The sequence below is a fragment of the Paenibacillus sabinae T27 genome (assembly GCF_000612505.1).
GTDB lineage: Bacteria > Bacillota > Bacilli > Paenibacillales > Paenibacillaceae > Paenibacillus_AQ > Paenibacillus_AQ sabinae.
The window spans coordinates 3623487-3680877 of the sequence record NZ_CP004078.1 but is presented as its reverse complement, the minus strand read 5'-3'; the positions used below and the strand labels follow the sequence as shown (position 1 = coordinate 3680877).

General features: G+C 51.0%; 57 protein-coding genes and 1 riboswitch (1 of these 58 running past the window's edge). Of the genes, 40 read left to right on the top strand and 17 right to left on the bottom strand.

All coding sequences use genetic code 11. The features are described from left to right. The 4 genes from PSAB_RS26490 to PSAB_RS16990 all read left to right on the top strand — a co-directional run. Window positions 1–180: the 3' end of a GNAT family N-acetyltransferase gene (locus PSAB_RS26490; RefSeq protein WP_084266552.1), read on the top strand. Its footprint begins 963 nt before the window's first position; the window shows 180 of its 1143 coding nt (coding positions 964–1143); its start codon lies beyond the left edge, outside the window; it ends in the stop codon at window positions 178–180. A gap of 27 nt (window positions 181–207) precedes the next feature. Next, window positions 208–984, top strand: coding sequence for a class I SAM-dependent methyltransferase (locus tag PSAB_RS17005; RefSeq protein WP_025335793.1), 777 nt, complete (start codon window positions 208–210; stop codon window positions 982–984). Between the two features lie 30 nt (window positions 985–1014). After that, window positions 1015–1878, top strand: a complete 864-nt coding sequence (locus PSAB_RS24650; protein WP_226991831.1) for a GNAT family N-acetyltransferase — start codon at window positions 1015–1017, stop codon at window positions 1876–1878. Window positions 1879–2022: 144 nt separating this feature from the next. Next, window positions 2023–2832, top strand: a complete 810-nt coding sequence (locus PSAB_RS16990) for a Cof-type HAD-IIB family hydrolase (protein ID WP_025335792.1) — start codon at window positions 2023–2025, stop codon at window positions 2830–2832. A 54-nt stretch (window positions 2833–2886) separates the two neighbouring features. Here PSAB_RS16990 and PSAB_RS16985 read toward each other — a convergent pair whose 3' ends face one another. The 4 genes from PSAB_RS16985 to PSAB_RS16970 all read right to left on the bottom strand — a co-directional run bounded on the left by PSAB_RS16985 (window position 2887) and on the right by PSAB_RS16970 (window position 5234). After that, window positions 2887–3096 (bottom strand): hypothetical protein, encoded by a 210-nt coding sequence (locus PSAB_RS16985; protein WP_038596000.1) that lies wholly within the window; start codon window positions 3094–3096, stop codon window positions 2887–2889. Window positions 3097–3286: 190 nt separating this feature from the next. After that, window positions 3287–3481 carry a hypothetical protein gene (locus PSAB_RS16980; RefSeq protein ID WP_025335790.1) on the bottom strand — a complete coding sequence of 65 codons (195 nt, stop codon included), beginning with the start codon at window positions 3479–3481 and terminating at the stop codon, window positions 3287–3289. A gap of 344 nt (window positions 3482–3825) precedes the next feature. Beyond that, window positions 3826–4761: an aldo/keto reductase gene (locus PSAB_RS16975; protein WP_025335789.1), complete on the bottom strand. Its 936-nt coding sequence runs from the start codon at window positions 4759–4761 to the stop codon at window positions 3826–3828. A gap of 185 nt (window positions 4762–4946) precedes the next feature. After that, window positions 4947–5234 carry a hypothetical protein gene (locus PSAB_RS16970; RefSeq protein ID WP_025335788.1) on the bottom strand — a complete coding sequence of 96 codons (288 nt, stop codon included), beginning with the start codon at window positions 5232–5234 and terminating at the stop codon, window positions 4947–4949. A gap of 449 nt (window positions 5235–5683) precedes the next feature. On the opposite strand from PSAB_RS16970, the gene rnhA reads away from it, so the two are divergent. From rnhA to PSAB_RS16955, 3 genes are all read left to right on the top strand, one after another. Then, window positions 5684–6352, top strand: coding sequence for a ribonuclease H (gene rnhA, locus PSAB_RS16965; protein ID WP_025335787.1), 669 nt, complete (start codon window positions 5684–5686; stop codon window positions 6350–6352). A 157-nt stretch (window positions 6353–6509) separates the two neighbouring features. Beyond that, complete coding sequence (locus PSAB_RS16960) at window positions 6510–7178, top strand: uracil-DNA glycosylase (protein WP_025335786.1); 669 nt, start codon at window positions 6510–6512, stop codon at window positions 7176–7178. Window positions 7179–7207: 29 nt separating this feature from the next. Further along, window positions 7208–7612: a hypothetical protein gene (locus PSAB_RS16955; RefSeq protein WP_025335785.1), complete on the top strand. Its 405-nt coding sequence runs from the start codon at window positions 7208–7210 to the stop codon at window positions 7610–7612. A gap of 98 nt (window positions 7613–7710) precedes the next feature. Here the strand turns inward: PSAB_RS16955 and PSAB_RS16950 are convergent, their stop codons facing one another. Then, window positions 7711–8790, bottom strand: a complete 1080-nt coding sequence (locus tag PSAB_RS16950; RefSeq protein ID WP_025335784.1) for an AI-2E family transporter — start codon at window positions 8788–8790, stop codon at window positions 7711–7713. Between the two features lie 206 nt (window positions 8791–8996). Here PSAB_RS16950 and PSAB_RS16945 point away from each other — a divergent pair, with 206 nt between their 5' ends. Further along, entirely contained in the window at window positions 8997–9488 is a 492-nt protein-coding gene (locus PSAB_RS16945) for a general stress protein (RefSeq protein WP_025335783.1), read from the top strand. Window positions 9489–9568: 80 nt separating this feature from the next. Here PSAB_RS16945 and PSAB_RS25985 read toward each other — a convergent pair whose 3' ends face one another. Continuing rightward, a complete protein-coding gene (locus tag PSAB_RS25985; RefSeq protein WP_193373901.1) occupies window positions 9569–9736 on the bottom strand; it encodes a hypothetical protein in 168 nt (55 codons plus the stop codon). Window positions 9737–9898: 162 nt separating this feature from the next. Between PSAB_RS25985 and PSAB_RS16940 the strand changes: the two genes are divergently transcribed. The 3 genes from PSAB_RS16940 to PSAB_RS16930 all read left to right on the top strand — a co-directional run bounded on the left by PSAB_RS16940 (window position 9899) and on the right by PSAB_RS16930 (window position 11688). Then, window positions 9899–10393 (top strand): Crp/Fnr family transcriptional regulator, encoded by a 495-nt coding sequence (locus tag PSAB_RS16940; RefSeq protein WP_025335782.1) that lies wholly within the window; start codon window positions 9899–9901, stop codon window positions 10391–10393. A 319-nt stretch (window positions 10394–10712) separates the two neighbouring features. Further along, a complete protein-coding gene (locus PSAB_RS16935) occupies window positions 10713–11399 on the top strand; it encodes a YitT family protein (RefSeq protein WP_025335781.1) in 687 nt (228 codons plus the stop codon). A gap of 103 nt (window positions 11400–11502) precedes the next feature. Continuing rightward, window positions 11503–11688: a hypothetical protein gene (locus tag PSAB_RS16930; RefSeq protein WP_025335780.1), complete on the top strand. Its 186-nt coding sequence runs from the start codon at window positions 11503–11505 to the stop codon at window positions 11686–11688. Between the two features lie 98 nt (window positions 11689–11786). Here the strand turns inward: PSAB_RS16930 and PSAB_RS16925 are convergent, their stop codons facing one another. Beyond that, window positions 11787–12617, bottom strand: coding sequence for a serine/threonine protein kinase (locus PSAB_RS16925; protein WP_025335779.1), 831 nt, complete (start codon window positions 12615–12617; stop codon window positions 11787–11789). 213 nt (window positions 12618–12830) lie between these two features. Between PSAB_RS16925 and PSAB_RS16920 the strand changes: the two genes are divergently transcribed. Both PSAB_RS16920 and metE read left to right on the top strand, forming a co-directional pair. Beyond that, on the top strand, window positions 12831–13694 hold the full coding sequence (locus PSAB_RS16920) for an undecaprenyl-diphosphate phosphatase (RefSeq protein ID WP_025335778.1): 864 nt from the start codon (window positions 12831–12833) through the stop codon (window positions 13692–13694). A gap of 104 nt (window positions 13695–13798) precedes the next feature. Then, window positions 13799–14002, top strand: a riboswitch (cobalamin riboswitch). A gap of 140 nt (window positions 14003–14142) precedes the next feature. Continuing rightward, window positions 14143–16443, top strand: coding sequence for a 5-methyltetrahydropteroyltriglutamate--homocysteine S-methyltransferase (metE, locus tag PSAB_RS16915; RefSeq protein ID WP_025335777.1), 2301 nt, complete (start codon window positions 14143–14145; stop codon window positions 16441–16443). A gap of 109 nt (window positions 16444–16552) precedes the next feature. On the opposite strand, the gene PSAB_RS25155 is transcribed toward metE, so the two are convergent. Next, window positions 16553–16711 carry a DUF1540 domain-containing protein gene (locus PSAB_RS25155; RefSeq protein WP_084266549.1) on the bottom strand — a complete coding sequence of 53 codons (159 nt, stop codon included), beginning with the start codon at window positions 16709–16711 and terminating at the stop codon, window positions 16553–16555. 195 nt (window positions 16712–16906) lie between these two features. Between PSAB_RS25155 and PSAB_RS16910 the strand changes: the two genes are divergently transcribed. Then, window positions 16907–18052, top strand: coding sequence for a DUF4349 domain-containing protein (locus PSAB_RS16910; RefSeq protein WP_025335776.1), 1146 nt, complete (start codon window positions 16907–16909; stop codon window positions 18050–18052). A gap of 52 nt (window positions 18053–18104) precedes the next feature. On the opposite strand, the gene msrA is transcribed toward PSAB_RS16910, so the two are convergent. Together msrA and PSAB_RS16900 are read right to left on the bottom strand one after the other, a co-directional pair. After that, on the bottom strand, window positions 18105–19085 hold the full coding sequence (msrA, locus tag PSAB_RS16905; protein ID WP_144240530.1) for a peptide-methionine (S)-S-oxide reductase MsrA: 981 nt from the start codon (window positions 19083–19085) through the stop codon (window positions 18105–18107). Window positions 19086–19196: 111 nt separating this feature from the next. Next, on the bottom strand, window positions 19197–19826 hold the full coding sequence (locus tag PSAB_RS16900; protein ID WP_025335774.1) for a TVP38/TMEM64 family protein: 630 nt from the start codon (window positions 19824–19826) through the stop codon (window positions 19197–19199). A 144-nt stretch (window positions 19827–19970) separates the two neighbouring features. On the opposite strand from PSAB_RS16900, the gene PSAB_RS16895 reads away from it, so the two are divergent. From PSAB_RS16895 to PSAB_RS16885, 3 genes are all read left to right on the top strand, one after another. Further along, entirely contained in the window at window positions 19971–20915 is a 945-nt protein-coding gene (locus tag PSAB_RS16895; RefSeq protein ID WP_025335773.1) for a Gfo/Idh/MocA family protein, read from the top strand. A 19-nt stretch (window positions 20916–20934) separates the two neighbouring features. Further along, on the top strand, window positions 20935–21249 hold the full coding sequence (locus PSAB_RS16890; protein ID WP_025335772.1) for a hypothetical protein: 315 nt from the start codon (window positions 20935–20937) through the stop codon (window positions 21247–21249). A gap of 95 nt (window positions 21250–21344) precedes the next feature. Further along, a complete protein-coding gene (locus PSAB_RS16885; RefSeq protein ID WP_025335771.1) occupies window positions 21345–21662 on the top strand; it encodes a winged helix-turn-helix transcriptional regulator in 318 nt (105 codons plus the stop codon). Between the two features lie 82 nt (window positions 21663–21744). On the opposite strand, the gene PSAB_RS16880 is transcribed toward PSAB_RS16885, so the two are convergent. Both PSAB_RS16880 and PSAB_RS16875 read right to left on the bottom strand, forming a co-directional pair. Then, window positions 21745–22959, bottom strand: a complete 1215-nt coding sequence (locus PSAB_RS16880) for a macrolide family glycosyltransferase (RefSeq protein ID WP_025335770.1) — start codon at window positions 22957–22959, stop codon at window positions 21745–21747. Between the two features lie 4 nt (window positions 22960–22963). Continuing rightward, on the bottom strand, window positions 22964–24175 hold the full coding sequence (locus PSAB_RS16875; RefSeq protein ID WP_025335769.1) for a macrolide family glycosyltransferase: 1212 nt from the start codon (window positions 24173–24175) through the stop codon (window positions 22964–22966). A 124-nt stretch (window positions 24176–24299) separates the two neighbouring features. On the opposite strand from PSAB_RS16875, the gene PSAB_RS16870 reads away from it, so the two are divergent. From PSAB_RS16870 to PSAB_RS16845, 6 genes are all read left to right on the top strand, one after another. Then, complete coding sequence (locus PSAB_RS16870) at window positions 24300–24893, top strand: TetR/AcrR family transcriptional regulator (RefSeq protein ID WP_025335768.1); 594 nt, start codon at window positions 24300–24302, stop codon at window positions 24891–24893. Window positions 24894–25144: 251 nt separating this feature from the next. After that, the gene (locus tag PSAB_RS16865; protein WP_025335767.1) at window positions 25145–25870 is read left to right on the top strand and encodes a hypothetical protein; all 726 of its coding nucleotides are present in this window, start codon (window positions 25145–25147) and stop codon (window positions 25868–25870) included. 109 nt (window positions 25871–25979) lie between these two features. Beyond that, the gene (gene ric / locus PSAB_RS16860; protein ID WP_025335766.1) at window positions 25980–26687 is read left to right on the top strand and encodes an iron-sulfur cluster repair di-iron protein; all 708 of its coding nucleotides are present in this window, start codon (window positions 25980–25982) and stop codon (window positions 26685–26687) included. 220 nt (window positions 26688–26907) lie between these two features. Next, window positions 26908–29337, top strand: coding sequence for a nitrite reductase large subunit NirB (gene nirB / locus PSAB_RS16855; RefSeq protein WP_025335765.1), 2430 nt, complete (start codon window positions 26908–26910; stop codon window positions 29335–29337). Window positions 29338–29365: 28 nt separating this feature from the next. Beyond that, entirely contained in the window at window positions 29366–29686 is a 321-nt protein-coding gene (nirD, locus tag PSAB_RS16850) for a nitrite reductase small subunit NirD (protein ID WP_025335764.1), read from the top strand. Window positions 29687–29720: 34 nt separating this feature from the next. Continuing rightward, the gene (locus PSAB_RS16845; protein WP_025335763.1) at window positions 29721–30512 is read left to right on the top strand and encodes a formate/nitrite transporter family protein; all 792 of its coding nucleotides are present in this window, start codon (window positions 29721–29723) and stop codon (window positions 30510–30512) included. A gap of 239 nt (window positions 30513–30751) precedes the next feature. Here PSAB_RS16845 and PSAB_RS16840 read toward each other — a convergent pair whose 3' ends face one another. Continuing rightward, window positions 30752–31468 carry a Crp/Fnr family transcriptional regulator gene (locus tag PSAB_RS16840; RefSeq protein ID WP_025335762.1) on the bottom strand — a complete coding sequence of 239 codons (717 nt, stop codon included), beginning with the start codon at window positions 31466–31468 and terminating at the stop codon, window positions 30752–30754. 928 nt (window positions 31469–32396) lie between these two features. Between PSAB_RS16840 and adhE the strand changes: the two genes are divergently transcribed. From adhE to pflA, 3 genes are all read left to right on the top strand, one after another. Next, on the top strand, window positions 32397–35018 hold the full coding sequence (gene adhE / locus PSAB_RS16830; RefSeq protein WP_025335760.1) for a bifunctional acetaldehyde-CoA/alcohol dehydrogenase: 2622 nt from the start codon (window positions 32397–32399) through the stop codon (window positions 35016–35018). Between the two features lie 292 nt (window positions 35019–35310). Next, entirely contained in the window at window positions 35311–37572 is a 2262-nt protein-coding gene (pflB, locus tag PSAB_RS16825; RefSeq protein WP_025335759.1) for a formate C-acetyltransferase, read from the top strand. Window positions 37573–37723: 151 nt separating this feature from the next. Then, on the top strand, window positions 37724–38461 hold the full coding sequence (gene pflA / locus PSAB_RS16820) for a pyruvate formate-lyase-activating protein (RefSeq protein WP_025335758.1): 738 nt from the start codon (window positions 37724–37726) through the stop codon (window positions 38459–38461). 170 nt (window positions 38462–38631) lie between these two features. On the opposite strand, the gene tlp is transcribed toward pflA, so the two are convergent. Further along, window positions 38632–38862 (bottom strand): small acid-soluble spore protein Tlp, encoded by a 231-nt coding sequence (gene tlp, locus PSAB_RS16815; RefSeq protein ID WP_025335757.1) that lies wholly within the window; start codon window positions 38860–38862, stop codon window positions 38632–38634. 304 nt (window positions 38863–39166) lie between these two features. On the opposite strand from tlp, the gene PSAB_RS16810 reads away from it, so the two are divergent. The 8 genes from PSAB_RS16810 (at window position 39167) to PSAB_RS16775 (ending at window position 48665) form a co-directional block, all read left to right on the top strand. Continuing rightward, window positions 39167–41392, top strand: a complete 2226-nt coding sequence (locus PSAB_RS16810; RefSeq protein ID WP_025335756.1) for a copper amine oxidase N-terminal domain-containing protein — start codon at window positions 39167–39169, stop codon at window positions 41390–41392. A gap of 189 nt (window positions 41393–41581) precedes the next feature. Then, window positions 41582–42037, top strand: coding sequence for a Fur family transcriptional regulator (locus tag PSAB_RS16805; protein ID WP_025335755.1), 456 nt, complete (start codon window positions 41582–41584; stop codon window positions 42035–42037). 2 nt (window positions 42038–42039) lie between these two features. Then, on the top strand, window positions 42040–42303 hold the full coding sequence (yidD, locus tag PSAB_RS16800; RefSeq protein WP_025335754.1) for a membrane protein insertion efficiency factor YidD: 264 nt from the start codon (window positions 42040–42042) through the stop codon (window positions 42301–42303). Window positions 42304–42758: 455 nt separating this feature from the next. Beyond that, window positions 42759–44789 (top strand): methionine--tRNA ligase, encoded by a 2031-nt coding sequence (gene metG, locus PSAB_RS16795; RefSeq protein ID WP_025335753.1) that lies wholly within the window; start codon window positions 42759–42761, stop codon window positions 44787–44789. Between the two features lie 211 nt (window positions 44790–45000). Continuing rightward, a complete protein-coding gene (locus PSAB_RS16790; RefSeq protein ID WP_025335752.1) occupies window positions 45001–45963 on the top strand; it encodes a metal ABC transporter substrate-binding protein in 963 nt (320 codons plus the stop codon). Window positions 45964–45995: 32 nt separating this feature from the next. Then, window positions 45996–46745, top strand: coding sequence for a metal ABC transporter ATP-binding protein (locus PSAB_RS16785; protein ID WP_025335751.1), 750 nt, complete (start codon window positions 45996–45998; stop codon window positions 46743–46745). 318 nt (window positions 46746–47063) lie between these two features. After that, window positions 47064–47867 (top strand): metal ABC transporter permease, encoded by an 804-nt coding sequence (locus PSAB_RS16780; RefSeq protein WP_025335750.1) that lies wholly within the window; start codon window positions 47064–47066, stop codon window positions 47865–47867. Window positions 47868–47951: 84 nt separating this feature from the next. Then, window positions 47952–48665, top strand: coding sequence for a cytochrome c biogenesis CcdA family protein (locus PSAB_RS16775; protein ID WP_025335749.1), 714 nt, complete (start codon window positions 47952–47954; stop codon window positions 48663–48665). Window positions 48666–48683: 18 nt separating this feature from the next. Here the strand turns inward: PSAB_RS16775 and splB are convergent, their stop codons facing one another. Continuing rightward, entirely contained in the window at window positions 48684–49754 is a 1071-nt protein-coding gene (splB, locus tag PSAB_RS16770; RefSeq protein WP_025335748.1) for a spore photoproduct lyase, read from the bottom strand. A gap of 203 nt (window positions 49755–49957) precedes the next feature. Between splB and mntR the strand changes: the two genes are divergently transcribed. The 3 genes from mntR to PSAB_RS16755 all read left to right on the top strand — a co-directional run bounded on the left by mntR (window position 49958) and on the right by PSAB_RS16755 (window position 53283). Beyond that, window positions 49958–50383: a transcriptional regulator MntR gene (gene mntR, locus PSAB_RS16765; RefSeq protein WP_025335747.1), complete on the top strand. Its 426-nt coding sequence runs from the start codon at window positions 49958–49960 to the stop codon at window positions 50381–50383. A gap of 191 nt (window positions 50384–50574) precedes the next feature. Next, window positions 50575–52233: a family 10 glycosylhydrolase gene (locus PSAB_RS16760; RefSeq protein ID WP_025335746.1), complete on the top strand. Its 1659-nt coding sequence runs from the start codon at window positions 50575–50577 to the stop codon at window positions 52231–52233. A 75-nt stretch (window positions 52234–52308) separates the two neighbouring features. Beyond that, window positions 52309–53283 (top strand): patatin-like phospholipase family protein, encoded by a 975-nt coding sequence (locus tag PSAB_RS16755; protein WP_025335745.1) that lies wholly within the window; start codon window positions 52309–52311, stop codon window positions 53281–53283. Window positions 53284–53323: 40 nt separating this feature from the next. Here PSAB_RS16755 and PSAB_RS16750 read toward each other — a convergent pair whose 3' ends face one another. Further along, window positions 53324–53665 carry a hypothetical protein gene (locus PSAB_RS16750; protein ID WP_025335744.1) on the bottom strand — a complete coding sequence of 114 codons (342 nt, stop codon included), beginning with the start codon at window positions 53663–53665 and terminating at the stop codon, window positions 53324–53326. Between the two features lie 7 nt (window positions 53666–53672). Then, entirely contained in the window at window positions 53673–54608 is a 936-nt protein-coding gene (locus PSAB_RS16745) for a DUF1385 domain-containing protein (RefSeq protein ID WP_144240618.1), read from the bottom strand. A gap of 226 nt (window positions 54609–54834) precedes the next feature. On the opposite strand from PSAB_RS16745, the gene PSAB_RS16740 reads away from it, so the two are divergent. The 3 genes from PSAB_RS16740 (at window position 54835) to efp (ending at window position 57176) form a co-directional block, all read left to right on the top strand. Beyond that, window positions 54835–55326, top strand: coding sequence for a YqhR family membrane protein (locus PSAB_RS16740; protein WP_025335742.1), 492 nt, complete (start codon window positions 54835–54837; stop codon window positions 55324–55326). A gap of 125 nt (window positions 55327–55451) precedes the next feature. Then, window positions 55452–56525 (top strand): M24 family metallopeptidase, encoded by a 1074-nt coding sequence (locus PSAB_RS16735; RefSeq protein WP_025335741.1) that lies wholly within the window; start codon window positions 55452–55454, stop codon window positions 56523–56525. A gap of 93 nt (window positions 56526–56618) precedes the next feature. Next, window positions 56619–57176 carry an elongation factor P gene (gene efp / locus PSAB_RS16730; RefSeq protein WP_025335740.1) on the top strand — a complete coding sequence of 186 codons (558 nt, stop codon included), beginning with the start codon at window positions 56619–56621 and terminating at the stop codon, window positions 57174–57176. Window positions 57177–57391: the final 215 nt, after the last annotated feature.

Sequence of the window (57391 nt, the reverse complement as noted above, 5' to 3'; positions counted from 1 at the left end):
CGTTTCAGAAGACAGGGGATTGGCAGAAGACTGATGCTGGAAATCGAGCAGACGGCGCGGTCCAGAGACTGCTCGTATATCATTTTCGTATCGGGCGGGCAGCGGAAAGAAGCGCATAAGCTCTATGAGCATCTGGGCTATAAGGAAGAGAGTGTGGAGGGGTTTCGGAAGCATTTGTAAAAAGATTGCGGAAAGGCGGCAATAAGGATGCCTATCGACTTTCACGATCAGAAAAATCAATCGACCTATGCCTCCAGAGAGGCGTCAGCTAAATGGATTCAGACGATAGCGAAGCATGTCCGGCTTCAAGGGAAACGGGTGCTGGATCTTGGCTGCGGCGGCGGGATTTACACGAAGGAACTGGCGCAATCCGGGGCTGTGTATGTGACAGGGATGGATTTTTCTGCGGAAATGCTGGACGGAGCGGCGGAAAATTGCAGAGATATTCCAAATATCGCCTTTGCTCAAGGGAGCGCGCTTGATACGGGTCTCAAAGATGGACAGTACGATATGTTGCTGGAACGGGCATTAATTCATCATATTAAGGACTTGGCCGCTTGCTTTCGAGAAGCACATAGAGTGTTAAAGGCAGGCGGGACATTCATTATCCAGGACCGGACGCCGGAAGATTGTTCACTTGCGGGAAGTCCAAGCCATATCCGCGGGTATTTTTTTGAGAAATATCCAAAACTGCTTGAGCACGAGATTCAGAGACGTCACTATAGTCATGATGTAATCGACGCTTTGCGGCAGAACGGGTTCCGCCTGATCACTGAGCTCTCTTTCTGGGAAACCAGAAGAAGCTATGAGGATTTCGGACAGTTGAGGCAGGATTTGCTGGGCCGGACGGGAAGATCTCTGCTATTTGAACTAACCGATGACGAGCTTTCGGAGCTGGTGGATTTTATCGGACAGAAGCTGACTGGCGCCCGCCCCATCCATGAGCAGGATCGCTGGTCCATTTGGATCGCGGTTAAAGAATAACAGTTGCCGGAGGTGCAAACAGTGAGCGCTATGGCCATACGGGATTTCCGTCCGCAAGACAGTGAGGAGGTGTCGGCCCTCATCAGGGAGAATCTGCTCAAGGTGAACAGCCGCGATTATCCCGAACAGGTCATTCAAAGAATGGCCGGTCTCTTCATGCCGGAGTACATCATGCAAATATCATTAGCCAGAACCATGATCGTTGCCGTGGAAGGCGAGAAGGTTATTGGCACCGCAAGTCTGGATGGAGATACACTGTACACCGTTTTTGTGAATATGAATTATCATGGCGGGGGAGTGGGGCGTTCCCTAATTCAATACTTGGAACAGGCGGCTTGGAATAGCGGCGTCCATGTTCTTCAAGTTCCCAGCAGTCTGACGGCTGAGCATTTTTACGGAAAAATGGGGTACCGTCGCGTTCGGATGATCGAATCGGAAGAGTTCGGTACGGATATTATCATGTCCAAGGACTTGCAGCCTTTCACATATCGCGAGCACACACCGGCAGGGGACGAATTTATCCAATTAGTGGAAAGCGCGGGCTGGCAGGGAATAACGGATAAGGGAAACGAACGGCTTGAAGCGGCTCTCCGCCAGAGTTGGTTCGTTGTTTCGGCTTTTAAGGGAAATCGGTTGGTTGGAATGGGCCGCGTAATCTCGGATGGGGTTGTTCACGCTTTGATCTGCGATCTGATCATTGTGCCAGATGAACAGGGCAGGGGGATCGGCAGCGGTATTCTTAAAAGATTGCTGAAGAAGTGCAAAGAGCAGGAGATTCCGATGGTTCAATTGTTTGCGGCGGCTCATAAGGCGGATTTTTACAAAAAGTTCGGGTTTGAGGAGCGGCCCGAGGCGGCGCCGGGGATGAGATGGGTCAATAGAGACTGTGTTTAACGTTTGAGAAGTAGTAAGTAGGGTTTAAGTAAAAATATCTCGGATGAACTGTATGCCAATGCTGGAATATGATCAATATCTGAGAGTCAAAGCGGCTCGGAATTTTCTGTTAATGCCCTCGGCAACAGAGCCCAGGAGGCGGAAATGAACATTGACGCAATCGTACTTGATCTTGATGGAACCCTGTTAAATTCGGAGAAGAAGGTTTCGGACAGAAATCTGAAAGCCATCCTTGCCTGCCATCACAGGGGAATGCAAATTATTTTTGCAACAGCACGGCCGCCGAGAACGGTCAAACGGATGCTACCCAATAATCTCTATGATATAGGTTCCTTTGTCTTTTACAACGGTGCTATGGTGAGCTGCGTACAATCGAATGTTAACGCCCATTATTCAATCCCCTCTTCATTATCGAGAGAGCTGTTAGATATTTGCGCGGATTGCCATCCAGGTATTGTTATTGGGATGGAAGTTCAGGATGAATGGTTTAGTCTGCGTGAAGTGGATGATTCCGTAATTAAAAATGTCCGGGGAATGCCTGTTCTGAAGACGATGGAAGAATTACGCCAATATGACGCAACCAAGATTCTCATCAGCGGTCTTCCGGATTACAAGTTTCTGCTCGAGAGATTCGGTTCAGCCCTGAATATGATTGTCACCGATAATGGTACACTGCTGCAGATCATGTCTAAGGAAGCTTCAAAGGAGCAAGCCGTTCGATTCTTATGTGAAAAATTTGGAATTTCTCTGGAAAAGGTTATAGCCTTTGGAGATGATTATAATGATGTCGGCCTATCTGAAATTAGCGGATATTCTGTTGCTATGGGTAATGCAGTTGCCCCTCTCAAAGCCATGGCGCAAGAGGTTACTGCAAGTAACGATGAGGATGGCGTAGCGTTGGTGCTCGAAAAATACCTTTTGACCACAATAGTGAATGACGGGGAGTTTATTTAGAAGGCGGTAGTTCGCTCTTTTCCATACTAGGTACTTCAATGCGAATTGAAGTACCTAGTGCTGAAACTTGGTGTCCGATCTGGAGTATAGGACAACCGACCCGTCAAAATTTTTAAGACGGACATACTCATCGGAGAACATTTGGACAAGACCGGCGCCTACGCGGGAATACATGCCGTCCGGACCGATCTTCAGAGCAAATACATACTTCTGCGAAAGTGCCGCGGTGAAAAATTCGGCGTTTTTCATAATGGTGTAAGGCATGATTTTCCCTCCTATTATTTATGGACTACCTCATTGGAACGCGTTAATTTGCTAAATTATACATCGCTGTTTTGAAAGTTTCAATGGGTTTTCATATTGGTCACATTTATGAAAAAAAGGACAGAAAAATAAAACAGCGGCCGGCGCTGGAAATAGCGTCTGATCCGCTGCTTTTTCATACATCGCTGCTTTATGCCTTGTCTCTGCCTCCCGCGTGTGAATCACGGTTCCCGGTCAGACTTTCCTCCACATTGTCCATAATGCCGCCGACGATATCTTCCACCTTGCCGGTCGATCCTTCTCTGTTCGCCTGAGGGCTGTCGGGATCAGGAATCGGCTCTACGCCGCTTCCCTTGGGGTCTGTCAGCCTGCTCTCATCCTCCATGCTGTCTCATTCCTTTCTGCACAGGTCCGCTGATTAGGTTATGGTTAAACCGGCCCTTTTATGTAACACACGAACGGGAAAATGTCCCCCTTATTTTTGAAAAAAAGGCTGTCCGGACCGATAAGCGGGAAAAACTCCGGTTTATTTCTCCGTTTTCCAATGGTTTCGGTAAAATCGCCTGAATAAACCGGAGAAATTCCATTCCACGCCCTGTTTTAGCCGTTTTTAGGTAAATAAGAGGGAGGAATTCCGTTTCATCGGCCAGCCCACCATTTCCCGACCGACGTCCGTTGACATACAGTGCAGGCGGCAAACTTAGGATGAGAGCGGCTGATATACCTTAATCAATCGCGGAAAATGCTGTCGATTACGGCGATTTCCTCCGCGCTTAGTTTGACGTCCAGCGTTTTGAGGTTGGCGACAACCTGTTCGGGCTTCTTGGCGCCAGGAATGAGCGCATCGATTTCGTCCCGGGTCAGATACCAGGCGAGAACCAGATTGGCGACTTCCGTATTCTTCGACTTGGCGATTCCGCGGAGCTGGTCCACTTTCTCCAGATTGCGGACAAAAGCCTCGCCGGCAAACAGCGGATTATTCGAGCGAATATCGTTAAAGGTTGCGTTTCGGTCATATTTGCCGGCGAGAAGCCCGGAGGCCAGCGGGAAATACGGAATAAAAGAAATGCCGTGTTCTTTGGCATAAGGAAGCAGATCCTTCTCGGCTTGCCGCGAGAGCAGGCTGTATTCCGATTGGATGACGTCCACATAACCGTTTTTGTTCCCATCGCGGAGCTGGTCGATGGTGAAGTTGGAGACGCCGATCGCCCGGATTTTGCCGGCTTCCTTCAGGCGCTGAAGCGCGCCGACGGCTTCGTCCTTGGGCGTATTTTCGTCAGGGAAGTGAATGTAGTACAGATCGATGTAGTCCGTTTGCAGCCGCTTCAGGCTGGCATCTACCGAAGCCTCAAGAAAGGCCGGAGAGTTGTCTAAGATCATCTCACCGCCGACCGGTTTATGCGCGCCTTTGGTCGCAATCACGATTTTATCCCGGCCGCCCTTCTCCTTAAGCACTCCACCAATCAGCTGTTCCGACCGTTCAGGTCCGTATATATAGGCGGTATCCAGAAAATCAATGCCATGCTCCAGGGCGGTGAGTACGAGCTGCTTGCCCGTTTCTTCGTTCAGATTCTGGAACAGGTTATGCCCGCCCACTGCATTGGTTCCAAGTCCGATAGGCGTAACATAAAGGTCAGTACGTCCAAGCTGCTGTTTGTCAGGCATTGAAAGATTCATCTCCTTTTTTATAGTTACTTATTAAGTATAACAGAAGGAGTTAAGTTATGGTAATTTCGGCGCTCGGCATTTGGCACAAACGCAAGAACAGCCCCTCCCGAAACCGGGAAGGGCTGCCGCGTGTGTTAAATTGCAATTAGTGCTTATTGGTATGGATGTACGCCCGAATGTGGCTAGGATTGCATTATGGACAACGCTTTCAATTTCCAGGCGACGATCTCTTTAAAAATGTCTTTAATACTTAAATCCAAGCGATTTCTCTGAATCTTGAAAATATCTTCCGATCTGACGCATACCTTTCTCCCGTAAACCGTGACCTCCCATTCATAACCGGAATCGGAGGCTTTCCTGATAACGCTCATTTCGTACGAAGCCTTGCGCGCCTCATCGTTAATCGATTGTACATCATTGGATAAATGTTCCAGTCTTTCTGCGGTACTGTTGTGCAATAAGAGAACCATAGCCGCCCCTCCTAAAATGAATGGTTGCACCCCTTTCATTCATCCTGCAGATACATGGTGCCGGATTAGAAAGTGTATGCTTTCGTACTGTATATAGAGTATGATACCGGAACTAACAGCGGGAGTGAAGAGATGTTTTTGTCGGAAAAATACGAATCCAAAAAATAGTCTGATAGTCCTGAAACGATGCATATTTGTCGTCTGGTTAATCGTTTACCTTCCGCTTCATATTTTAAATTTAACATATGAATCGGGTCTATCCGGCTGTCAATCGACATATTGCGTTCGGCCTTCAAGAAAAAAGGGAGGCTTGTCGAATCATCCGCAGGGACGACATCGTTTGCAGGGGCTTTTCCTGTTGTGTATTACTCATTTGTCATTTACTATGGAGCAATAATGGAATCTTGGGACTAAGCGGGACCTTAAGCTGACAGGAAGGAGTCTACATCATGGCAAAGCAGAAATATTATGTGGTCTGGGAGGGCCGGAAGCCGGGGGTTTACGCGACCTGGGCGGAATGCAAGCAGCAGACGGACCAGTTCACGGGAGCGAAATACAAATCCTATGAGTCGAAACAAGCGGCGGAGGAAGCGTTCCGGGGAGGATGGAAAGGGAACTGGGGACAGACGGGACCCGGAAAAAGCGGTTCAGGCGCAGGGGCCCAGGGACGCAATTCCTCCAAGAGACCGGGAACGCAGACAGAATCGGAAGCTATTGACTACGACAGTATTTCGGTCGATGTGGGAACAAGAGGGAATCCCGGGCCGGTCGAATACAAAGGGGTGGATACGCGGACGGGCGAGGTCATCTTCTCCTGCGGTCCGGTCAGCAAAGGCACGAATAATCTCGGAGAGTTTCTGGCGATCGTGCATGCGCTTGCGCTTTTAAAGAAAGAAGGCAGCAGCAAGACGGTGTACAGCGATTCGGTCAATGCGATGAAATGGGTTAGGGAGAAAAAGGTTTCGACCACGCTTCCCCGCGATCATACGACGGAGGAGATCTGGAGAATGATTGACCGCGCGGAGAACTGGCTTCGGACGAATACATATGCTAACAAGGTGCTGAAGTGGCAGACCCGGCTCTGGGGAGAGATCAAGGCGGATTACGGAAGAAAATAATAAAGACCGCCTTTCCACGGACTGCGATTTCCGGAGCCATGGCGCTTGAAACGGAAGGTGTTGCACGTCTTGGTCAAAGGAACCGCCAGAGTGGTTAATAGAAAATAGGGCATGTATACTATTCATCATAGAGGAGATGCGGAAGGGGAACTTGCATATGTTTGGCAACGATTGGGACGAGGTGCTGCATGATGAGACGGAGAAGCCTTATTTTCAGGAGCTGCGCTATTCACTGGCGAGAGAATTTAAGCAGTATAAGGTCTATCCGCCGAAGGAGCTGCTGTTCTCAGCATTGAAGCTGACGTCCTACAGCGGGACCAGGGTCGTTATTCTGGGGCAGGACCCTTACCACGGGTCTGGACAGGCTCACGGGCTCAGCTTTTCGGTTATGCCCGGAGTGAAAATTCCGCCGTCGCTGCGCAATATTTATACGGAGCTGGCTAGCGATACGGGAGCCGGCATTCCAAATCACGGTTCATTGCTGCACTGGGCGGAGCAGGGAGTGCTGATGCTCAATGCGGTGCTGACCGTGCGCGAAGGTCAGCCCAATTCGCATAAAGGAATGGGCTGGGAGAGGTTTACGGACGCCATTATGGAGAAGCTGAATGAGAGGGACACGCCGCTGGTCTTTATTTTATGGGGCAGCCATGCCCAGCAGAAGGGCGCATGTATTGACCAGAGCCGTCATAAAGTGATCCAATCGCCCCATCCGAGCCCGTTCTCGGCTCATCGGGGCTTCCTCGGAAGCCGTCCGTTCTCAAGGACGAATGAATTTCTGAACGATCACGGTCTGGCACCAATCGACTGGTCCATACCGAGCTTATAGGACAGATATGGCAGGAAGGGGGCTTTGACATGAGACATTGGGTAGGCAAGCCGGTGATTGTATATCTGCGGGAGCCTGAGTATGCTTCGATGAGAGGGGTGCTTCGCAGGTGGGACAGCGCCGCGGGACGCGTCATTATCGGTCATCAGGAGATTGCCGTTCCCATTCGCGATATCGCGATGATCAAGGCGCTGGCACCCAAAGAACGGGCGCTCCCTCCGGTGCTGTATTCGGTCGGCTATATCATGAAGGACCGGCTCCAGTTCGATAATGCTGTCTATTTCAAATCGGCCGTAACCGTATGGAAGGGCGACAGACTGATTGCGCTTAATACGACTCTTGTCTCGCATACGAAGGGGGCGGTCACCTTGGAAGACGGAAGAACGCTGCCCAAGGGAACGCATTTGTTTGTCGTCCGTTCGCTTCGAGGCTAGGGAGAAGGTTGGTCAATCGCAGCACAGAGCCCTGACTGCCAATCGGCAGACAGGGCTCTTTTTGCATACACTCTTTTTTGGAATCGGGAATATGCTTTTCAGACTTCGTCCGTCCGCTCCGCAACAATAATTTCGTATATCCGCAGAAAAATAATTTTAGCGGTCATATAGACCGGCAGCGCAATCAATATCCCGATAATGCCGTAAAATTCGCCGCCTATGAGTACGATGATGACCGTAGTCAGCGGATGGATATCCAGAGATTTGCCGTAAATAATCGGCGTCAGCAGATTATCCTGGATTTGCTGCGCGACGATAACAATTACGAGAGACCATAAGGCGGTCATGGGAGATTCGATAAATCCCACGATAACGACAGGGACCGCGGACAAAATCGCGCCGATATAGGGAATAAAGTTGAGCGGCACCGATACAAGGGCAAGCAGCAGGGCATACGGCAGACCGATCAGAAGGAATCCGATAAACAGCATGGCGCCCAGAATCAGGTTCAGAATCACCCGCGTGACGATAAAGCTGCTGAGCGCAGAATCGATATCTTCCAGCGTCTCCTGGCCCTGCTTGCGGTATTTTCGCGGGACGAGGCCTACAAGAATGCGGGGCAGCTTGTGGCTGTCCTTCAGCATGTAGTACAGAATAATCGGCAGCGTGGCAACTACGACGACAATATTTGAAATGACGGTGATGAGATTGCTCAGGGAGTTGGTGACCCAGGTTACTGCATTCTGCACATACTCGGTCAGACGTACCGTCAAATCCGATTCACCCTGGAAGAACCGCGCAAACATCGGATTCTCCCGCAGCAGGTTGATCTGTTTCTGGACATCCTGAACGAGATAGGGAAGATTATGGATGAAATTCTGGATCTGCTCCTGCAGCGTCGGCCAGACGGCGACCCAGAAAATGATGATCAGCCCGATAAACACCAGATAGATGAGCAGGATGGCGGCCGAGCGGTTAAGCCTTCTTTTTTCCAGATGATTGACCAGCGGACGAAGCAAATAGTACAGGAATCCGGACAGCATCATCGGCACAAGCAGGAGATTGACGATGGTAGCAACGGGCGAGAAGAGGGCGATAACCTTGGAGCCCAAGTATAGGATGAGCAGTAGAAAAATGATTCCAAGCGTGGTACGAAAGAACTTGTTCTGCAGCAGCAATGGCCGCACCTCCTAAGAATGAACCGGCTGATATGTAAGTTTAATAACTAATAACCTAAATATCCTCGCTTGATTCAGCGCTTTCCGGGGGCATATGGCCGGGGGTTCAATTCTGCCGGTCGGAGTTAATAGGTCAATAGAGAGGAACGGCGGTTCCCTGAGCGGTTGAGGAATGCAAGGACATGCTTAACAGGGGAGGGACACAGATGACCAAGCTGGTCGTTGGCATATTCGGACACAAGACGGATGCTTCAATGGCTATTCAGGATCTCCGGGGCAGTGGAATACGAACCAAGAGAATTTCAGTACTCGCCAAGGAAAAAAGCACAGTCAGCGAGCTTAGCCATGGCACCGGCATTGCCAAGCCGAAGGAGGGACCTGGCAGCATCGGATTGTTCGGTACGGTGAAAGGCATCGCAATCGGACTGAATATGCTGCCAGATACGGCGGTTGCAGCGGGGCCGGCGGCGCCAAGGCTTGCTGGCGCGGAGTTCGGAAACGATCCGGGAGAGGATGGAATCACCGTGGGACTGATCGGAATCGGAATTCCGAAAGAAGACGCCGAGGCCTATGAGGAACATGTGGATCTAGGGCATGTGATCGTCATTGTCGCGCTTGAGCCGGAGGAGAACGGAACAGCCAGTGAACTGGACAAGCTGTTCGAGAGTCATCATGCGATCCCTTTGGATTCGGCTTGAGAGAAGGCTTGAGAGAAGCGGTGAACAAGCCAAAACAAGGCTATCTTTTCGGCCCTGACGACCGATGGACAGCCTTGTTCTCATGTTTTTCTCTTTTTTTTATTTGTTTCAACCTCAGTCGTTTGCTTGGCTTTTACGAGGGACAGGAAAGCGAAGAAATCGCTCAAAGCGGTTAGCGCCGCAGCGATGATGGCATAATCTTCTGCGGACAGTTCGTCTTCCAGGGGGCTGTTGTTTTTACTTGCCACCTTCTCTCACCCGCTTTATTAGATCGTATGCTTCAAGATATGTCGGGAAGGGCGGAGACGGAATAGGCGAATGAGACGTTTTCCCAACGCCTTGAGCAGGGTGGTGAATATTGATTATACTTGAACTAACTGACAACCCATTAGGCTAAAGGAGAATAGACAATGATACTGCATAAAGGGGAGATTTTATTCCGGCAGGGCGACAGCTGCCATCATTTATATCAAGTGAAGAGCGGTCTGTTCAAAGTGACAAGGCTGCATGAGAACGGGAATATCGTGCTGTTCAACATTTTGTATCCCGGCGAGACGGTGCCCCATCATTCGCTCATATCGCCCAAGGATGCTCACGGAACGGCTACTGCGCTTATGAGAAGCGAGGTTGAGAGCATTCCGGCATCGGAATGGTACCGCCAATTACGGGAGGAACCCGGCAAGGCGATGGAAATTGCGCTGCTGCTTCAGGAGAAAGTCAGGTTCATGCAGACCCGTCTGGATCACCTTACGGTCGGGACTCCTGCCGAAAGGCTGGAACTGCTGAGCGGCTGGCTCGATGATTATTCGCACGGCGTTCCGCTGACTGAACTGCTTACCCAGGAGGAGATCGGTCAGCTGATCGGGGTCCGCAGAGAGACGGTAAACAGGCTGCTTCGGGGCTAGGTTTGTCCTTTTTTCTGGAAGGACTTGTCAGACGGTTTAGAAAGAGACTTTTTCGTGTTATAATGGTTGCAGAACTAAAAACATAAGAGAAAGGATCAGGATACCATGTGTCCCCGAAGGACGAATTCCCAAAGGACGATTTGGAAACGTTATGATCTATCTTATACTTAGCTTCCCCGTAGAAGGTGTGTAGTCACTAAGACGCCCGACCACCTCTACGAAGGAAGGAACAGGTATGCGAAGGAGTAAGACCTCCGGTTCAACCCGTCGTAGAGGTTGGTGGGACGTTTAGCCGCCAATTACGATAAGGGGAATCGGTATGAGGAATGCAATCCGCGGTGCACGACTGCCGCAAAAATTACTTGTCAATTTGATCGGGACGTTTGTGCTTAGCTTTACTTATTATCATATTAACTACCAGAATCATCTCACTGAAGGCGGGTTTGTAGGCTTGTCGCTCCTCGGCAAGTATGTTCTGGGCCTGTCACCCTCTGTCACCGTGCTGCTGCTTGATGTGCCGGTTCTGCTGATCGCGCTGATGCTCAAAGGAAAAGCTTTTGTCTGCCATACGTTTATTTCCGTTGGATCATTTACCATATTCTATGGACTAATGGAGCGTTACTCTGGCATGACCCTTGATTTCCATGGCAACCTGGCGCTTGCGGCGCTGCTGTCCGGCCTGCTCACAGGAGTTGGCTCGGGACTGGTGCTGCGATGCGGAGGCGCTAGCGGCGGAGACGATATATTATCTCTGCTGATCAGTGAATGGAAGGGAATCAAGGTAGGTACGGTATTTATCATGATGGATATTGCCGTGCTGCTGCTTTCGCTCTTCTACATGCCGCTTAGAGAAACCGTTTATACCGGTATGGCGGTGGTTGTGGCCGGGCAGGTGATCACGTTCACGACCTCTCTCGGCAAGCCGAAACGCGGCAAGAAGCTTCGGGTTCAGCCTGGAGCGAGAGGCCGGCAGGAAGCGACCGCAACCCTTACGGGAAAATTGTAATTCGTGAAGTCAGCCGAAACCGGCTGGCTTTTTTTACGTATATGGATATTGTAAGGATGCAATACTGATGGCTGATAGTATCCGAAAAAAAGGAGGAGACAGCATGCTAAGGAAACTTATCGACAAACTCATTCACTCCGTCGGACACTCAAAATATGAAAGACACAGAGGATCATCCGGCGGCTATCACAAACGGCCGCAATACGGAAGATCCTCAAGCAGCAGACACAGCTACGGCAGCGGACGCGGGCACGGCTACTACAAGAACCGGTACGGAAGCTCCAGCTAATCGCCGGACTGTTGTAAAAGATGCATTGCGTCAACGGCTTGCGCCGCCCTATATGAGGCGGCGCAAGCCGTTTCTGCTTTGGAGGGAGAGCATCTAGATTATGAATCCGAACCCGGGGCAGACGCTGACAAAGCCTGCTCTAATTCCCGGATGAATTCCCCGGAATCCTTATATGGATTTTCTCCCTCCAGAAGTCTTAGCAGGATTTGGCGCATATCCGCCGAAAGCTCCAGCTCATCCGACCAGCTGCGTTCTTCGCCTCCCGGTACCGGTGTGTAACCGGAATACAGCATGAAGAGCATAAGATGCCCGATATCGTGCAAATCGGAGGCGATGACCGCAGGCATCCTCCTAGGCAGCCCGTCCTGATCCAGCCCATGCTCGCTGTCGTCTACCGGACCGTCATGTCCTATCCGGCGGGCCAGCCCGAAGTCGATTAAATATAGTTCCTCTCCCCGGAGAATGACATTCGGAATGCGAAGATCGAGGTGGACAAAGCCCCGCTCATGGACATGCTTCACCCGCTCCATCAATTGCAAGGCAAAGCGCAGCGTGTCTTTTTCTCCGAACAGTACCCCCTGCTCGAAAATCAGCTGCTCCAGCGTAAATCCTTCAATATAGTCGGTAACCAGCCACGCCGAGCCTTGTTCCTCAAAAAAATCCCGGAAGGCGGGGATACAGGGATGCTGCAGCTGCTGCAAAATATCCCGCTCCCGCATAAGCATTTTCTTTCCGACATCCCGTTTGCTCGGCTTTGCCTGTTTGAGGGCGACCTGGCGGTTCTCCTCCGTGTCCAGGCAGCGGTATGCCAGTCCGTAGCTCCCTGTTCCAATCCGGGACAATACTTTGTACCGCTTACCGATCCAATCTCCCTCTTCCCGGGGATAATCCCTCCAGGCGGACAAAAAAGCGCGCAGGCGTGCAAACAATGAATATCCTCCCAACGTTACTTCCGTAATAATGTGATCTTTATGTTCATTATTGCACATTTCCCCGAGTGTACTTCAAGTCTGAAGGATGAGGTGAAATGCGGACGTTAGGTATTCTTTACTGGAAATGGGGCTTGCAAGTTTCAGAAACTGCGGGCAATGTTTAAGCTACTAATAATAAAACTTTAAATCATTTTTTAAGGAGGCGAAAGCTTGGATCTACTTGCAATTCTCAAAGCCGTTATTCTGGGTCTGGTGGAAGGCCTGACCGAATTTGCTCCGGTGTCCTCTACCGGCCACATGATTATTGTCGACGATATGTGGCTGAAATCCCAGGAGTTTCTCGGAAAATACACGGCCAATACGTTCAAAGTCGTCATTCAGCTCGGCTCGATCCTTGCGGTCGTCGTGATCTTCCGAAATCGTTTCATCGATCTGCTCGGACTGAAACGCTTCAGCCGGGGAGCGCTTGAGCCTGTTCCGGACGGCCAACCGTCCCCAAATCCCGGATCAGGCCGTCTAAAGCTAGGACAGGTATTGGCGGGGCTGCTCCCTGCGGGTGTTGCCGGCATGCTGTTCGAGGATTACATTGATGAGTACCTCTTCTCGACGTCAACCGTGCTGATCGGTCTTGTGATTGGTGCCATATTTATGATCTGCGCGGATTTGTTCGCACCAAAGCGTGTGAAGGTGCAGACCGTTGATCAGATTACATACGGGCAGGCGCTTACAGTCGGTCTGATTCAGTGCTTCTCGCTGTGGCCTGGCTTCTCGCGTTCCGGTTCGACGATTTCGGGAGGCGTCCTTCTGGGCATGAGCCACCGCGCCGCTGCCGATTTCACCTTTATTATGGCGGTTCCGATCATGGCGGGCGCAAGCTTCATCTCTCTGCTCAAGAACTGGCAGTATTTTACGCTGGACGCGCTGCCGTTCTTTATTGCCGGATTTATCAGCGCCTTCGTGTTCGCGCTGCTGTCGATGCGGTTCTTCCTGAAGCTGATCAACCGGATCAAATTGCTGCCGTTCGCCATCTACCGAATCGTACTGGCCGCGATCGTCTATATTATTTTCTTTTAACCGGTTATCAGGTATTGCTATAACTGGAGCCTCCATCTTCTATTGCGGGCCGCAAAGTCTTGCCGTAACATAAATGGTGTACTCAATATTCAAGCAACCATTCACCTTAAATAACGGAAACAGGTGCTTACCGGACCGAAATAGGCCGGAGGCTTAAAAGGGAAGCTCGGTGCAAAGCCGACGCGGTCCCGCCACTGTAACGGAAGAGTCTATCAGCATTTATGCCACTGTCAGCCCGGGCTTGACGGGAAGGCCGCTGACGACGATGACGCCTCAGCCAGGAGACCTGCCTGTTTCGACGCACTGCTGTACCTACGGGAGATAGGGAGGTGTAAGATCGCAAACGTAATGAAATACGTAGGCGTCTTTCCCCCTGCGCTTCCGGGGTGAAGGACGCCTTTTTTAGTGGGATTTTGCAGGTTCAGAACATAGAGGAGGAACGAAAGAGATGACAAGGAATGCCATAACAAGCAATCTCGGATATCCGAGAATCGGAGCCAACCGGGAATGGAAAAAAGCGCTGGAAGCCTACTGGGCGGGAAAGATCAATGAGGAGCAGCTTCGGACGGAAATGGATCAGTTTCAGCTCAGCAATCTGCGCAAGCAGCAGGAAGCAGGCATCGACCTGATACCCGTTGGAGATTTCACATATTACGATCATGTGCTGGATACGGCGGTCATGTTCGGCATTGTGCCTCCGCGCTATCGGTATGAAGGCGGGCCTGACGGGCTGGATCTGTATTTTGCCATGGCCCGCGGGAATTCCCGGGCGGCGGCATGCGAAATGACGAAATGGTTCAATACGAACTATCATTATATTGTGCCGGAGATCGGCGATATTCAGCCTGTGCTGACCGAGAACAAACCGCTGGCCGCATACCGGTTCGCCAAATCGCAGGCGGGCATTGACGGCAAGCCTGTCGTCATCGGATTATATACGTTCCTGAAGCTTTCCAAAGGGTTTGCCCTCTCGGAAATCCGCAGCGTGGCGGAGCGGTTCCTGCCGGTCTATGTCCAGCTGCTGCAGGAACTGGAGCAGGAGGGCGCGGCATGGGTCCAAATCGACGAGCCGGCTGTCGTAACCGGACTTCAGGAAGAGGATATTGAACTGCTGGGCCATATTTACGGCGCCCTTCATGCCGCGGTTCCGGGTCTTCGCATCATGCTGCAGACATACTTTGAGTCGGTGCAGCCGCTTGAAGCCCTGCTGAAGCTGCCGGTGCAGGGGCTTGGTCTTGATTTTGTGCACGGCGGCGAAGCCAATCTCGAAGCAATCGAGCGTCTGGGCTGGCCGGAGGACAAGACGCTGGGAGCCGGTGTGATTGACGGGCGAGGCATTTGGCGCTGCGATCCGGAGGAGAAGCTGGCTCTGGCGGAAAGGCTGGAGCGGCTTGTGCCGGAAGGCAAGCTGATTCTGCAGCCGTCATGCAGCCTGCTGCATGTGCCCGTGACGGTGCAGGGCGAGGATCGGCTGAAGCCGGAGGTGCGGAATGCGCTGGCCTTCGCCGACGAGAAGCTGGCAGAGCTTGGGCTACTGAAGCTGGCGCTACTTGAAGGCAGGGAAGCGGCCGGTGCGCAGTGGGCCGGGGCGAAGGCAGCGCTGGATGCTTTCCGCAAGCTGCCGGAGCGAAACCGCGTGGATGTGGCGGAGCTTGAACGCGGTCTGGAGGAGCTGACGGACCGGAGGAACACGGTCTACGCCGAGCGGGCCAAGCGCCAGCAGGACAAGTGGCGGCTGCCGCTGCTGCCGACAACGACGATCGGGAGCTTTCCGCAGACGCCGGAGGTCCGGCAGGCGCGGCTGAAATGGCGCAAGGGCGAGCTGAGCCCGGAACGCTATGATGAATTTATCCGCCGGCAGATCGCGGACTCCATCACGCTTCAAGAGAAGATCGGTCTGGACGTTCTGGTGCATGGCGAGTTCGAACGCACCGATATGGTGGAGTTCTTCGGCGAGAAGCTGGACGGCTTCCTGTTCACCCGGAACGGCTGGGTGCAGTCCTATGGCTCCCGCTGCGTCAAGCCGCCGGTCATTTATGCCGACGTCGCTTTCACCGAGCCGATGACCGTCAAGGAAAGCGTCTATGCGCAATCTTTGACGAAGCTTCCGGTCAAGGGTATGCTCACCGGTCCGGTCACGATTCTGAATTGGTCGTTCGTCCGCGACGATCTGAGCCGGGAGCAGGTGGCCAATCAGATTGCGCTTGCGCTGCGGCAGGAGATACTGGCCCTGGAAAGCGCCGGCGTGGAAATGATCCAGGTAGACGAGCCGGCGGTGCGCGAAGGACTCCCGCTCAAGGAACAGGATCGCAGGCAATATCTGGAATGGGCTGTCAGAGCGTTCCGTATTTCCACAAGCCTCGTTCGCGATACGACGCAAATTCATACGCATATGTGCTATTGCGAATTTGGGGATATGATCGATTCCATCTCCGATATGGATGCGGACGTGATTTCCATCGAGACGTCGCGCAGCCATGGCGAGCTGATTGCGAGCTTTGAGCAAATGGATTATGACAAGGGCATCGGTCTTGGCGTATATGACATCCATAGTCCGCGCGTTCCGTCCGTAGAGGAAATGGAGACCGGCATCGAGCGGGCGCTGCGGGTGCTGCATCCGGAGCAGTTCTGGATCAATCCGGACTGCGGGCTGAAGACGCGGGGCTGGAGCGAGACAGAGGCATCGCTGCGAAATATGGTAGCAGCCGCGGACAATGCCAGAAAGAAGGCGCGGGCGGTCCAGCCGTAACTAGTAAGGGATAAAATAAAGCAGGAAAACACCGGGAATCGTCTCCCGGTGTTTTCTTTTTCAATAGCTTTTTAAAATCCTAAAGACAGGAACAGCAGAGAGCAGCCTGTTACTCTGTTTTCTTCTCAAATGTCTGACAATCCGTTTCTTCGGCGCGGGTCGCTTCCTTCACCTTGTTAAAAGCGACGAAAATCGAATCGGCGTTGCACTTGTTTTCATTTTCCCAGTGGCTACAGGTGTTCACTTCGCACAGCACATCTTTGGCCATGAGCATTTACCTCCCTGTATGAAAATAAGAGTTCTTATTGGTTAGATACCCGCACATTCCCGGATTGCAACAAAAATACTTAAAATTTTAGAAAAACTTCCTCAGCCGAAAAAATACCGCCCCCTGCAACCTTCCAGAGGATGGAATCGTCTAGGAATCAAACGCCAAGGACGAACAGAAAAAAAGGAGGGAGTCATGATAAAGCGGGGATTGCTTACCATTGTAACATTGCTGCTGCTGACCGGTACGCTGATTGGCTGCAGTTCGGGAAGAAGCGCTGATCATGCCGATCAGGATAAACAGTCCTTACATTCCGAAAGCATGGACAGCACAGCAGCCGAGTCCAATTCTTCGAGTGCAGAAGCTCCGATCGCGGCCGGTAACGGAGGATCACCCGCCGGCGCGCAAGTGAAAGGAATGAAATTCGGAAATCAGACAAGTACCGATTCCGCGAACCGTACCGGCAATGCCTCTCCCGGAGGATTCACATCAGGTGATGTAGCGGACGGTCTTAACAAAAAGCTGATCTACCACGCCAATCTCAACATGGAAGTCGAAAATTATGAGAAAGCACAGACCGAGGTGCGCAATTGGGTCAATCTCTCCCGGGGCTATATTATCGGATTCAACGAGACCGTGTCCGATTCCGAGCATGGCGGCACTTTTGTCGTGAAGGTGCCGGCTTCCGGGTTCTCCTCCTTCATGGACAATCTGGAGAAAATCAAGCATGTGTCGCTTCAGCGCAGCATTGAGGGCCAAGACGTTACGGAAGAGTATGTTGATCTTGAAGCGCGTCTTAAGGCGAAACAAATGCTGGAAGCCCAATACACCGAGTTTATGAAAAAGGCTGCCAAAGCCTCCGACCTGGTGGCTTTCGCCAATGAGCTTGGACAGATTCAGGAGAGCATCGAGCAGATCAAGGGCAGAATGCGCTACATCGACCAGAACGTGCTGTACTCTACAGTGGAGCTTCGAGTGTACCAGACGGATGAGAGCTCCGCCAATCAGCGCTTGGAAGAACGCCGGTCGCTGTTTGGCAAAGCGGCGGACGCGCTGCGCGGAACACTGAATGCCATGTCCACGGCATTCCAGTGGCTCTTTATCTTCCTGGCCGGAGCGCTTCCGCTGCTGATCGGCGCCGCATTCATTGCGGCTGTGCTGTTATGGCTTGGACGATCCAGAAGGAACCGCCGCGATAAGGCTTCGCTGCTAATCGGGGAAGCGAACCGGCAGAGGGAGGAGGAACGGGCAGCCTCCGATGCAGCCGGATCTGATCCGGGAAACCGTGAAGAAAAGTCCGGTGATGAGGCACAGCCGCCAGATTCGATGGACCGCCAATAACGCCAAAAATCCTCCAGACCGGCAGAAGCGCGGTTTGGAGGATTTTTAATAGTTATTCAAACAATACCCGGTATTCGCTGTATCCTTCTTTTTCCAGGTCTTCCTTAGGGACGAAACGCAGTGCGGCGGAGTTGATACAGTACCGCAAGCCGCTGGGCCCCGGCCCGTCGTTGAAGACATGACCGAGATGTGAGTCGGCTTCCCGGCTTCGCACTTCCGTGCGGATCATCAGATGGCTGAGATCGGTTTTCTCCTTCACCGTGTAGTCGCGGAGGGGCCGGGTGAAGCTCGGCCAGCCGCAGCCGGAGTCATATTTGTCCCTTGAACTGAAGAGCGGCTCTCCGGACACGATGTCCACATAAAGACCATCCCCGTGATGATCCCAGAATTCATTCTGAAAGGGACGTTCTGTGGCACTGTTTTGTGTAACTTCATACTGCAGCGGGGTGAGCCGCTCCTTCAGGCTTTGCTTGTCTTCTTTATGCGACCAGTGGCGTTCGATATAAGCTTCCCGGCCCGAGGCCTTGCGGTAGCGCTTGTAATGTCCCGGATTTTTCCGGTGGTAGCCCTGATGGTATTCCTCCGCCGGGTAAAAGACGCCCGCCGGCTCAATTGGCGTTACAACTGGTCCGGAGAAGCGGCCGCTTTGCTGGATTGCAAGCTTGGATGCCTCGGCCTCCTTACGCTGCTCCTCGTTGTGATAGAAAATCGCCGTCCGGTAGGAGGAGCCGCGGTCGTGAAACTGCCCGCCTGCATCCGTCGGATCGATCTGCTGCCAGAACAGCTCAAGCAGCTTGCTGTATGGAAAAATTGAAGGATCAAACGTGATTTGCACCGCTTCGGCATGTCCTGTCGTTTCGGAGCATACTTCTTCATAGGTCGGATTGACGGTATGGCCGCCGGTATAGCCGGAGACGACATCGATAATGCCGGGCAGCTCCTCGAACGGGGAGACCATGCACCAGAAGCAGCCGCCTGCAAAAGTCGCTTTTTCCGTCCGGTTACCTGTAGGGTTAGTCTGTATGTCACTCATGATTGTCCCTCCACTCGTATAAGCAATTAAATAGCTTGCAATTTAATTATAAACGATGAAAATGACGAATGCCAGTGTACCCGGGGCAGGCGGCTTACACGGACAAGCCTTTTAGGCCTGTCCCCCTTGTCCCTTGCTTCGGGGCTTTCCGGGCCTTAGCACGGCCCAAAAAGTCAGCAGCGCCGCAATGTACAGCGCCGCGGCCAGTGCAGCGGTTCCGGGATGCTGCCTGGCTTGTCCGCCGAGGAAGGCGAACAGGGCAATCCCCGGAATTTTTCCAAGGGCCGTCGCCAGGATAAAGCTCCGGAAGGGCAGCCCCGCCGCTCCGGCATAGGCGTTGACCGCCGCCTGCGGAACGATCGGCAGCAGGCGGGCCGCCGCGACGGAAGCGAAGGGCCGCTGCTGAACGGCTGCCGTAAATTTATCAAGCGCCGGAATGGAAGCCAAGTAGCGGCGGGTTCGCTCCCGGAACAGCCATTTGACGCCGCCGAACATCAGCGCCGCTGCCGCCGTTGTCGCCAGCCAGCACATCGCTCCGCCGGCCAGGCTACCGTAGACATAGCCGAACAGTCCGATCACGGCTTTGTACGGAATTGCCGGAAATAAGGCCAGCACCGTCGCGGCAAGAAAGGAGAGAAGCGCGTGGTCGTCTTTTCCGAGCCAATCCAGAATGGTATATCTGTAGATAAACGCGGTGGCCATCCCCGAAACATAGAGCAGCGCCACTGTCCATTTTCTCATCTTAATATGTCCTTTCTCTTTCATCTTCACCCATCATACTGAAAAAAATCGATGAATAGAAGAAAGCTCATTTGTCGAATCCTTTCCGCAGGGTATAATAGCATAATGAGATCAAGCGGCATCATCTATTGGGAGGGCAGAATATTGAAGGAAACCGCAGAAATAAACATAGCCATGATTGGAATCGGCAATATCGCCCGCAAGGTATACTTGCCCCTGCTTTCGCAATCGACGCGAGTACGGATCGCCGGGATTCTCAGCTCTTCGGTCTCCACAGTGGAGAGCACGGTAAGCGCCTACCGGCTGCCTCGGGGCACATGCAGCCTGGATGAGCTGCTTAGCTGGGATCTGGACGCGGTATTTGTACACGCCCCCACCCCGAGCCATTATGAAATCGTAACGAAATGTCTTGAGCGGGGACTCGCGGTCTATGTCGACAAGCCGCTGTCCTATCGTCTGGAGGAGTCGGTCCGGATGGCCGAGCTGGCCGAGAGCAAAGGACTACTGCTTGGCGTCGGCTTCAATCGCCGCTTTGCACCGCTTTATGCCGAGGCCAAGTCGTGGCTGGATGAAGCCGGAGGCGTCATCCACTGCAGCGCGGTCAAGCACCGGACGAAGCGGCAGAAGCTGACCAGCCGGGAAACCGTTCATGACGACCTGATCCACATGCTCGATCTGCTCCTGTGGCTGTGCGGGAACGATTATGAGCTGCTGCGCGGCTCTCTGCACAGCGATCTTGAAGGCCGGCTGGTACAGGCTTCGGGCATGCTCGGCTGGAACGGCGGAGCTTCCGGCATGTACAGTATGGTGCGGGACGCCGGCGCCGATCTGGAGAAGCTGGAGCTGCACGGACATGGAAGATCGGCGGAGATCGCGGACATGGAGCGCGCCGTTTTTTATGACCGGAATGGGGTGCCATCGGTACGCGGCTTCGGAAGCTGGGACACAATTCTAGAGCGCAGAGGCTTTAGCGGCGTCGTTGACCATTTTCTCGATCATATTCATAAACCGGCCGAATGCGGCATATCCGCATTGTCCGTACTCCCGGTACACAGGCTGGCGGCGCAGCTTGCGGATGGAACAGACTAACAGGAGAGGGGGAGTGAGAATGGATGAATACCGCAAGTCGGTGGAAGACCGCATTGTAGATAGCTATAAGCGCGACGAAGAGATGATGATTCTCGTATTCGCCCAGTGGTGCGTCAATAACGGCCTTGACCCCGAAGCCCTCTATTTGCAGGCGTATCCGCAGCAGCAGGGCAATGAACAGCTTGCGAGAGCGATTGCGCTGACCGTCCCCGTGGACGAGTCCGGTTTTATCTCGGATGATACGGTGCTTGGCGTACTTTCGCTGTACGGTAACGACGATCTGGCCTTTGTCATTACCGAGGCGATTGCGGCAAGAGGGAATGCCGAAAAATAAACTTTTTTTGACAAACCGTGTTCAGTAAGGACAAAATGTGTTAAAATTATATATACTAACTTAACGTAAGTTTCCATTAGCGAGAGGTGATAACAATGGAAGAACATCATTTGACGATGTGCCCCCGGTTTGAAACGGCCTTTTCTTTTTTGGGCAAACGGTGGAACGGCCTGATAATCCAGACTTTGATGAGCGGACCGAAGCGGTTCAAAGATATATCGAGCCTTATTCCTTTGATGAGCGATAAAATGCTGTCGGAACGGATGAAGGATCTGGAGGGCGAAGGCATTCTGGTGCGCAATGTCTACCCCGAGACGCCGGTACGGATCGAATACGAGCTGACGGAAAAAGGCCGCGCCCTGCAGCCTGTCATGCAGCAGATTCAGCACTGGGCGGAAAATTGGGTGAAGTAAAGCTGGGGATAGCAGCAAGCAGAAAACTGACGTCGAATCTTTCGACGCCAGTTTTCTTTTTTCCTATATAAGATTTTGCAATTTAAACGAGAATACCTTTTTCGCTTTTTAATTTGAATATCTCTTCAACCGCTTTTTTATAACCGCCCGCCTGTTTAAAAGAATCGCTGATCTTCTTAATATTCTCAGCATAGCTTGGATCGTCTAACACCTTTTCCACAGAATCTCTTAATAGTTCAGGAGTAATTGTGTCCTTGTCAAGGGAAATGGCCGCCCCGAGCTCTGCGGATCTTCCTGCCATATAAGGCTGGTCTGCTCCTATAGGTAATGCTACAAAAGGCACTTCATTATATAGTAAGTCACTGGTACTGTTCATGCCTGCATGTGTGATCGCCACATCGGTAACCTTTAAAATCTCCGATTGAGGCACAAAATTTCTTACGATGAAATGATCGGGTATTGCAAATTCAGATAAATCTACATTGTATGCCGTCATGACCACAACAGCATCCGTGTCGGCAAACGTTTTAAGGAAAAGTTCATACAGCTTGATGTCTCTGTTAAATACCGTGCCCAATGAGATATAGATAACTTTTTTACCCTTTAATTGTTCAAACGGAAAATCCAAATTCTCTTGCCGGTCGTAGATTGGCGGTCCGATAAATTTAAAGCTGTCGTCATAATACTCCGGGTGGGAGACAAAATATTTGGATGTATAGGCAATATTGATATCGCCCTTATTAAAAAATAAACTCATCGGGTTATCCGGCATCTCCACCTTATAGACATCTTTCAATTGTTTTGAAACTTTTTTGAAGGTATCCATAACGGGATGGTTGTTCATTAACTCTTCATTCATTAATTCTTTGTGCCCAGCTTTAAGTTCCTGCGGCGTAGCAAATACGGCAAAAGATGAAACCGAAGGGATTTTCAAGATTTGAGCAAAGACATTTCCAAACGGATACATCGCCGTATACAGGATATAATCAAAATGTTTATCCTTAATTTGATCTAAGACATCTTCAATTATTTTATCGCTTGACTTGAGCGCTTCATTAATATTGTTAAGTAAACGCTCGATTCCCATGTTTTGCGGTGTATTATCTTTTCGGTTACCAAGGATCGTGTCTACTCGATAGCTCTTAAATTCAGCACCGGTCTTTTCGATTTTTTCTTTAAATTCTTCTGTACAAAAATAAGTGACTTCCTCACCTTGATTGATTAATTCATTTACGAGTCCGAGTGTCGGGTTAACATGACCATGAGCCGGAATACTTAAAAAAAGCGCCTTTGACATCTCTTCACACCCTCGCCTGTATATTTGAAAGACTTAATAGCTTTTCAATGGCTTCAGCGGCTTTTTTAGCCCCGCCGGCTTCCTGGATGTTCTTCTGCATGTCATACACACGCTGCTGTAACTGCTCATCCTCTGAAACTTCTTGTACCGATTTCTGCAACACTTGAGCGGTTACTTCATCCGGCAGAAAATGCTGTCCCAGTCCCAATTCCGTTACGCGGCGGGCGGTGATTTCCTGCTCGAACATCTGCGGGATGACAACCAGGGGTACTCCGCAGCTCAACGCTTCCATCGTGCTGTTCATGCCTCCATGCGTGATAAACAACCGGGCTTGAGGGAGAACTTCAAGCTGCGGGACCTGCTGGCGGACAATAAAGTTATCTGGAATGTCGCCCAAGCTTTCCGGACTGATCTTATTTCCAGTGGACATGACGACCTGCCAACCGGAGTTGCGAAAAGCTTCGATGCACATTTTATAAAATTCCGGCCATGGGTTGAAAATCGTACCTAGTGAAATGAGCATGACAGGGCGGTCATTGTTCTCACCCAACGGCAGGCTTTCTTCATAGCTGCGCTTGCCAATAGACGGTCCAACAAAAAGGAAGCGTTCGTCAAATAAATCGCCTTGAAGCTGAAAAGCCCGGGGCATAAAGGTAATATTCAATTTTTCCGGAGCGAATAACTCCATAAAGGATACCCCCGTAATCCCTTCCTTCTCCGAAAAAGCCTTAATCTTTGACGCCAATTCAATCTTAATCTCGTCAGAAATATCATGTAACGTCGATACATTCTCATTATTCGCATAGGAAGAATACAGCCGTACCGCATCTATGCCGTGCTTTGCCGCGAACAGTTTTCCGCCGAGCGCCATAAAATCAAACAGAATTAAACCCGGAAGATCATCGGCATACATCTGCTCCAATTGATAATAAGTGGATATCGCTTCTTCAATGAATTTCATAGGAAGATTTTCTGAATGGTTGCTTATGACTTCATTGATTTCTTTGATATGACTTAGTTGATCTAATAGATCCGTTGTGCTCGAATGATAGGGAAGAACCGAAGCCCCCGTTTCCTCAACAACCGATACAAATTTTTCTGTTGCCGGATAAGTCACTTTATAGCCTCTTTGAACGAGCTCTGATACAACGGCTAGAGTTGGGTTAACATGGCCGAAAGCAGGAATATTAATCATTGCAATATGAGTTTTCTTCACTTTAATCAACTCCATTTACATTAGATTTGTACCATGAGATGGAATAAATTATAGTATATGTAAAAATAGAGTTCTACTTTAATCGAGATTTTAACGACGAAAATAGACAAAAGAGGTGAAAGTGTTGCATCAGACAAAAGAATGGATTTTTGAGGCGTTGCTGTTATTATTGGAGACTACACCCTACGATCAGATTAAAATTACCAGTATTACAAAAAAAGCAGGAGTCGCCAGACAGACCTTCTATAGGAATTATAAAAGTAAAGACGACATCATTATCCAATATTTGGATGAACTATTTAAAGAGCGCCTAACCATAATAAAAAAATGGAAGGGCACTAATCAGAATGATGTTCTAACTGATTTCCTTTTTGCGCATTTGAAGAAACATCGTGAACCTTTACTAAAAATCATCAAGGCTGTACCTGATTATTTTATATTTGAACGATTTGAGGGATTTATAAAATATTTAGTAAATCTGTATAATAAAGAACATACGACTACAGACAAATTAAATGAATTACATTTAAAATATTCAATAAAGTATCAAATTGCAGGGGGATTTATGATCTTAATAGACTGGCTCATGAACGATATGCCATTGTCTTTTGAAGAGATGAGAACAATCATGAGTGAATGTGGAAAGTCATTTATTGAACAAGGCATTTACGTGCCTGATATTTTGTACAGCTTTGCGGATCAATTGGAGAGCTTGTGACAGACCAAAGCGTTCAAAAAAGCGATTTTCATCCCCTGAAAATAAATTGCACAACAACCACAAAGACGTACTATAATAGAAAAAACGAATGTCTCTATCATGCTGGAAGCGCTTACTATAATATTGGATCAAGTTAACCTTTTAGTAACTGTAACGTAATGGTCAGTTCTTTCGGGTCCCTGTACATTCCTGATCATTCATTTCTTAAACAAATTCCCCCGCATAACGGGAAATATCGGGAGGCGAGCAAGATGAAGACCACTCTGTTCTCGCGGGAAGTCGGTTACGGAAAAGAGGATGTGGCTGAGCTCGAAACGGCGTCCGTCAAAGTGCAGCTTATTTACGACAAGACACTGTTCATGCTTCACAACCATCTCCCTGCCTCATTGTGGAACGCTGCTTTCGGAGTGCCCTACAGCATTATTTCTTCCCTGTATAAAGGAAACGGCGACGGCGGAACGGTATTTCAGAAATGGATTCAGGGGCCTTCGGGCTGGAAGTGTATCGGCTGCGAAAGACACTGTCTGGAGCAAGGCGAGACGACGCGTGAGGAGAAACTGCCGGATCAGCCGCGCACGTACACTTTTCACAATGGCCGAAGACAGAGCCTGATTCTGCAGGCCGTGATCTGGGGACTGTTTGAAAAAACGCTGATGCTCCATCCTTTTTTGGGCGGGGAACCCTTTCTGGATGACGGTGATCTGGAGACGATTACAGCCTATTTTGTGCCGACTTATGTTAATGATGCCCGTTTCCGGGAAATGTCAAAACCATGTAAAGCCTACACGGACACCAATGTCCGCGTCTATCAGGAATGGATCGCGGCTCCTGACCTTGTGCTTCAATGGGATGGCGGGTTGACGGAGGGAAGATGGATGACCGGGGTGTATGTCAATCAGGCCAAATTTGCCGGACTCGGTCCCTACCTGAAGGATGCGGCGGGCAAACGAACCTATATGGAAGCTTATGTGCAGTAAGGCTGTTCAACAATATTTTCGAATTGACGTGATTCAAATCACGCGGAGGCTCTCCCTCGGGGGTTATTGTAGAAGCAGATCAATAAGTAACCCCTAAGGAGGAGTCACGATGAGCGTCAAACAACCTTTATTTAATAGCGATACATTGGTAAAAGAAATCGTCCTGCAGTTCCCGAAAGCGGCGGATTATTTCAAAGCAAGCAAAATCGATTTCTGCTGCGGCGGCGCAAAACCGCTTCGGGAGGCAGTAATTGAGCGCGGTCTTGAAGCGGACGCCGTCATCGGCGATTTGTACAAGCTGCTGGAGCAGTACCCGGTGCTTGAAGGGGATACTGCTTGGAACGGAGCCAAGTCCGAAGAGCTGATCGCCCACATTGTGGATAAGCATCACCGCTTTCTGAGAGAAGAGCTGCCGCTGATCGGCCAGAACGTCACGAAGGTCTATCGTGTACACGGCGGGGATTCCCCGCATTTGGAAGAAGTCTACCGCCTGTTCAACCAGCTGAAAGATGAGCTACTCGAGCATACGGCGAAGGAAGAAGAGCAGGATTTCCCGAGTATTCTTGCCTATGAGCAGGATGGAAACGAAGAGTCCCTGTCCGCGCTGCGCCGGTCTCTCCACGATTTAGAGGAAGAGCATGACGCCGCGGGCAGCATTCTCAAACAGCTTCGCGCCGTTACCGGCGATTTTACCCCACCCGAGTATGCCTGCACGACTTACCGTCTGACCTATGCGCGGCTGGAAGAACTGGAAGGCATGACATTCGAGCATGTTCATCTGGAGAACAACATTTTGTTCCCAAGATATCAAGCTTAGTTTCAGCATCGAAAAGCTGCCGATTTTCCTGGAGTATTCTTGGAGAATCGGCTATTTCTCGTGTGTCAAGAGGGTAAATAACAATATTTGTTACAAATTGATGTGAAAACATTCACTATTGGAGTGACTGTGGTCACCCGCCTAGTTAAAATTTAAACAGTATAATTCCGTTATAAAGCACTAGAGTTGATTACGAAAGCTTTTGAGGGAGGACCTGACAATGACATCGAATCGAGAAAAATTAGTATTGATCGGCAACGGCATGGCAGGCGTGGGCACCATTGAACAGATTTTGAAGCTGGGCGGCAATTATGACATTACCGTCTTCGGCAGCGAGCCATATCCCAACTATAACCGCATTATGCTGTCTTACGTCCTCGAAGGAAGCAAAAATGTAGACGATATTATCCTGAACGACTGGAACTGGTACAAGGAGAACGGCATTACGCTGCATACTGGAACCGCAGTAACCCGCATTGACGGAGAATCGCGGAAGGTTATCGCGGAGAACGGTTTGACAGCCGATTACGATAAAGTCATTATCGCCACCGGGTCAAATTCGTTCATTCTGCCGATTCCCGGCAGCGGCAAGGAAGGCGTCGTCGGCTTCCGCGACATTGCCGACTGCGAAGCGATGCTGCAAGCTGCGAAGGAGTACAACAAAGCGGCCGTTATCGGCGGCGGACTGCTTGGACTTGAGGCGGCCAAAGGGCTTGTGAACCTGGGAATGGACGTAACCGTCGTCCACCTGATGGAGGATCTGATGGAGCGGCAGCTGGATCATACCGCCGCTTCGATGCTGAAAGCGGAACTGGAACGCCAGGGCGTCAAGTTCGCCATGGGCAAACAGACGGTTGAGCTGACCGGCGAAGAGCGGGTGAGCGGTCTGCGCTTTAGCGACGGCACGGAGCTTGAAGCGCAGTTCGTAGTCATGGCGGTCGGTATTAAGCCGAATGTGGATGTAGCGAAGGCGAGCGGAATTGAAGTGAACCGGGGCATCGTAGTGGACGACTATCTGCAAACTTCGCTTGAAAATGTGTATTCCGTGGGCGAATGCGCTGAGCATCGAGGCGCCTGCTACGGTCTGGTAGCTCCGCTGTTCGAACAGGGAAATGTGCTCGCGAAGCATTTGTCCGGCGCGGAAACAAAGCCGTATGAAGGCTCAGTCGTCTCGACCAAGCTGAAAATTTCCGGCGTGGACGTTTTTTCTGCCGGGGAATTCATCGACACGCCGGAGCACACCGTTATCTCCGCCAAAGATGACTGGAAGAGAACCTACAAGAAAATTTTGCTGAAGGACAACATGATTGTCGGTGCTGTTCTGTTCGGCGATGTGACGGAATCCGCCAACCTGCAAAAGCTGGTGAAGCAGGGCTCGGAGATGACAGACGACATTTATGCAGACGTCATGGGTACCGGCTGCTGCGGCGGAGGTGGGGCCAAGAAGACGGCATCCGTCGAAAGCATGCCGGGCGAAGAAATCGTCTGCGGCTGTAACGGCGTGACCAAGAAGGCAATTGTTGACGCGATTCAGGACAACGGCTTTACGACCGTGGATGAGATTAAAGCCTGCACCGGCGCCACACGGTCATGCGGCGGCTGCAAGCCGGTCGTGGAACAAATTCTTCAATATGTGCTTGGCGACGGCTTCGAGCAGAGCGCGAAGACCGGCATCTGCGGCTGCACAACGCTCAGCCGGGATGAAATTGTGGCCGAAATTCGGGCCAAAGGGCTTACGACGACCAAAGAGGTCATGAACGTCCTCGGCTGGAAGCAGGAAGAAGGCTGTTCGAAATGCCGTCCTGCGGTCAACTATTATCTGGGCATGATCTACCCGGATATGCATGAAGACGAGAAGGAATCGCGTTTTGTCAATGAGCGGATGAGCGCCAACATCCAGAAGGACGGCACTTTCACTGTTGTTCCTCGCATGTATGGCGGAGTAACGACGCCGGAAGATCTGAAGAGAATCGCCGATGTCTCCATTAAATATGATGTCAAGGTTGTCAAAGTAACCGGCGGCCAGCGTCTGGATCTGATCGGCGTCAAGAAAGAGGATGTGCCCAAGGTTTGGGAAGAGCTGGATATGCCTTCCGGCTATGCTTACGCCAAATCGCTGCGTACGGTCAAGACCTGTGTCGGATCGCAGTTCTGCCGCTTCGGTACCCAGGATTCGATGGGCGTTGGGGCGATGCTGGAGCGGAAGTACGAGCGTCTGGATTTCCCCGCCAAATTCAAGATGGCTGTCAACGGCTGTCCGCGGAACTGCGCGGAATCGTGCACGAAGGACATCGGCATCGTCGGCAACGACGGCGGCTGGGAAGTGTTCATCGGCGGCAACGGCGGCATCAAGCCGCGGATCGCGGATTCCTTCTGCAAAGTGAAGACGGACGAAGAGCTGGTCGAAATCTGCTCCGCTGTTATGCAGTATTACCGCGAAACCGGCAATTACCAGGAAAGAACGTCCGAATGGGTGGAACGCCTCGGGTTGGACCAGATCAAATCTGCTATTCTGGACAACGAGGAAGAACGCAAAGCACTGGCGCAGCGTATCGATTTTGCCTTGAGCCAGGTAAATGATCCATGGAAAAAAATGCTGAACGACGACTCTACACGCAGCGCGCTGTTTGAAAAGGCGGAAATCCGTTAAGCCAATTCGGTCAAAAGGAGAGAGAGCGATGGAAGCAGCAAGACAAACCTATGCCGCAGGCAAGGTACAGGACTATCTGAAACAAATTGGCCGCGTCGTTGTTATCGAAGGCAAAGAGCTGGCCGTGTTCCGCACTTCCGGTGACGAGTTCTATGCGCTGGAGAACCGCAATCCGCATCCAAAGGGAGGCCCTCTGGCCGAAGGCATCGTCTCGGGACACTATCTGTACGACCCCCTGTATGACTGGAAAATCGACCTTCGCACCGGCGAAGTTCAGGCGCCCGACAAGGGGCAAGCGACGGTTTATCCGGTTCATATCGACGGAGACACCATATTTATCGGGATTTAGGACTTACAATGAGATAACGACGGGGGTTAGAGAGATGTTTACGCAAAGTGTGGAAACGATTGTTGAAGCGGCGGTAGCCAAACGCGACAAAATGAACGAAAGTTTGCCCAGGTACGCATTGGCCGCGCTGCTGGCGGGGGCTTATGTGGGAATCGGCATTATTCTAATCTTTACATTGGGGGCGCCGCTGGCCGCGGCCAAGTCGCCCTTCCAGCCCCTCGTTATGGGCTCCACCTTCGGCATCGCGCTGACGCTGGTAATCTTTGCGGGCTCGGAGCTGTTTACCGGAAATAACATGTTCTTTACCGCCAGCACCCTGGCCGGGCGGACAAGTCTGTGGGATACCGCCAAGAACTGGGTGGTTGTCTTCCTGGGTAATCTGGCTGGCGCGCTGCTGCTCGCCTGGCTGGTTCAGGAAGCGGGGCTGTTCAAGGCTGCCGGACCCGATCATCTGATCTTTGCAGCGGCGGCCAAGAAGATGAGCCTGCCATTCTCCGAGCTGTTCTTCCGAGGCATTCTCTGTAACTGGCTCGTCTGTCTGGCGATCTGGATGTCGTCGCGTGCGAAGAGCGAAGGCGCCAAGCTTGTGCTGATCTGGTGGTGTCTGCTTGCCTTTATCGCGAGCGGCTATGAACACAGTGTAGCCAACATGACGCTGATGAGCGTGGCGCTGCTGCTGCCGAACCATCCGGAGACCGTTACCCTGGCCGGTTGGCTGCATAATATGATTCCGGTCACGCTGGGCAACATCATCGGCGGCGGGATCTTCGTAGGTATGGCTTATTGGGTCATTTCGCCCGTAAGAGGCGCAGTTAAGTCCAAGTAAATCGTCTGTTTTTTCTACTCATAAATCGCTGTACGCAGCAGAGGCTGCCGCTTAATGTCCTGTCCGGGCTTTGAGCGGTGGTCTTTTTTATATTCGAAACAATAGACAAGGGGTAATCCGGGCATAAAAAAAGCGTCCGATACCGGACGCCTGCGGCCATGAACAATATAAGACCGAATTATAATAAACATGTATGTTTCACTGAGGTGTAAAGAGGGTAAAGAGTTGAAGTGTTAGTGCTAGATTCGGCAAATCTCGTTCGGACACAGCTCGCAGTGGCAGATTTCCTGTAGCATTTCAATGTCTTTAATAACAATCATGCCGTTCTCGTATTCTACGGCGTCTTTTTTGCGCAGATCGCTAAGCATGCGGTTAACGCTCTCGCGAGTTGCGCCGATCATGTTGGACAGGTCGGTGTGCGTAATCTTTTTGTTGATCAGAATGGCTTCGCCGTTCTTCTCGCCGTACGTGTTGCTCAGACGGATCAGCGTGGAGCAGAGGGCGCCGGGCTTGCCGTACATCATCAGATCGCGGAATTTGGTCTGCGTCAGACGGTGATGGATACCCATCCACTTCATAAAATCAATCGCGAAATCGCAATGCTGGCAAATCAGAATTTCCAGATCCTTGTGCTCGATCACGCCGACTTCACTTTCCTCGATCACTTCGGCGGTGAAGCTGTGCTTCGTGCTGAAGAACGGATCGGCTTGACCGACCATATCGCCTGCCTGATACATATAAAGAATGAGTTCTTTTCCTTCATCCGTGGATTTGGTCAGCTTGACGCGTCCGCGTTTGATGTAAAACAGCTTATCCGAGTAGTCGCCTTCCCAGAATAAATGGGAGCCTTCAGGAACCAGACGTTCTTTCATCGTTACCAGCAGTCTGTTAAAGTTTTGTTCGGAGAAACAGTTTGTATTGCCATGGGCTTCGATGACATTGGTGTGTTCTTTCATAATCGACATCCCCTTTATTCCCTCAGTTTTTCAGTAAATTTTAAATTAATTATACAATGAAATTCCTCAATATGGGTGAAAGATTTGCGCAAAAAAGTGTCTAATTTTCAACATTGTGATTATTTTCACTTCAAAAGCATGATTTTAAGTGTGATTTCTAATATTTATTTCCAATTGAAGTTGTATGACGTGGTCACTGACTACGGCAAATAGCTTTTTTTACTATAAATGATGGTTGAGTCTTAGGCAAGCGAGAAACTCGATTTGGAAACAACTTTCATAGGCGGGCAGGACAAAGGTTTCTTATAGAGGATTGGGTTCGGGAGTTTCGGAGCCGATCTTGCTCAGCGGGAACTTGCGGGAAGAGAGCAGTGGGCCGGGAAGCAGGAAATTATGGTAGTACATGCGTTAACTTCGGCCATACGGAAACGGGTGAATAGAGCGTCTGCTTTTTATCTCAAAATCCGTTCTATTATGAAGTTCCAGGAATCCGGATCATGTCGTTTATCGGCACGAGCATATTTCGCTTTCTTCTATATGAACGATTTATTGAGCATTTTCTCGGGGAGCATCCCGGATCGGCGCTTGTCGGTGCTTTTGTTGCCGTTCATGGAGTTAGACGAATTCTTTATTTAAAATTAGGAATAATAGCATGGAAAGATATTTGAACCTGCGTTTCTTGGGTAATCGGTAATTGATCGCATTGAATTCTTCTATTGATCGGCCAGAATCAACGGTTTCCTGAGCATATATAAGAAGGGGGAGTAGGTAGGACGTCCCTGAAAATAACCCAAAATGTAAGCGCTTTGAAAAGCGCGCAAAAAAATTTTATACTTTGTGAAAGATTTCACTATACAAGTCGCATTTGATGTGATATTATCGAGGTGTAGAGAAGAACAACACACAAATTGACAGGAGGACGAGGGAAATGGCAGTTAAGAATGAAGTAGCCGCCCAAGTGCAACAACCAACCGCTGAAGAATATATTCAGACTCTGGTGGATAAAGCGAAGAAAGCTCAAGAAGCATTCATGGCTCTCGATCAGGAACAAGTTGACAAAATCGTTCATGCAATGGCGCTGGCCGGTTTGGACAAACACATGTACCTGGCAAAATTGGCTGTTGAAGAAACAGGCCGTGGTGTTTATGAAGACAAAATCACGAAAAACATTTTCGCAACGGAATATATCTGGCACGGAATCAAGTATGACAAAACAGTAGGCGTAATTGAAGATAATGTTTACGACAGCTACCAAAAGATTGCTGAGCCGGTCGGCGTCGTAATGGGTATCACTCCGGTAACCAACCCAACATCCACCACGATGTTTAAAGCGTTGATTTCCATTAAGACGCGTAATCCTATTATATTCGGTTTCCATCCATCCGCGCAAGCTTGTAGTGCCGCAGCAGCAAAAATTTTGCATGACGCAGCAGTAAAAGCAGGCGCTCCTGAGAACTGCATCCAATGGATCGAGCAACCGACCATGGACAAAACCAACGCATTGATGAACAACGACGGCGTGGCTCTGATCCTGGCAACAGGCGGATCCGCAATGGTTAAAGCGGCATACAGCTGCGGTAAACCGGCTCTGGGCGTAGGCCCTGGTAACGTGCCTGCCTTCATTGAGAAGAGCGCTAATATCGATCAAGCGGTTAATGACATCATTCTTTCCAAAACTTTTGACAACGGCATGATCTGCGCATCCGAGCAAGCTATCATTATTGAAGAGCCGATTTTCGACCAAGTGAAGAAGAAATTGATCGCTAATGGCTGTTACTTTGTTAACAAAGAAGAAGCAGCTAAACTGACCAACGGCGCAATGAACGTGGAAAAATGCGCGGTTAACCCGGTAATCGTCGGTCAATCCGCAGTGAAAATCGCCGAAATGTGCGGAATTCAAGTTCCTGCAGGCACCAAAATCCTGATCGCCGAACTGGAAGGCGTAGGTACCAAATACCCGCTGTCCGCTGAAAAACTGAGCCCGGTTCTGGCTTGCTATAAAGTTAAGAATGCCGATCAAGGTATCGAACGTGCGGCGCAAGTTGTTGAGTTTGGCGGTATGGGCCACAGCTCGGCCATCCACTCCAACAACGAAGAAGTAATCATGAAGTTCTCGAACCGTCTGCAAACCGGACGTATTCTCGTCAATTCGCCTTCGACTCATGGCGCAATCGGCGACATCTATAACACGAACATCCCTTCGCTGACTCTGGGATGCGGATCGTACGGACGTAACTCGGTATCCCAAAACGTTACTGCCATTAACTTGATCAACGTGAAAAGGGTGAATCGTCGTATCGTGAATATGCAATGGTTTAAATTACCGGAAAAGATCTACTTCGAAAAAGGCGCTACGCAATACCTGGCTAAAATGCCTGACATCACTCGTGTCGCAATCATTACTGACCCGATGATGGTTAAGCTTGGCTACGTGGAAAGAGTTGAGCACTACCTGCGTCAACGCCAAACTCCTGTAGCAATCGAAGTGTTCTCGGAAGTTGAACCGGATCCATCGACAACTACGGTTGAAAAAGGTACGGCCATGATGAACAGATTCCAGCCGGACTGCATCATCGCCCTTGGCGGCGGTTCCTCCATGGATGCTGCAAAAGGAATGTGGCTGTTCTACGAACATCCGGATGCTGACTTTGATGGTCTGAAACAAAAATTCCTGGACATCCGCAAACGGGTCTACAAATTCCCGAAACTGGGCATCAAAGCGAAATTTGTTGCCATCCCTACAACTTCGGGTACAGGTTCGGAAGTAACCTCCTTCGCGGTTATTACCGACAAAACAATTACTCCAAATGTTAAGTATCCGCTGGCTGATTATGAGCTTACTCCTGACGTAGCCATTATCGATCCGGAATTCGTATACAGCTTGCCTAGAACAGCTGTTGCCGATACGGGTATGGACGTGCTGACACATGCGATCGAAGCCTATGTGTCCATCCTGGCAAGCGACTACTCCGACGGTCTTGCTATCAAAGCTATTCAGTTGGTGTTCCAATATCTGGAGAAATCCGCACTGCAAGCCGACAAGCTTGCCCGCGAGAAAATGCACAATGCATCGACGCTGGCCGGTATGGCCTTTGCCAACGCATTCCTGGGCATCAACCACAGCTTGGCGCACAAATGGGGCGGTCAATACCACACACCTCATGGACGCACTAACGCTATCCTGTTGCCGCACGTTATCCGCTACAATGCGAAGAAACCTTCGAAGTTCGCTTCGTTCCCGAAATATTCGCACTTTGTGGCTGACGAGCGCTACGCTGAAATCGCCCGTATTCTGGGACTGCCGGCTCGCACTACCGAAGAAGGTATCAACAGCCTGATCAACGCCATTCGCGAGCTGAACAAAAAACTGGGTATCGAAGATTCCTTCCAGCAACTGGGCATTGATCCGAAGGATTTCGAAGCCAATGTAGACTACCTGGCCGATAAAGCCTTCGAAGACCAGTGCACAACTGCCAATCCGAAGCTGCCGCTGGTAAGTGAACTTGCCGACGTATACCGCAACGCTTTCTATGGCAAATTCGACAACTAATCTCTAAGTAATATTATGTCTTTCCAGCCTTAAATATATATAGAAACTTTATTTTGAAAGCAGTAAGATCTGGGACATGAATTGGAGTGACAAATATCACCAAAAAGTTGGTTAAAGGTGATATTTGTCACAGTTTTCTTTTGGAAAGTAAACTAAGATGTTTATATAAGGTCCCAGTTATGAAACATCATTGTGAAATTTGGTACAAATAACGGCTTGGGATCACGAGACACGGGATTATCCTTCAAGCCCGCGATCTCTACAAATCATATAAATATATGGAGGGATTAGCATGTCGGTGATTGAAAGAGAAGTACAAGAAGTTAAGTCGGGATGGCGTGGATTTGTTAGTGGCAAATGGAGCAAGCATGTCAACGTCAATGATTTCATCGAGAAGAACATCAAACCTTATGAAGGAAACGAAGATTTCCTCGTGGGTCCAACCAGCAACACTAACGAATTGTGGAAAATTATTTCCCAATTGAGCAAGGAAGAAAGAGATAAAGGCGGCGTATGGGATGTAGACCTCAACACGGTTTCCACAATCGTATCCCACAAACCGGGCTATATCGATAAAGAAAAGGAACAAATCGTTGGTGTTCAAACCGATGCTCCTTTCAGACGTTCCATTCAACCGTTCGGCGGCATCAAAATGATGATCGACGCTTGTAAAGCTTATGGCTTCGAACTTCCGAGCAGCATTGTGGACATGTTTACGAATATTCGCAAAACGCATAACCAAGGCGTATTTGATGCATATACATCTGACATGAGAGCTGTGCGTAAAGCGGGTATCATCACAGGTCTTCCGGATGCTTACGGTCGTGGCCGTATCATTGGTGATTACCGCCGCGTTGCTCTGTACGGTATTGACTTCCTGATCAAGGAAAAGAAACAAGATCAACTTAACCTTGAAGTGGATTCCATGAGCGAAAGTATCATTCGTCTCCGCGAAGAGCTGTCGGAGCAAATCCGCGCTCTGAGCGAACTGAAAGAAATGGCTGCCGCGCACGGATTTGATATTTCCAAACCTGCAAACACTGCTAAAGAAGCTTTCCAATGGGTATATTTTGGTTACCTGGCTGCAATCAAGGAACAAAACGGCGCCGCAATGTCCCTCGGACGGGTATCTTCCTTCCTGGATATCTACGTTCAACGTGACGTTGAAGAGGGTACACTGACTGAAGAACAAGCACAAGAGCTTGTGGACCATTTCGTTATGAAACTGCGTATCGTGAAATTCCTTCGTACTCCTGAGTACAACGACCTGTTCTCTGGCGACCCAACTTGGGTAACAGAATCCATCGGTGGTATGTCCGTAGACGGAAGAACTCGCGTTACGAAGAACAGCTTCCGTTTCCTGCACACTCTGTACAACCTGGGACCGGCTCCGGAACCTAACCTGACTGTACTGTGGTCCGAGAAGCTTCCTGAAGGATTTAAGAAATATTGCGCTAAAGTATCCATCGAGACCAGCTCGATCCAATACGAAAATGACGATCTGATGCGTCCGATCTATGGCGATGACTACGGTATTGCATGCTGCGTATCCGCAATGCGTATCGGTAAACAAATGCAGTTCTTCGGCGCACGCGCTAACTTGGCTAAAGCTCTGCTGTACGCTATCAACGGTGGCGTGGATGAGAAATCCGGCGCTCAAGTTGGACCTGAATATCCGCGTATTACTTCCGAAGTGCTCGATTACAACGAAGTAATCAGCCGCTTCAAACCGATGATGGAATGGCTTGCCAAGACTTACATCAATACTCTTAACGTTATCCACTACATGCATGATAAATATTCCTACGAACGCATTGAAATGGCGCTGCATGATCGTGACATTCTGCGTACGATGGCTTGCGGTATCGCTGGTCTGTCGGTTGCTGCCGACTCCCTGAGCGCGATTAAATACGCTAAAGTTAAACCGATCCGCAACGAACAAGGCATTGCAGTTGACTTCGAAATCGAAGGTGAATTCCCTTGCTACGGCAACAACGATGATGCTGTTGACAGCATCGCAGTTGAACTGGTTGAATCCTTCATGAACATGATTCGCAAACATCAAACTTACCGTGATTCCCTGCCGACTCAATCGATTCTGACGATTACTTCGAACGTTGTTTACGGCAAGAAAACAGGTACTACTCCTGACGGACGTAAAAAAGGCGAACCATTCGCACCTGGTGCTAACCCAATGCACGGACGCGACAAGAAAGGTGCTCTTGCTTCCCTGAGTTCCGTAGCTAAACTGCCTTATGAAGACAGCCTTGACGGTATTTCCAATACCTTCTCGATCGTTCCTAAGGCACTGGGTAAAGATGAAGAGGGACGTAAATCGAACCTCGTATCCATGATGGACGGATATTTCCACAGCAAAGGCCATCACCTGAACGTTAACGTATTTAACCGCGAACAACTGATGGACGCTATGGAACATCCTGAGAACTACCCACAACTTACCATTCGCGTATCTGGTTATGCCGTTAACTTCATCAAGCTGACTCGTGAACAACAACTTGATGTCATTAACCGTACTTTCCACGGTTCGATGTAAGTTGTCTCTAAAGATGAATTTAAGTTCTAAATAATGCTGTAACAAGCAAGGTGATACCGCCCTTGAATCAAGGGCGGTAAAATCTTGTGTTGGGATTGTTAAAATTTTAAGTTTTTGGTTTATAGCTGTCGTGAAGAAAGGATGACCTTCTATGATTAAAGGCCGTATCCACTCTCTTGAAACCTTCGGAACCGTAGACGGGCCTGGTATCCGTTTCATTTTATTTATGCAAGGATGTCTAATGAAGTGTCAATACTGTCACAACCCGGATACATGGGCTTTAGATGAAGGTAGAGAAGTGACTGTCGAAGAGATTCTCAAGGAAATCGAACCTTACCTGAATTATTACCGTACGTCCGGTGGTGGATTGACCGTATCCGGCGGAGAGCCGACGCTGCAGGCTAAGTTCGTAGAGCAATTGTTCACCGAAGTGAAGAAACGTTGGGGTTTGCATACCACCCTGGATACCAACGGATATAACGAAGGCGACAAGATTACAGATCTTTTGAATGTTACGGATCTTGTTCTGCTTGATCTTAAGCATATCGATGATGAAGCTCATATCAAGCTGACTAGCAAATCCAATGATCGCACCCTGAAGCTGGCCCGCTGGCTGTCCGATCATGGACGCAAAATGTGGATTCGCCATGTCTACGTGCCCGGCATTCATAATAAAGAAGAAGACCTCATTAATTTAGGCCGTTTTATTGGAACACTGAACGGGGTAGAGAAGTTCGAGATTTTGCCATATCATCAAATGGGCGTGTATAAATGGGAAATGCTCGGCAAGGCCTATGAGCTAGAAGGGGTTCCTACTCCTGGGGATGAAGAAATCCAACGGGCTTACCGGCTGATTGAAGAAGGCCGCAAGCAGACAACCCCGGTTTAACTACGACCTCGAATACCGATCAGAGCTTCATTAACGGGGTTCCGATTTTGAATAACGATGAGAGTCCCTCATCGGAGATCGCGGCATCGCATAATAAGGCTGTTCCCATTCCGAGACGACCGGATGTTGGGAAACAGCCTTTTTAATTGGATTCAGGCGAAAGAGAGCTGTTATTTGTTTTGATTTCTTGCTTCGTCCTTTACCTCTTCTCTGAATCCCTCTATGCTGTTCAGACGCCGTTCATTCTTGTCTTGAAGCTGATTTTTCTCGGCGGAGGAAATCTCGTCGCGGTGTTCGTTTAAATATTCCTCCGTCTCCCGATAGTTCCGGATGGTGTTTTCAATATTGTTTTGCAGATGGGCTACATTGTCTTCCCGGTTATCCGGTTTGGGTCTGTTCATTTTTTATCACCTCCCGTAAATAATGAAAAGCGCCGACTTGTTGACGCCCTTTGCCGTTAGTATTTCCCTCCAAGTTTGATGGATATGCGCATATTGATTTCCGTCTTTTACAAATTTTCTCCATTTTACTGAAACTTTTTGCTGGGACTTGCGTCTAATAGTATGTTTTGTTTTGGGGAAGCCATGATAAGAGCGCTGGCCGCCTAAGGGCGGCTGTGTTTTTGCCTTAAAGATAAAGAGCGGCTGAGCCCATACGGTCATGGATTTTTTATTTACTAATAAGGGAGTAGAAGGAGTCATACCAATGAATGTTAGAAAACTGGCTTTAATTGCTGTACTAACGGTGGCACAGGCGGCTTCGGCATTTCCGGCGTTCGCCGAGTCCGCTGCATCGGCACCGGCATCGACAGCAGCCAAAACCGCAGCTGCCAATGCTGCATCCTCTCCATCGCCGTCAGCTACTGCTGCATCATTAACGGGAACCGAGTCCCCAGCCCCGACAGTATCGCCTGAGGCTTCGCCAACGACGGAGCAGCCCGGCGCGACTCCGGAACCGTCAGCCTCTGCGCTGCCATCCGCTTCGCCTCAGCCTTCAGGGGCGCCACTGCCGACCGGAGCTCCAGCCGTACAGATTCCGGCCAGCACAGCAGGGAGCGGCCAGCTTGTTCTGATGATGAACAGCAACAAGATGTATATGAACGGAGTCCTGTATTTGGCGGGACAGCCGATGGCAGTGAAGAATGGTGTCTCTAACGTGGCCATTCGGGCAATGGTCGAGCGTGTGGGCCTGAAATTGACCTACAACGGAGCAACGAAAGAAACGATTATCATCAAAGACGGCAACGAGCTTCGTTTCAAGACAAACAGCAAGATTTATACAGTGAACGGTAAAGCCACTCTGATGAAAGGTCCGGCCTACCAGTATAAGAATACTTTTATGGTGCCGCTGACCTCGATTACGCAGGCGCTTGGCATTCCCTACACAGTGGATTATGTGCAGAAACGAGTCATCCTGACTCTGCAGACAAAGCCAAAGGCATCCTTCACCGTGCAGCCTTCCGAGATTTTTGCAGGAGAAACGACGGTCAATTATGTGACCAGCAGCCAGGCGTTTAATGGAGCGACCATCGTTGAGGAGCGTTGGGAAGGACGTCAGGACGTTTTTGCGCAGCCCGGCTATTATACAGTCAGTTACTCGGTTAGGGATTCAAATGGCCAATGGAGCGACCCCTATCCGGTAACCATCAATGTTCTGAAGCCGAATCAGCCTCCGGTAGCGCAGTTTACAACAAATAAAGACGAATACAAAATGGGTGAGCCGATTACTATTACGAATATCAGTTCTGATCCGGACGGGGATGCGCTGACCGAATCATGGTCCAATCGCGCGCTGGCCTTTTTTAACCCGGGCCCTGTTCCCATTCAGCTGACGGTCACCGATACCCACGGCCACAGCAGCACTTTTGAGAAGGTAATCAACATTACGAACGAAGTGCTGTACAGTCAGGAAGACTTTAACAAGCTTTTTGTGCCGCTGGGCGATATTTATACAATCATCGGAAGTGTAGTTCCGACATGGAATAAGGTCACGTATACCGTCAGCTCGGACCCGATTACACTGATCCGCAGCAATAGTCCCGAAACAGTGAATTCGGAAGGCATTGTTTATCAAGAGACGGCGATGGGCAGCACCCGGATTATGGTCCATCACAAGAATTCGATGTCCACGAACATGAAGATGTATGTAATCGCAACGAACGATAATATGTACCCGGCAACGATTACAACTCAGCAGTCCGGGTTTGGCGGGCCGCTGGATATTCCGACAGCCACTGGCAAAAAGTCGATCGAAACCTACCTGCAATCCATGTCTTTGGGCGGTGCTTACGATAATGTCACGCTGCAGCCCGGCGAGAGCAAACCGGTTCTGACTGCAATCAACAATGTGACGATGAAGCCTGGGCAAGTCATTTCACTGATGTCCGATGTATTCAGCGATTATCCGGTCAAATACTCCATCATCATGATCGACGCCACCAAGGATCCGCTGCAAACTCTGCCGACCCTAAATTACCTGGATCGCGACGGTGTACATAACCGCGGAACGTACCCGGATGCAAACCGAATCATTACGGTCACCGATCCGGTAGGTCAGGCGCCTTCAAGACTGGTTCTGGGGGATAACAACACGGACCTGAACCTTAAGGGCATGGACGCGCTAACGGGCACGGAAGCATCCAACTCTGGCAACTTCGGCGTTGTCTACAAAATAACGCTTACCCGTGTCGCCCCGAACACGCTGATTACACTCAATCCGCGCGGCGGAAAGTACCAGGGACCGCTGCTGGTCAACGGCAATATCATTGAAGCCCCCAATGCGGGCGCGGTAGATGCCCCGAACCAGAACAGCGTCCTATACCGTACCGGCAACCTGGAGCAGACGGTAGAAATCGTGTTTACCCCGGCTTCGGGAAGCAATCTGCCAATTAATCTGCTGTTCATGCCGCTTCCGCCTCAGAAGACGGAATAACGGATTCGTCATCATTTGTATACATTTTTTCCCGGCACAAGTGGTTGTTAAAGCTTGCTGCCGGGATTTTTATTTTCCGGGAAATTAAAACACAGGGGTATACTGACCTTCATTGACGGCGTAATTTTTTTGAGGCATTATTAAAAGATGGGTTAAACCTTGATCCTCTATGTTATGGGAGATGAGCTTATGCTGTCGACAGAAGAGATATTGGAGGCCATGTCGGAGCAGGGACTGCGAATCACCGATCAGCGCAAGACGCTTGCCAAATTGTTCGGCGAGAATACGGGTTATTTGTCCGCCAAGGATGTATATAAACATATGGAACGCAAGTACAGCGGACTAAGCTTCGATACGGTCTACCGCAACCTGCGTGTTATGGAAGAGCTGGGGGTGCTGGAGCAGATCGTTTTTGAGGACGGAATCAAATTCAAGGCGAGCTGCAGCCAGGACCATCACCACCACCATATGATTTGTCTCCAGTGCCAGAAGACGTACCCCATCTCTTTCTGCCCGATGAATATGACGGATACGCCCGATCAATTTCGGGTGGTGAAGCATAAATTCGAAGTATTCGGGTATTGTAGAGAATGTGAGGAGTCGGGGGCGGAGGACAAAGCGGCTCGCGGAGAAGAGGCGAAATAAGTATGGGAATCGGACGAAAAGCGGCACAGGCTCCGATCAGGCTATACCGTAATTTCATCTCCCCTCTGAAGCCGGCTACCTGCCGGTTCTATCCGACCTGTTCGGCGTATGCGCTCGAAGCGGTGGAAGTGCACGGACCTCTCAAGGGCTCTTGGCTTGCCGCCAAACGGATTGCCCGCTGTCACCCCTTTCATCCGGGCGGGCTTGATCCGGTGCCACCGGCGAAGAGCAAGATTACCGGGAAGAAGGCGGAACGCTCTACTTGACATTGGTAAGCTATATTGGTTATATTTTTCAATAATAATGTATTTCCGACGAATGGATGAGTACATCGGGACGCCAGTACAGAGAGCCGGGGCAGGTGCAAGCCGGTCTGGAACGTCAGATGGAAGATGGTCCGGGAGGAACCGCTCGCGAGCGATCTGAGGCTCCATAAGCCTCTGCGTAAGCCTACGGCGTGATCCAGCGTTAATGGGCAGTTCCCGCTGCGGGAACTGGAAGAGTCCGCGCTCTGTGAAGAGGCGGAGAATTTGGGTGGTAACGCGTGAGATAACTCTCGCCCCATATGGGGGCGGGAGTTTTTTTGCGGGCAAAAAGATTGTACAGCAGGTGCAGCGCTCCAGAAGTGCTTGATATAGACGGTAGAGTGTCTTGGAGTACGAACCGGCCGGATGCACCGGCAGTGCGGCTAACAGCTGCAACAAAAGAAAGGATGACGGAAATGAGCCAGAAGAACACGTTTTATTTAACAACGCCAATCTATTATCCGAGTGACAAGCTGCATATCGGACACGCCTATTCGACGGTTGCCGGTGATGCCATGGCCCGCTACAAACGGCTTCGGGGGTATGAGGTCCGCTATTTGACGGGAACGGACGAGCACGGCCAGAAGATCGAGCGCAAGGCTGAGGAAGCGGGCAAGACGCCGCAGAAGTTTGTGGACGACATCGTGGCCGGAATCAAGGATCTGTGGCGCAAGCTCGATATTTCCAACGACGACTTCATTCGCACGACGGAAGAGCGGCATACCAAGGTCGTTCAGGATATTTTTGACCGGCTGCTGCAGCAGGGAGATATTTATAAAGGCGAGTACGAAGGCTGGTACAGCATTTCAGATGAGACCTTTTATACGGAGACGCAGCTTGTGGATATTGTCCGCGACGCGGACGGCAAGATTATTGGCGGTAAAAGCCCGGACAGCGGTCATGCCGTGGAACTGGTGAAAGAAGAAAGCTACTTTTTTAAAATGAGCAAGTATGCGGACCGGCTGCTGAAGTATTATGAGGAGAATCCGGATTTTATCCAGCCGGAATCCCGTAAAAATGAAATGATCAATAACTTCATCAAGCCTGGCCTGGAAGATCTGGCGGTATCCCGGACGACGTTTGATTGGGGCGTGAAGGTCAAGGGCGATGAGAAGCATGTCGTCTATGTCTGGATTGATGCGCTGACCAACTATATTACCGCTCTTGGCTACGGCTCCGAGGACCGCAGTCTATACGACAAATTCTGGCCGGCAGATGTTCATCTCATGAGCAAGGAGATTGTCCGTTTCCATACGATCTACTGGCCGATTATTCTTATGGCGCTCGGCGAGCCACTGCCGAAGAAGGTGTTCGCGCACGGCTGGCTGCTGATGAAGGAAGGCAAAATGTCCAAATCGAAGGGAAACGTAGTAGACCCGGTTACGCTGATCGACCGCTACGGTCTTGACGCTCTTCGTTACTATCTGCTGCGCGAGGTTCCGTTTGGCTCCGATGGCACGTTCACGCCCGAAAGCTTCGTGGACCGGATCAACTACGACCTGGCTAACGATCTCGGCAATCTGCTGAACCGCACTGTCGCTATGATCGACAAATATTTCGGCGGCGAGCTTCCGGCCTATGAAGGCAAAGTCACCGCATTTGACGGGGAACTGGAAGCCGCAGCGGCTCAAACCTACGCGAAAGTGGAAGAAGCGATGGAAAATATGGAGTTCTCCGTCGCACTGGCCGCGATTGGAGCGTTCGTCAGCCGGACGAATAAATATATTGATGAGACCCAGCCGTGGGTGCTGGCCAAGGATGAGAGCAAGACGCCGGAACTGGCTTCCGTGATGAGACATTTGGCGGAAGGGCTTCGGACAGCTTCGATTCTGCTTCAGCCGTTCCTGACCCAGGCTCCGGCGAAAATCTGGGAGCAGCTCGGTATCACCCCGGGCGAACTGACCACATGGGACAGCGGCAAGACATTCGGCCTAATCCCGGCCGGCACGAAGCTGGTGAAGGGAGCGCCGATCTTCCCGCGTCTCGACGTGGAGCAGGAGGTCGCTTACATCTCATCGGCAATGGGTGGAGGCAAGAAAGCAGCTGAAGCCGGAGCGGAAGCTCCCGCTGAGGCCGCCGGCGCGCAATCGGCCGCTGCTGCCGAGCCGGAAGAAGAGCATAAAGCGGAAATCGGCATTGAGGATTTCGCCAAATCCGAGCTGCGTGTTGCGCAGGTCATTTCCGCCGAGCCGGTCAAAAAGGCCGACAAGCTGCTGAAGCTCCAGCTCGATCTCGGCTATGAGCAGCGCCAGGTTGTCTCCGGCATCGCCAAGTTCTATACGCCGGAGGAGCTCGTCGGACGCAAGGTGATCTGCATTGTGAACCTGAAGCCGGTGAAGCTGCGCGGCGAGCTGTCACAGGGAATGATTCTGGCAGCTTCCAAAGGCGATCAGCTTACGATTGCGACGGTGCCAGATTCGATGCCGAACGGCGCCATTGTCAAGTAGATTAGAAGAAGCAGGGCGGATGATTAAAAAGTTTTAAAGGAGAAAGCGGCTTGGTCGTTGGACCGGGCTGCTTTTTTCTATGAATAGAGGTGAGTAGAGGTATAGATTTCGAGATTCCCGCTAAAATGAATAGTAGGCGATTGACTTATCGTAATGATTACGACTATAATGCTAATAGTAAAGATTACGATCAGGAGGAGAACGCTACAATATGCTAGGAAAAGGAATGAAAGGATTTATTCTTCCGCTTATACTGATTGCGGTTCTGCTGTCCGGGTGCGGCCCGAAGAGCAGCGGAACGATTGTGGAGGACAAGGTGAATGTGGTAACCACATTTTATCCGATCTATGAGTTTGCGAAGGAAATCGGCGGAGAAGACGTTAATGCTATCAATTTGCTGCCGGTGGGTGTGGAGCCGCATGATTGGACACCGCGCAGTCAAGATATTGTGAACACTTCGAAAGCGCAGCTATTTCTCTATAACGGTGCGGGGCTGGAAGGCTGGGTGCCGAATTTTCTGAAGGGCCTCGAAAGCGACAGCAAGGTGCAGGCGGTCGAAGTAAGCAAAGGCATCGATTATATTATGACAAATGAAGAAGACGATCACGATCATGGCGGGGAGAGCGGCGAAGAAGCTTCCGGTGACTCACTCCATACCGATCCGCACACTTGGGTGAGTCCGAAGTCCGCTCTAATTATGGCTGAAAATATTAAAAACAGTCTGGTGCAGGCTGATCCCGCTCATAAGGATGGCTATGAAGAGCGTTTCGGCAAATTAGCGGAGCGTCTGAAGGCACTGGATGCGAAGTTCGAAAGCGAGCTGGCCAAGGTTCCGAATAAAGAAATCGTTGTTTCTCATCAGGCTTTTGCCTATCTGTGCCGAGACTACGGACTTACTCAGCACGCAATTATGGGGTTATCCCCGGACGCCGAGCCGCGCGGACAGGATTTGGTGAAGCTGGCGGAATTGGTGAAACAAGACGGTATCCGATATATTTTTTTCGAGGAGCTGGTTTCGGATAAATTGGCCAAGACGCTGGCCTCCGAGGCAGGGGTGTCAACGCTGGTGCTAAATCCGGTGGAGGGACTCACAGAACAGCAGGAGAAAAACAATGATAATTACTTCACTCTAATGGAGAAAAATTTGCAAAATCTGATTCTGGCTTTAAAATAAGGTAGAAAGCTTACGTGAAAGGGTGGATTGTCATGCAACCGGTATCCCTGGACTGCCACCAGCATATGATCAATATACAAAACCTCTCGTTCTCCTACGGGGAACAGAAGGTCATTTCCGATTTGAATTTTACCGTGAGAGAACGCGATTTTGTCGGTATTATCGGATCGAACGGAGCCGGCAAAACGACGCTGCTTAAAATGATCGTTGGCCTGCTTCCCGCGACCAAAGGAGAAATCCGTCTGTTCGGAGAACCGGTGAAGAAGTTTAAAGATTGGGAACGAATCGGGTACGTGCCGCAAAAAAATGCGTTCAACCCTCTGTTTCCAGCCACGGTGCGGGAAGTGGTCATGTCCGGTCTTTATAACAATAAAAATGTCTGCCGCCGCATTTCCCGCGCCCAGCAGTGCAAATGTGATGACGCGCTTGAGGTAATGCGCATACAGGGCATTCAGGACAAGAGGGTCGGCATGTTATCCGGCGGCCAGCAGCAGCGCGTATTTCTGGCGCGGGCGCTGATTAACCATCCGGACCTGCTCATACTGGACGAACCTACGGTCGGGATCGATACGGAGACACAGGCGGCGTTCTTCGAGCTGATTACGCATATGCATGCCCATCATCATATGACATTCCTGATGGTGTCGCATGACATCGATATGATCCAGAACTATCTTGGTAAAGACCCGGTTCAGCGAAACGGAAAAATTAATTTTTATTCCCATCATTCGCACGAGCTTCAGAACTGCGCCGCCGAAGACCTGCAGCATACGCTCACATAACAAAGATCAGCCATTGTACAACATCAGCTGATCAGGTCTTTGATCTTTGTCTTTTGCACTTGTTCTTTTTTTCAAGATCGGCCATTGTACAACATTAGCCGATCATGCCTTTGATCTTAAGCCTTTTATCTTTTAGTCTTTTAATCCTAAGTACGTCAGCAGGTTAAGCGTGTCCCGCCTTTTGGGACGTAAGCGATCATGAGTCAAACAGTCCCAGGGAGCGCCCTCCTTCACACCTTCGCCATTTGCGGGTGTCCAGAGGGCAGCTGCCCTTGGGGCCCTCCCCGGTGGGGAGGGTTTGGGAGGGGAAACTTCACATTGGATATACTACTAAGCGATTTTTTTCAGCGGGCGCTTGCAGGCGGATTGCTGATTGGCATTACGGCGCCGTTAATGGGCGTTTTTCTTGTGCTTAGACGGCTGTCGATGATTGGGGACACACTCGCCCATGTAACGATCGCCGGGGTAGCGCTCGGATTTTTGGCCGGCTTTTATCCGCTGGGGGCGGGATTGATCTTTGCTGTCGCGGCATCTTTTGCGATCGAGAAGCTGCGTAAAGCCTACAAGAGCTATGCGGAGCTGTCGATCGCCGTGATCATGTCGGGCGGTGTCGCGCTGGCTTCTTTATTTTTCACCTTGGGAAAAGGGTACAACGCCGATGTGATCAGCTACCTGTTCGGCAGTATTTATACACTCGACAACGCGGATCTTCTGGTCGTCGGTATCGTAACCGTTGCGGTGATCACCGTTGTGACGGTGTTCTTTAAAGAGTTCTTTCTGCTCAGTTTCGAGGAAGACGCGGCCAACGTCAGTGGACTGCCCGTGAAGATGCTCAATATGCTGATTACGATTCTGACGGCGCTTGTCATTAGTACGGCCATTAAGATCGTCGGCTCACTGCTGGTGTCCGCGCTTCTGACAATTCCGGTGGCCATCAGCCTTCTATGGGCCCGCAGCTTCAGGATATCGGTCATATTGTCCGTTGTCATTGCGGAAATCGCCGTAGTCATCGGGCTGGTCATCGCGGGAATCTGGAATCTGGCGCCGGGAGCGACAATTGTGCTGCTGCTGATTGCTTTGCTCGTGCTGACGCTGATTGCCAAAAAAGGAATCAGGGTATAGTTATTAGCCGGAAGAAGAGGGCTCTACAGTAATAACCGGAAGCCCGAAGGCTGCCGGTAAAGTGACAGAAGGGGAGATGCCGCTATGTCCGACATTAACGCGGGAATCGCTTTGGCTGCAGGTCTCGCTTCATTCATTTCCCCTTGCTGCCTGCCGCTGTATCCTTCTTATTTATCATACATAACCGGGCTGTCGGTACAGCAGCTGAGATCGGGTGAACAGCGGAGGGAAGCCCGTTATCGGACACTCGGCCATGCGCTAGCTTTTGTTCTCGGATTCTCAGCAGTGTTCTATACGCTTGGCTTCGGAGCCGGAGTATTCGGGCAGTTCTTCATCGGGCAGCGCGAGCTGATCCGGAAGCTGTCCGCCATTCTGATCATTGCAATGGGACTGTTCCTGCTCGGCATCTTTCAGCCCCGTTTCTTGATGCGCGAGCGCAAGCTGGAACTGAGCCGCAGACCCGCAGGGTATCTTGGTTCCTTCATCTTTGGCATCGGCTTCTCGGCAGGCTGGTCTCCCTGCATCGGTCCGATCCTGACAGCAATTATCGCTCTATCGGCGAGTGAGCCGGGAACGTGGCTGAAGCTGATAACAGCCTACAGTATCGGATTCGCGCTTCCTTTTTTTCTGCTGGCATTCTTTGTCGGGGGGGCGCGGCGGCTGCTGAAATATTCAGGTCCCTTAATGAAGATAGGCGGGGCACTGATGGTGTTTATGGGCATCCTGCTGTTCACGGATCAGATGTTCCGGATTACGATCTGGCTTCAAAGCATTACCCCGGGCTGGCTTAAATTTTAGGAACAACCGGTTAAATAGTCAGGTAAAATAATCGATCCGGCCTGCCGGAAAATACTCAAAAATGCGCTCTGTGATAAATTCACGCAGGGCGTTTTGCTGCTCGTCCTGATAGACGAATTTATTTTGCCCCCATCGGCCCCATTTCTTTTTGCGTTTCTCGATGTCCATCTCAAGCTTGGTCTTCGGGTAGCGCTTCTCTATAATGGCTTTGGCCGTCTTGGTAAAACGGTGCTGAATCATTTCGAAGGTCAGGTCTTTATCTGCCTCGGGGGGAAGGGCCTGCGCAAGCTTGGCCAGCAGCTCGGCATAGCCTTCTTGCCAGCCGTCATACCAGATGATCGGTGCTATGATGAATCCCAGCGGATAACCTGCCCGGGCCACCTGCGCGGCAGCCTCGATCCGTTCTTCAAACCGCGCCGTGTTCGGTTCGAAATTGCGGATCACATAATCGGCGTTGACGCTGAACCGGATACGGGTATGATTGTTATGTGCAAGCCCTAGAAGCGGTTCGACATGCTGATATTTTGTCACAAACCTCAGCCTGCCGAGAGGCTCTTCTGCCATGAACTGAATAAGCTCTGCAAGGGAACCGGTGATATGCTCCATCCCAAGCGGGTCCGAGGTGCAGGCCGCCTCAAAGGTTGTAATTTCGGGCGCTCGCGCTTCGATATACCGTTTGGCTGCGGCAATAATGTCGCCGGTGTTGACGTAGACGCGAATATAGGGCTTGGCTCCAAGCGTTGTTTGCAAATAACAATAATGGCAGTGGCCCATGCAGCCGGTGGCGATAGGGATGGCATATTCCGCAGACGGCTTCGATTGGTCGAACTCCAGGGTCTTGCGGACGCCGACAACAAGGGTCCGTTTGGCGATTTTGTACTGCTCCAGTTCACCTTCTCCGGGCAAATTGGTAATCCGGTTATGGGAAGTCGTCATACGATAAGGAATATCGCGTTCGCGAACCCACTTCATAATCCGCTCGCCCTTCGGGTATGAGAGCGCGGCCGGCTCAAAATACACCAGCTCCGGAATAAACAGCCCCGTCGGTTTTCCTGGCTTTCCGGGAACCGGACGTTCGGGCGTCAGCACTGTCATCACTTCACACTCCTTCACAAAAAGGGATAAGCTTATTTTGACGAATTTACAGTTCCGGGAACCCTGGAAATCATATGCAGTGTGTACGGAAGCTTCCTGTGCGCTTACGACTTGCCAAGCTCGGGGAGAAACATGTATCATTGGTAGATCAAGGTTTGGCCTTTGGCGCCATGGAAATATAGAAAAGAGGTAATTGCATGCCAACACCCAGCATGGAGGATTATTTGGAGCGCATATACAAGTTGATTGATGAAAAGGGATATGCGCGGGTTTCGGATATTGCCGAAGGGCTGGAGGTGCATCCTTCTTCCGTCACCAAAATGATCCAAAAACTGGATAAGGACGAATATCTCATCTATGAGAAGTATCGCGGACTCGTCCTGACCACCAAAGGAAAAAAAGTAGGCAAACGCCTGGTCGACCGGCACAAGCTGCTGGAAGAGTTTCTCGCGATGATCGGCGTACAGGAGCAGAATATTTACAGGGATGTCGAGGGAATTGAGCATCACCTGAGCTGGGATTCCATTACCTGCATCGAATCGCTGGTTGAATTTTTCCGCCGCGATCCCAGCCGAATACAGGCACTGAATGAGATTCACCAGGAGCTTTACAGCGAATCTTAGCTGGAAGAAACGGCAGCCGTTCTAATGGAACGGGTTCCGTTTTCTCCGGTACCTATACTTCAAAAGACCGGAAACGGAGCCAGTCCCGGGTGGGGCGGTCATCCGTTTCTTTTGTTTATGCGCAACCTTTTTCGGTTATTCTCGTCCAAACTTGTAGTATAATGCAGGACTGCAATTTTGGGGGAGGAATTATGAAACTGAAAAAAGGGTTCATCGGGATGCTATTGCTGCTGCTACTCGTGCCACTGCTGTCTTCGGGCGCCGCCCGGGCGGCTTCGGCTGTCATCACACTGGAGCTTGACGGAATGACGCTGGCCAGCGATGTGCCGCCTTATATTACGGCCAAATATGTCACCATGGTTCCGCTCGGGGTGATCAGCAAGGGGCTTGGCGCGCAGGTGCAGTGGAATCAAAGCGTCAAGACTGTTACGATCGCCAAAGACGACAATGAACTAAAGCTCACGAGCGGCAAAAAAACGGCTTTGGTCAACGGCGCTTCCGTCTCACTGGACAACGCGGTCGTCATCCGTCAGGGCCGGATTATGGTGCCGATCCGGTTCGTGGCGGAGCAGCTTGGGCTTCAGGTCGTCTGGAATCACGCGGCGAAGCAAATTTCGCTGTATACGGGAGCGGAGCCTCCGCAGGTGAGAGATCCGGTGAATCCGACGGTACCCACTATACCGGTACCTGTGGTTCCAACCATACCGGCGCCGACTGTGCCGTCGGTTCCGGCCATTCCGGGCACCGGGGGTAAGGCGATGAAAGGGGCATGGATCTCCACCATTTTTAACCTGGATTGGCCTTCGGCGTCTTCATACGGGAAGATCGACCAGCAGAAAAAAGATTTCGGCAGCTTGCTCGACAAGCTGAAGGCGATCGGCTTCAACGCCGTATTCGTGCAGGTGCGTCCAAGCGGAGACAGCCTGTATCCGTCCTCGATTGTTCCCTGGTCGAAGGTGCTGACCGGCACCCAGGGAAAGGACCCGGGATATGACCCGCTTCAGTTCATGGTGGACGCGGCGCATGATCGCGGCATGCAGTTCCATGCCTGGTTCAATCCGTTCCGGGCGACGACGGATTCCGGGACAGCAGCGCTTGCGGCCAATCATGTTGCGAAATTGCATCCGGATTGGATCGTCAAGGCGGACAATAAGCTGTACATCAATCCGGGAATTCCCGAGGCCAGACAGAGCATTATCGACACGGTGCTGGAAGTCGTGAGAGGGTACGACATCGACGGTGTTCATCTCGACGATTACTTTTACCCGTCTTCCGCTTTTGACGATGACAGCGCGTTTCAGACGTATAATCCCAAAGCCATCGTCAGCAAAGCTGACTGGCGGCGGGAGAACATCAACGACTTCGTTCGCGAGCTGGGGAATCAGATCCATGCCATTAAGCCCGCGGTTTCGTACGGAATTAGCCCGTTTGGCGTCTGGCGCAATATAAGTAAGGATGCTACAGGCTCAGATACTTCGGCCGGAGTGTCTGCTTACGACGACATGTACGCCGATGTGCGGACCTGGATCCGGCAGGGCTGGATCGACTATGTCGCCCCGCAAATCTATTGGAGCCTGTCCTTTGACAAGGCGAGATACGATAAGCTGGTGGACTGGTGGGTGAATGAGGTGCGGAATACGGGTGTGAAGCTGTATATCGGCCAGGCGGCATATAAGGTGGGTGTAGACAAGAGCCCGGAATGGCAGAGCGGCGAGCAAATCATCAATCAATTAAAATATAATGAGAAATACGAAGCCGTGCAGGGAAGCATTCTCTTCCGGGCGAGCGACATCGTCGTACGGAATCCGGCTGATTTGAGCAGCCTGCTGACGTTTTATTTTAAATCGTAACGCTTCAAGGCATGAATAATCCCCCGTACTCATAGATAAGCAGTATAAGCCTATGGGAACGGGGGATTGTAGTATATGGAGATTAATGCGGTGTTCGAAGGCGGCGGCGTCAAAGGGATTTCGCTTGCGGGAGCGGTTCAGGCGTCGGAGGAGGCAGGCATTACTTTCGGAAGGGTCGCTGGAACCTCCTCGGGCTCCATTGTCGCCTCACTGCTGGCAGCCGGATACAGCGGAGGGGAGATGAGCCGGATTATCCGGGGAACCTCCTTCCGCTCTTTTTTGAAACGGTCGCCCGTCTTCAATACGAAGCTGATCGGCCCGGCCCTGCGGGTCCTGCTGAAAAAAGGGCTGTACTCCGGAGAAGCGCTGGAATCCTGGATAAGCGGGGTTTTGCGGCAAAAAGGGATTATCTCCTTCCGGGATCTTCCTCCCGGCAAGCTGTCGATTATCGCTTCAGACATTACGGACGGGCGCCTTGTGGTCCTGCCTGACGGGCTCGAAGAATATGGAATCAACCCCGAATATTTCGAGGTGGCCAAGGCGGTGCGCATGAGCTGCAGCATTCCATACTTTTTCGACCCTGTGATGCTGCGCAGAAACGGTAAAGCGGCGGCGGGCAAAGCTTTTGCCGATCAGTTCGTCTACATGGTGGATGGGGGGCTATTGAGCAACTTCCCGATGTGGCTGTTTGATGAAAAAGAGAAGGGAGCGCTGGGAACGGCAAAGGTACCGGTTGTCGGCTACCAGATGGTCGGACGTACTGAGCCGCAGGCTCACCGGATTACCGGACCGTTCAGCATGCTTCAGGCGCTTGTCGGCACGATGCTGTCGGCGCATGACGAGCGTTATATCGAGCAGGAAAAATCCGTCCGCACCGTCAAAATTCCCACGTTAGGCATTGGTACAGTCCAATTCGAGCTAACTCCTGAAGAAAGCAATGCGCTGTACGATTCCGGTTACCGGGCGGGGACGGAGTTTTTCAAGAAATGGCGTCCGGGGCAGCCGTATAAGCAGCTCGTTGTGAATAAAAAGGCGTCCTCGCACTCCTGAAGGAATGTGAGGACGCCAAACCAAACCATGCGTTAAAGCTTTAATGATACTTGGGCAGCTGTTCTTCGCCGTTCTTTCCTTTGCTGCCTTCAATAACCCGAAACGGATAGGTTTTGCGTTTGCCGGCCGGCGGCTGGCTCTTTCTAGTGCCCGCAACCTTCGCCATGGTCTTCTGAGAAGGCTTTACCTTGATTCTGGACCGGCGGCCGCTTGCGGCATACCGGCGGGGCGGGAACTTGTAGAGCAGGTACAAGACAAGGAACAGAAGGACGGGAATGACAAAGCCCCTAAGCGAGTAGAGGCCCTCTGCCGCCAAACCCGATACGAGACCGAAAACCGCTAGCAGTATCGCGCTCCAAAAAATCAAAGCATGCCGTTTCATAGGCCACTCATCCTTTCGCAGGGTCCAATATGCCTCCGGTTACATTAGATTGCTGATATCCATTTGCTTCGATGGCCGCATCCAGTTCGCGCATGCGGTTGAAGGATGCGATCGACACTTCCACTTGTTCGTTATTTGGTTCCTTTGTTGTGAGCAGCTGCAGCCAGAGTCCGGGATAACCCAGAAAGCGCAGCACCGGAAGTTCGCGTACGGCATTGGTGCCCTTCAGCACTTCAAAGGATACGCCGATAACAAGCGGAAGCAGGATCAGCCGCTGCACGATTCGTTCCACCAGAGTATGCCAAGGCACAATGGAGTAAATAATGACGCCCAGCACAATCGTTAGCATCATAAAGCTGCTGCCGCAGCGGTAATGCAGCCGGCTGTGCTTCTGTACGTTCTCGACCGTCAATTCGTCGCCGGCTTCGAATGCGCTGATAACCTTGTGCTCCGCGCCGTGATACTGAAACAGTCTCTTGATCACAGGAGTCTGGGAAATGGCCCAGAGGTAGACCAGCAGCAGTACGAGCTTGATGGCTCCTTCAATAAGGTTGTGCAGAATATAATTGTCAAATGCATTGCGGAACAAAATATCTTCAACAAATACAGGAACGAGGGTGAAAATAACCTTCCCGAAAACGAAGGATAAAATACCCATAACTGCTACGCCCAGAATCATGCCCAGGCTCCAGCCTTCTTCTTTCCCCTTCTGCTTGGCGAGTTTCTCGGGCTCAGTTTCGTCTTCCGCATAAGCCTCGGCGGAATAATTCAAATGCTTGGAGCCCTTGGCGCTGGCATCTATAATACTGACAAGGCCCCGGAGCAGCGGGATCTTGCGCAGCTTCTTCACCCAGCTCTTCTCGCTTCTCGGCACCTCCAAAAAAGTAATCTCTTGATTCTTCCGTCGTACGGCTGTCACATTGACATGCTTGCCGCCGAACATAACGCCTTCGATGACGGCCTGACCGCCGTAACTCGGAGTTTCCTGGGACAACCAATTCACCTTCCCGTAAAAAAATAGTGTGATGTTCTTTATATTCTTTATTGTAACTAATTTTTGTTTACATTTCTACTTGGATCAATCTTTCCTGTACATACTAGCCAATATGCAGGATCGCCGCCGTAGGTCGGGACCTGTACTATAGTAGAAAGCGGGGAATGAGGCGAAAATGGGCAATACGGTGAGTCAGCGGCGGCCGAAGACGAATCCGCTGTTTTTTGCAATTGAGACGGGTTTTTTTGCAGGCTTGATCTGGGGCGGAATTCAGTGGCTGCTCTCTGTGTTCCGGTTTACGAAGGTGATTCCCGGGTATTTGGGAGAGCCTTTTTTTCGGCATAAATTTCTGGTGACAGGCGCCGGGCAGCTGGCGGGCTATTTGCTGTTCATCGGCTTCTCGGTTCTCTGTTCCATCGTCTATGTTCTCTTATTCCGCAAAATTAAAGGGCCATGGGCGGGGATGCTCTACGGCATTCTTTGGTGGTCCGTTCTCTTTCTGGCAGGCTCCTGGCTCTTTCTGATGCAGCCGCCTTTCCGGCTTCCCTGGGATTCGGTCATCAGCGAGTTCTGCCTGTACCTGTTGTGGGGATTGTTCATCGGCTATACGGCAGCGACCGAATATACGGACGAACGAAAACGGGAGAGCAGCGCGGGATTAGCTTGACGATCCGGTAAACAATTAGCCGGAAGCCGGGGCGAAAAAGGCATTCTTATCCATCAAAAAAACTTCTCAGGCGGCATGGCCCTATGTTACAATACAATGTGGCTATTTTCGAGAGGAGAATGATGATGGGCAACAACCGAGTCTCCAAACTGCGGAAGGTAGTGCAGGATCAAGGTCTGGACGCGATATTGATCACGAGCGGCATCAACCGCCGCTATTTGAGCGGTTTTACCGGTTCATCCGGCTATGTGCTGATTACGGGCGACGAAAGCTATTTGCTGACCGATTTTCGCTATATGACTCAGGCGTCGGAACAGAGTAAAGGGCTTAAGGTCGTACAGCATGGCCCGAAATTTATCGATACGGTGAGCGAGCTGCTGCCGAAAGGCGGGCAGGTTCGTCTCGGATTCGAGCAGGATCATGTCGCTTACGGCTCCTATGCCTCTTACGCCGAAGCGCTGAAGACGGCGGCCGAACTCGTTCCGGTATCCCAGGCCGTTGAGAAGCTCCGCATGATCAAGGATGAAGACGAGCTGGCCGTGATGAGAAGAGCAGCGGATCTTGCGGACGACACGTTCCGGCACATTCTGAACGTGATCAAGCCGGGCATGACCGAGCGGGACGTCGATCTGGAAATGGAGTTCTACATGCGAAGCCACGGGGCGACCTCATCGTCCTTCGATACGATCGTGGCTTCGGGAGAGCGGTCCGCGATGCCGCATGGCGTTGCGAGTGAGAAAGTAATTCAGACCAATGAATTCGTAACGTTCGATTTCGGTGCGCTGCTGGACGGCTATTGCTCCGATATTACTCGGACGATCGCACTGGGCAGTCCCGATCCGAAGCTGAAGGAAATTTACGACATCGTGCTGGAGGCTCAGCTGTACGCGCTGGAGCATATCAAGCCGGGTATGACCGGCAAGGAATGCGACGCGTTGTCTCGGGATATCATTACCCGTTACGGATACGGCGAGCAGTTCGGACACAGTCTTGGCCATGGCCTGGGCATGGAAGTGCATGAGTGGCCGCGATTGTCCAAGCTCAGCGATGATGTGCTGCAGCCGGGAATGGTCGTCACTGTAGAGCCGGGCATTTACGTTCCGGGACTTGGGGGCGTCCGCATTGAGGATGATGTAGTCGTCACGGAGAACGGCGTCGAGCGATTGACCCATTCGTCCAAGGACTACACAGTATTGTAAACTTCGGTTATGCCGCCTGCGCAGGCTGCGACCTTAAGAGTTTAATTGTTCTAATAAGGACAAGTTATTTATGAATTCAGGAGGGGTTTATTAGTGATTTCCGTTAACGATTTTAAGACAGGCCTGACCGTTGAGGTGGACGGCGATATTTTCACGGTGCTGGACTTCCAGCACGTCAAACCGGGTAAAGGCGCGGCGTTCGTCCGCTCCAAGCTGAAGAACCTGCGCAACGGCAACACCGTTGAGCGTACGTTCCGTGCCGGCGAAACGATCGGCCGCGCGATAATCGAGAACCGCGCCGTGCAATATCTGTATGCGAGCGGCTCCGAGCATGTGTTCATGGACAACCAAACCTATGACCAGTTCAGCCTTGAAGCCGATCAGCTCGAATGGGAATTGAACTTCCTCAAGGAGAACATGACGGTGAACATTGTCAGCTACCAGGGCGAGCTTCTCGGCATCAACCTCCCGACCAGCGTGGAGCTTAAGGTTGTGGAATCCGAGCCGAGCGTTAAAGGCAACACTGCTCAGGGCGCAACCAAATCGGCCAAGCTGGAGACCGGCCTGACCGTTCAGGTGCCGCTCTTCATTGACGAGAACGACGTTCTCCTGATCGACACTCGCGAAGGCAAGTATATTTCCCGCGCTTAGTTCTTCAGCTAGAATGTGATCCGGGCCTCCCGCAGCGCAGTGCAGGGAGGCTTTGGTATTTCAGGAAGAGAACAGGCCGAATATACATAAGACAGCATGAAGCCAGGAATTGCAAGCGCTGCGATCGAAGAAGCTTCCATCGCCTGCGTGGAGGCTTGCCGCAAGATGGCTGCCGGACATAGGCAGGTTTAGCCGGAGCCTGCGAGAAACCAAGG

Excerpts from the sequence above, each read along its gene's own strand:
- mntR (WP_025335747.1), top strand. The coding sequence starts at position 49,958 with ATGCCAACACCCAGCATGGAGGATTATTTGGAGCGCATATACAAGTTG.
- PSAB_RS16955 (WP_025335785.1), top strand. The coding sequence starts at position 7,208 with ATGAGACATTGGGTAGGCAAGCCGGTGATTGTATATCTGCGGGAGCCT.
- PSAB_RS16890 (WP_025335772.1), top strand. The coding sequence starts at position 20,935 with ATGGATGAATACCGCAAGTCGGTGGAAGACCGCATTGTAGATAGCTAT.
- PSAB_RS16985 (WP_038596000.1), bottom strand. The coding sequence starts at position 3,096 with ATGCCTTACACCATTATGAAAAACGCCGAATTTTTCACCGCGGCACTT.
- pflB (WP_025335759.1), top strand. The coding sequence starts at position 35,311 with ATGTCGGTGATTGAAAGAGAAGTACAAGAAGTTAAGTCGGGATGGCGT.
- PSAB_RS16865 (WP_025335767.1), top strand. The coding sequence starts at position 25,145 with ATGAAGACCACTCTGTTCTCGCGGGAAGTCGGTTACGGAAAAGAGGAT.
- PSAB_RS16740 (WP_025335742.1), top strand. The coding sequence starts at position 54,835 with ATGGGCAATACGGTGAGTCAGCGGCGGCCGAAGACGAATCCGCTGTTT.
- adhE (WP_025335760.1), top strand. The coding sequence starts at position 32,397 with ATGGCAGTTAAGAATGAAGTAGCCGCCCAAGTGCAACAACCAACCGCT.
- metG (WP_025335753.1), top strand. The coding sequence starts at position 42,759 with ATGAGCCAGAAGAACACGTTTTATTTAACAACGCCAATCTATTATCCG.
- yidD (WP_025335754.1), top strand. The coding sequence starts at position 42,040 with ATGGGAATCGGACGAAAAGCGGCACAGGCTCCGATCAGGCTATACCGT.
- rnhA (WP_025335787.1), top strand. The coding sequence starts at position 5,684 with ATGGCAAAGCAGAAATATTATGTGGTCTGGGAGGGCCGGAAGCCGGGG.
- PSAB_RS16805 (WP_025335755.1), top strand. The coding sequence starts at position 41,582 with ATGCTGTCGACAGAAGAGATATTGGAGGCCATGTCGGAGCAGGGACTG.
- msrA (WP_144240530.1), bottom strand. The coding sequence starts at position 19,085 with ATGAGTGACATACAGACTAACCCTACAGGTAACCGGACGGAAAAAGCG.
- PSAB_RS16910 (WP_025335776.1), top strand. The coding sequence starts at position 16,907 with ATGATAAAGCGGGGATTGCTTACCATTGTAACATTGCTGCTGCTGACC.
- nirD (WP_025335764.1), top strand. The coding sequence starts at position 29,366 with ATGGAAGCAGCAAGACAAACCTATGCCGCAGGCAAGGTACAGGACTAT.
- PSAB_RS16885 (WP_025335771.1), top strand. The coding sequence starts at position 21,345 with ATGGAAGAACATCATTTGACGATGTGCCCCCGGTTTGAAACGGCCTTT.
- PSAB_RS16750 (WP_025335744.1), bottom strand. The coding sequence starts at position 53,665 with ATGAAACGGCATGCTTTGATTTTTTGGAGCGCGATACTGCTAGCGGTT.
- PSAB_RS16790 (WP_025335752.1), top strand. The coding sequence starts at position 45,001 with ATGCTAGGAAAAGGAATGAAAGGATTTATTCTTCCGCTTATACTGATT.
- metE (WP_025335777.1), top strand. The coding sequence starts at position 14,143 with ATGACAAGGAATGCCATAACAAGCAATCTCGGATATCCGAGAATCGGA.
- PSAB_RS16945 (WP_025335783.1), top strand. The coding sequence starts at position 8,997 with ATGACCAAGCTGGTCGTTGGCATATTCGGACACAAGACGGATGCTTCA.
- PSAB_RS16760 (WP_025335746.1), top strand. The coding sequence starts at position 50,575 with ATGAAACTGAAAAAAGGGTTCATCGGGATGCTATTGCTGCTGCTACTC.
- PSAB_RS16735 (WP_025335741.1), top strand. The coding sequence starts at position 55,452 with ATGGGCAACAACCGAGTCTCCAAACTGCGGAAGGTAGTGCAGGATCAA.
- PSAB_RS16960 (WP_025335786.1), top strand. The coding sequence starts at position 6,510 with ATGTTTGGCAACGATTGGGACGAGGTGCTGCATGATGAGACGGAGAAG.
- PSAB_RS16940 (WP_025335782.1), top strand. The coding sequence starts at position 9,899 with ATGATACTGCATAAAGGGGAGATTTTATTCCGGCAGGGCGACAGCTGC.
- nirB (WP_025335765.1), top strand. The coding sequence starts at position 26,908 with ATGACATCGAATCGAGAAAAATTAGTATTGATCGGCAACGGCATGGCA.
- PSAB_RS16990 (WP_025335792.1), top strand. The coding sequence starts at position 2,023 with ATGAACATTGACGCAATCGTACTTGATCTTGATGGAACCCTGTTAAAT.
- PSAB_RS16745 (WP_144240618.1), bottom strand. The coding sequence starts at position 54,608 with ATGTTCGGCGGCAAGCATGTCAATGTGACAGCCGTACGACGGAAGAAT.
- PSAB_RS16845 (WP_025335763.1), top strand. The coding sequence starts at position 29,721 with ATGTTTACGCAAAGTGTGGAAACGATTGTTGAAGCGGCGGTAGCCAAA.
- PSAB_RS16785 (WP_025335751.1), top strand. The coding sequence starts at position 45,996 with ATGCAACCGGTATCCCTGGACTGCCACCAGCATATGATCAATATACAA.
- PSAB_RS17005 (WP_025335793.1), top strand. The coding sequence starts at position 208 with ATGCCTATCGACTTTCACGATCAGAAAAATCAATCGACCTATGCCTCC.
- PSAB_RS16975 (WP_025335789.1), bottom strand. The coding sequence starts at position 4,761 with ATGCCTGACAAACAGCAGCTTGGACGTACTGACCTTTATGTTACGCCT.
- PSAB_RS16930 (WP_025335780.1), top strand. The coding sequence starts at position 11,503 with ATGCTAAGGAAACTTATCGACAAACTCATTCACTCCGTCGGACACTCA.
- PSAB_RS16755 (WP_025335745.1), top strand. The coding sequence starts at position 52,309 with ATGGAGATTAATGCGGTGTTCGAAGGCGGCGGCGTCAAAGGGATTTCG.
- PSAB_RS16900 (WP_025335774.1), bottom strand. The coding sequence starts at position 19,826 with ATGAGAAAATGGACAGTGGCGCTGCTCTATGTTTCGGGGATGGCCACC.
- PSAB_RS16970 (WP_025335788.1), bottom strand. The coding sequence starts at position 5,234 with ATGGTTCTCTTATTGCACAACAGTACCGCAGAAAGACTGGAACATTTA.
- PSAB_RS16775 (WP_025335749.1), top strand. The coding sequence starts at position 47,952 with ATGTCCGACATTAACGCGGGAATCGCTTTGGCTGCAGGTCTCGCTTCA.
- PSAB_RS16880 (WP_025335770.1), bottom strand. The coding sequence starts at position 22,959 with ATGTCAAAGGCGCTTTTTTTAAGTATTCCGGCTCATGGTCATGTTAAC.
- PSAB_RS24650 (WP_226991831.1), top strand. The coding sequence starts at position 1,015 with ATGGCCATACGGGATTTCCGTCCGCAAGACAGTGAGGAGGTGTCGGCC.
- pflA (WP_025335758.1), top strand. The coding sequence starts at position 37,724 with ATGATTAAAGGCCGTATCCACTCTCTTGAAACCTTCGGAACCGTAGAC.
- PSAB_RS16840 (WP_025335762.1), bottom strand. The coding sequence starts at position 31,468 with ATGAAAGAACACACCAATGTCATCGAAGCCCATGGCAATACAAACTGT.
- PSAB_RS16980 (WP_025335790.1), bottom strand. The coding sequence starts at position 3,481 with ATGGAGGATGAGAGCAGGCTGACAGACCCCAAGGGAAGCGGCGTAGAG.
- PSAB_RS25155 (WP_084266549.1), bottom strand. The coding sequence starts at position 16,711 with ATGGCCAAAGATGTGCTGTGCGAAGTGAACACCTGTAGCCACTGGGAA.
- tlp (WP_025335757.1), bottom strand. The coding sequence starts at position 38,862 with ATGAACAGACCCAAACCGGATAACCGGGAAGACAATGTAGCCCATCTG.
- ric (WP_025335766.1), top strand. The coding sequence starts at position 25,980 with ATGAGCGTCAAACAACCTTTATTTAATAGCGATACATTGGTAAAAGAA.
- PSAB_RS16935 (WP_025335781.1), top strand. The coding sequence starts at position 10,713 with ATGAGGAATGCAATCCGCGGTGCACGACTGCCGCAAAAATTACTTGTC.
- PSAB_RS16810 (WP_025335756.1), top strand. The coding sequence starts at position 39,167 with ATGAATGTTAGAAAACTGGCTTTAATTGCTGTACTAACGGTGGCACAG.